Raw genomic sequence first — 57,671 nt, 5'->3', positions numbered from 1 at the left:
TCCTGCTTTGCTTGTATCGTACTTACCAACAGAAACAACTGGATTTGCATCCTTGTTATCACTTACCGTAACGATATCTTGTGCGGAAAGAATATGACCAACTGGCACTATAATATTCTCTTTTGGTTTAATCACAGGCGATTCCCTATCCTTATCTGCTTCGGAGTCGATAACGGTTACTGTTACCCTGATACTAGAACGGTTCCCTGCTTTATCAATGGCAATGACCTCTACCTGTATCTCTCCTGCTTGATTTGTGTCATAGTTCCCGTTAATCGACAATAACGGACTCTGATCCATGTTGTCGGTTACGGTAACCAAATGATGAGGATTCAGATTCTGTCCTTTTTGTACCGTTAGATTCTCTTTTACTTTCATTTTTGGTGCTTCGCTATCTACGATTGGTTTCGGCTGTTCTGGTTCTGTGGGCGGTTCTACGGGAGGTTTCGGCTTATCTCCCCCATTTCCACCTGTAGGTGATATAATAACGGGCGGTTTCGCTTGATCCCCTCCTCCATCATCTGCTGGTGGCATAATGACTGGTGGCGTAGGCTTATCAGGTTCTGTTGGCAGTTCTACCTTCACCTTTTCTATATTGGTTGGTGGCGTAGTTTTTTCAAGTGAAATGGATTCTTTTGCATTTGATGTATTTCCTAATGGTGTCAAGATAACTAGCGGTGATGGTTCCATTTTTGGTGGTTCGATTGCAGGCGTTGGTAACTTTTCTTGTTCTACCTTCGCTTTTTGATTCGTCTGAAGGATGGTTGTTAATTGTTTCGTTTCCTCTTCTGTCAAATATTTTTTAGCGGTATTCGTTGATACAACTGGTATGGCATCTTTTTTTGTTACAGACGTTATATCCCCTACTTCTGGCTCAGAAACCTCTTGCTTCTGCCCTGTCTCTTCCTCTTTTTTTATTGTTTCTGTTTTCTTGTCTTTCTTCACTTCTTCCGTTTTTTTCTGATTCTTTTCTTTGGAAGATGCTTCTTCTTTTCCGAAACAACCTGCCAGAGAAGACAATGCCAGCACTGTCCCACTTACAATCGTGACTTTCTTTAGAAATGCTTGTTTCCTCTTCATTTCGATTCCTCCATTTGTCTAGTTTTCTAGTCATCTAGTACTTGCAATCAACCCGTTATATAGGGATTTTCTGCGGAAGATGATAGGTATCCATAACCACCACTTCATTTTGTAGCAACAACAGTTCTAGATAATCATATTCACTGATTCGGCTGAACAATTTCGCCTCCTCCATACTATGTGTGCCGAAAAACAACGTCCGTTCACAATTTGTTAGTATCTGATTGGCAGCTTCTTTCCCATAAATTTGCTGAAGACTTGCATGGGATTGCACAATCAAAGAAAGATACATCCCTTTTTGCCTTACCACTTGTAACCAAGATAAGAGATTGGGAATGGGATACAACTCATATTCTTCTAAAAAAAGATGAATTGCTCGTTCCCTAGCAGTTTCTTGCACCAAATCGAACAGCTTTTGCAGGCGTTCCCCTCGCTCTTGATACGTACTGTCAAGGAGATTGGCGTGAATATATACAACAAACTTTCGGTCTGTCACACACACAAGCCTATCTTGTAATCGTTTCTCAAACTGTGGATGAAGAAAGTCCAATTGTACGATTTCATATCCTTGCTGCACCTTTGTTTGATGGGTCGCATGATAGATTTCCTGTTTCCCACTCACTACAACGATGATATTTTTTTCTTCTTGCTTTACATTCGGAATGGTATAGCCTCGTGTCTTTCCTACGCCCGTGGGACCAACCACATACACATGTCCTTCCTTTCCTTTTTCAAGCTTAATTTCTGTAGACCCGATTAACATGTTCTTCACCTATCTTTCTCTTTTTATATAAACCAGATGAGACTAATTACAAGCCAAAACGGAAGAGATAACAAGTAAACATTTTTGCACCCTTCGAAAAAACGTAACGATTCAACCTCTACTTCATCAGCTCTCTGTTGATGCTCTACTTGTATCTTCCAATTACTCATTCCTTCTCCAGATTTACCAACTACCTTTTGATGACGCCTCATGTTTCTCCCCACTTTCTAATTTCAAATTATCCTCTCAACCGACACCCTTTACACCTTATGATTCCCCGCCACCCTTTTGTCGCTGAGAGTCTTTCCTTATTCGTGCGGAACATTTACCTTTTTCGTGAAATACGCACAACTTTCTGCTGAATCGTTATTCAGATTATCAAACTTTCTTATCGTTATCCTTTTATTCCTTCACCTTTCGATGCACACGATACGTATGGATAGCTAGGCATCCACCTACTAGCATCACAATCCCGCCAATCCACATCCAATATGGATTCTCTTCTTGACCACCTGTTGTCGGAAGTATCCCTTCTGCTTTCTTCGGCTGCGTTTCTACCGCTTTTACCATTGGCTGGGCTTTGGCTGGTTGTTCCACTTTTGGTTGTGGTTGTTCAGGCTGCACAGGTACGTCTGGTATCTTTGATGGCGTTTCTGGACGCTCAGGTTTGGGCTGTACAGGTTTATTCTTGAACGTAACGGTTTGCCCTTTATCTTGGATGTCACTGTGCGTTGCCACTAACACACCGTTTTGATACACGTCTTCAAATACCACCACTTCTTTTCCTTCCAGCGCAGAAGCATGGAAGGTGAAGTCTACTGTTACAAAACCATCTTTTTCTTTTGCAGTAAATGTGGATGTTGCTGTTACTTCTTTTCCATCTACTACAAATGGTTTGTTTGTTGACTTATCCATGAGCTTTCCTTTTACGACATACTCTTTCCCTACGACGAAGTCTTTGTACGCCACTTTATCTTGGATTGTGACAGCATTCTTCGCTTCTAACTCTTTCGAGCCATCCTCTTTGTTTGTGGCTGTTGTTTGGACAGAAGGTTTTACAAACTTGACTGTTTGCCCTTTATCTTCTATATCACTGTGAGTCGCAACAACTTTGCCTTCTTTTATAAGGTTCTCAAACACTACCACTTCTTTTTCTTCTAAACCAGTTGCATCAAATGTAAAATCGAGTGTAATCGAACCGTTCGCTTCTTTTGCTGTAAATGTAGATGCTGCTGTGACTTCTTTCCCCTTTACAACGAGTGGTTGATTTGAAGCTTTATCCACTAATTTCCCTTGAATCGTGTACTCTTTTCCTACTTGTAGATCTTTGTAGACCACTTTATCTTGGATCGTGACAGACTGAGACGTGTGCATTTCTTTTGCTCCGTCCGTTTTATCTGTTGCTGTTGTTTGAATCAATGGAATCTTTTCATCAGCAACCGTATGCTTCACGATTTCCCCATTCTGCTTGATTTCAAACGAGAAGGCTTCTTCGTTCAACATGAACCCTTCGGGCGCTACAACCTCACGGTACGTATATGTACCGAACGGGATTTTACTAAACTTCGCAATTCCTTCTGCATTTGTCTTACCTTTTGCTACGATTTCTCCTTTCTCATTTCGAATCTCAAATTCTGCATGTGGTAGTTTCACATTCTCATCTGCAATATCCACTTTGGTTACTTCTAATTCCCCGTAGATTGGTTGATTCTCAGCTGTAATCGTTGCAATTTCGCCTGTTTTCACTTCTACCGTTTGAGGCGCATCATTCAAGATGTAACCTGCCGGACTTTTCACTTCTTTTACTACGTAAGAACCGATTTCCAGGTTATTCATCCTAGCAATACCATCTGTATTTGTTGTTATCGTTCCCATACTCTTCTGGTCGCTTGCTAGCACTTCAAATACTGCTCCTGCAAGTGGTTTCTTGTTTTCATCCACTTTTCGGATTTCCAAACCACCCATCGATTTCCAAAAGACCTGTATATCCTGACTCACTTTCTGTTGACTGCGTTCTAATAGAACTGTCGCATCCTGAATGCTTTCCGTCCCCTTATATACAACAGCATGTTGATTTGTCAGGTTCGCTGTTACTTTCAATGACAATTCTGCACTTTTGGAGGATTTTGGCACTTGTACACGGAATGTTTCTCCTAAGGAAAACGTTTCTTTTGCTTCCCCTTGTTCTGTGACAATGCGTGTGCCCACTGGAGCTTGATTCAGCGCTACCTGATACGTCCCTTGCTTCGCATTACTTTCTACTGTATACTGAGTGGTCTCAAAGTACGCACCATTCAGCTTTGCTTCTTGCTTGTCAGTTGGTTTCACGTTCATAAATACATCTTGTGTATCTTCCATGTGATCCGCTGCGTATCGAATGGCTTTCACAGCACGTTCTACTTCCGAATCTTTAAACTGTAAATCGTCTGGATTTAGCTGTCCCAGTGCTACCCATACAGAAAGTTGGGTCGCGTAATGAGCCTGTTGCCAAGTAGAAACCCCAAGTTGTTCTGGTGTTTTTTGCGGGTATCCATTTAGTAACACGCGATACACCACATCATCGGTACGTCCGATTTCGGGCAAGTCTTGCCCATCAGGAGATTTCTTCCCATAGACTAAACAATAGGCAATGTGCCCATTGGCATTTTTCAGAAGCTCCGTTCGGACATCTTTCCCATATTGTGGACTGTATGCCCACGCGATTTCGTATTTCTCGCGGTGGATGACTTCTGCACTCGCAGATTTCAGCGGAATCAGTACACTGATGAAGAACATACAGATACTCATCAAGACAGTAAAAGGTTTCGAATACACAATTTTTTTCGTCATATACTAGTAGCTCCTTTTTGAGTATGAAATTTTCAAAGGCCTAAATAGATTGAATGTTTTTAAAATTCGGTCTAATCTAAACAAAAAAATATGCTTCTTGAATATAGTTTCTACTTGCGGTTGGAAATGTTTGAATTCTTTCCTATTTCCTATACAATGTACATTGAATGCATATTGTATGGGTATACTTATCAAGTTAATCAGAATCATGTGATTTTAGCTCGATAATACGTGGGAGTAAAGAGATCACCTATGGGCACATTCAAATACGCTGCAATTACAATAGCTCGAGATGCAATTGTACTTTTTTTCCCTGTCTCAATTGCTTGTAATACCCCATAAGGAATACCTAAATCTTTCGAACATTGCTGAATTGAAATCTCTTTTTTTTCACGAATTAACCTGATACTTGCTACATCTTTTTGGTGAAGAGTCATTATTCTCACCTCCTATCATTCTGTTCTTTTTTATTATATAACACCTTTAAGATTAAAACAACCTCAAAGGGTTAATTTTAATCTTAAAGGGTTAGACATGGAGGATTATACATGGAGATTAACAATATATTTGCAAAAAATTTAAAGAAATTAAGAGGAAGAAAAGGGCTCAGCAGAAGAGAATGTGCTATAGCACTAAATATTCCATATACTACTTTAACAAATTGGGAGAATGGTTCTAAAGTCCCTAGGATAGATCGAATACCTGACATTGCCAAATTTTTCAATGTAACTGTTTCAGAGTTATTAGAATACCCTTTGACTAATGAAGAAGTACTTCATACCGATGATTGTCACGAAGATCCAATAAAACGTTTATCACATATTTTATATGAAAAATACAAAAATGTTCCTGATGAATATAAACCGGAGCTAGAAAAAGAAGTACTTAAATACGCTAGATTATTAAAAATAGATATCGACCTTAAAAATAATAAATATTAAATTAAAGCTAGAGGGATTTCCGCTAGCTTTAATTTCTAAAAAAATAAAAATTATTTACTATTATACTTTTCGATTAAATCTAACAAATCACTACAAAGATCAAAATCAATATTGCTCTCTTCAATTATTAATTCATATATTTTTCTAAAATCAAACACTTCCATATACCTCACTTTCCCTGAAAAGATTGTGAAAACATTAACTAACATTCTTTTTTCTAAGTTTATCAAACAAAAAGAATGTTATATAAATGCAGAAAAGACATCTAATAGATGTCTTTTCTAATTTGTTCCACCAGGATCCGCATGAACTTTATTTATTTGATTAATAAATGTGTATTCTTTGTTTTTACCTTCTGTTCTGTAGTCACCAAAATCCTGCAACAAAACTGCACTCAAAAAATATATGTATATTATTATTTTTTTCATTGTCTAACTCCTCTTAAAAGAAATTTAATTAAATATTCCGAAAAAACACTTTTCTTTTTCCCAATACATCCTAAATATTTAATCTATTATACATTTCATTTGCATATTGTACAAAGAAGAAATCATTGTATGATTTAAACCTGTCTATAGCTTGTAATATTAATTTTTTATCCGAATATATTACTCCCTTATATGTTAATTGAATCGGCGTCAGCATTCCCCTTTTTTCCAATTCTTCAATCCCATTTCTCGCTTCCTGTACTTTCCCCTGTTCAAAATAATACATACATTTTTCTGCTGGGTGTAATGTGCCAAAATCAATAGTTTTAATGTCTCTTTTCCAATATAATTTAGTGAAGTTTATATTGTTCACTATAATTTCCTGTTTATATTTACAATTTCTTTTGATACATAGAGTTAAAGCTGTATCTAATTCATGTATTGCATCCTCGTAATTTCTAAAAATTGTATGCTCTCCAATACGTGCATGTAACATCGCCTGCATAATCGGAAAAAACCTCAAATCCTTATATTTCCATAACAAATCATTACAACTTCTAAAACGCACTGTATCATTTTTTCTATGTAAATAATAACTCCAGATATCTGTAATCCAATAATCATATAAACTTTGCACTTCTTGATCTTCTACATTAATTAGGTTTTCAATGGCTCTATTTTTATACACCTCAAATATATTAAAATCCCCTATATCACCTAATATTGATATCTTTAAAATATCGCATAATATAAGTAAATCTACCTCACTTTTAGTAATCTTTTTACGAAGTTCATCAACTGCACCATATATCACTTTACTATTCTTTATCCTTTTAGCTCTAGCATAAAATAACTTCATAACATCTGACATTTTCCGGATATAACAATCATCACATTCCATACTTTTCTGAATTAAAAATTTCAAGATGGATTCATTTCCATTTAAATATGCAACCACAAATAATCCCCGCATATTACTTTTCACTCTTTTGGAAATTGAATTAAAATTCTCTATACAACTGCGTTCCATTAACTCAACACTATTAGGGAAAACTTCATGTGCAATCTTTGCAATTTTAATAGCTGATAATTCTTTCCCCCTATTTCCCCACTCTGATATTGATGAACTAGATGTTTCTGTAACTCTCGCTATACTTCCCCAACTTTTGTTATTGGATTCTAAGACTTTGTTAAAACGTTCATATACAATATTCATACCCCTTCTCCTTTTTCAGTAAATTAAAATTTTTCTTTCCTATCCCTCTAAGTTTTATAAGTATATCATGACTATTTTCATATTTTGGGAGATATGCACTTATGCATATTGGTAATTAAAACCATATGAAATATCCTTATTTTTTATAATTATTATATAATAATTATCTTTTTATTATATTGAGAAATATTAATTTTAAGTATTATTCCTTAAAATTAACCCTTTAAGGTTCATTTTTTCAATTAAAGAATTGCTATTATTTAAAATCTTCCTTATAATAAAATAAAAAAACCCCACTCACATCTTTTTAAATTGGTATGTAGCCGGCAAGCACGAACCAATTTAAAACCCATTGAAAGTAGAGGTTTTTATATCACATAATAAAATATTTACTTGTTTTTCATTATAACATGTCTATTACATTATGTGAATAAAATCTCTTATTTTCCAAAAAAATATGTGTATTGGGATTTAGGAGGCTTTTTTATGTTAACAGGTACGAAACAGATTACTGCAAGTGATTTTACAAACGGTATTCAAATTGGCACAAACTCATTTCAAACAAATATGCAATTTAGAAAGACTAATACAACGTCCAAGTTCCTCATGCATGGACCAAAGTTTTTCGACGAGCTTCGTATCTATTTGCTGAAAAATAACGAGCTTGGCGAATATGCTTTGCCATCTTCTGCTTTAGCTACACTCATTTTACTTCATTACAAGGTAGATGATTTAGGGCGACTTCCTCGTAATTTTACATTATCGATAATCGCCAATGAATCTGATATCCCTTATTCTACGATTCATACAGGCTTTCAAGCCTTGCTTCATGCTGGACTGGTTCGGGAAATTTTCATTCATGGCATTCCCCTATATGAAATTTGTAATTACGCAAGATATAATCGTACTGCAAAAGAAGGGAATACACATGCGGACAAACTCTCTTATTTCCGTATTCCTAACTTATTGTTAGAGACTTCTATTTTAAAAGAGTTAGTTTCCCATCGTGACAGCAAGGGTATTATTGAATTTTTAAACCTATGCACTCACTTCACTCATCAACTTGAATATAGCAAAAATTCTGTTGAAGATTATTATTGCACTCGCAACATGGACGGCTTAAAGGAACGTTTAGGGCGAAATGCAAAAAAAGTTCGTAACTATTTGAAAATTATCTCACCAGTTTTCAATTTTGATGCTGCTATAAAAAAGGTTAGAAACCCACGTAAAGGGCGGATAGCTCGCATACGTGAAAAGATTCAACAAATTGTTATCACTCAATTTACAGTTAGTATCAATTCTGCATGCGTGATTGAAAATGATCGAGCTGAAATGAGACAAGCAGAAGCTAAAATGCGTAAAGAAGCAACAGCCCGTCTTGAATCCATTGGCATAGCATTAACCTCGAAAGATCGTAAAGACATTGTTGTTTCTTATAAAGGAGAAGTCTCACGAATCGCTACATATATTAAAAACAAACAACTTCGTGATGATTTTATGACGTATACGATGAGTTATGCAATGGATCAATGTGAAAGTTTCTTAGCACTTGGAAAAAAAATAAAATCAATTGGTGGCATGATCCGAGCAAAACTGCGTGAATCGTTTATTCCATGGGCGGAACGATATTTAGATGATGATACGCGTCATGCACTTGTACTAGAACTCATTTCTCATGATATTGATGTACCTGATGCATTCAGGCTTACTTAAATTTTAAAAACTAAATAGACGATAGCCTTGTTCAAAAAAATTCACTCGGACAAGGCTATTTGTCATGTTGAAACCAATCAGACAATCATTCTATTACCTTATAATTCTAAAAAACAGTAGGGCTATTTTTCCTCCCTAACTGTTTTTTTATGTTCCTGTATACTAGATTACGCTTCAATACTTGTGGAATTGTTAGTAAATCTATACTTCAATTGTGTAAACCTTAGTATATTGTTATAAAATTTGTGTGAATCTGAATAGTTTGTAGTTGTAGTTATGGATAAGTTAGTATTCCGATTCGATTTTTCAGACAATTCATCGGGACTTAGAGCCACAAGAGTTTTCAAGCTTTTCTCTTCATCTATATAGTATTTGTATTTTTTATATTATTATTAAAACTTTTATATAATAATTGAAGTTATTACTTAATAAATGAATTTATACATAAAAGATGAACAATCAATATACAACCGCTTTATGCATACTAATGTAATTTTGGGGGTGATTTTAGCAAACTTTAGCAAATTCAGAAAATACAAAGAGAGGATTTGACAAACTTACAATCCCCTCTGAAGTTCAATATTGATCTTTAAATCAGAACTACTTTTTAAATAATTTAGTAAACCAAGATTTGTCATGTTTACTAGATGTTATTAACTTGTTTGTTTCTTGAACCTCTTTCATCAGTTCTAACAATTGTTGATCTTTACTACTTATTTTAGAATCAAAAAACTTCTGTTGTTCCTCAATTTTAGTAAGAAGTTTTTTATTCGTTTCCACTACTTCTCTCATATGTTTGTTTTTTGCAAAATAAAAGTGCAGAGTATTGCAGCGAAGTTTCCTGCATGCAACTTTACTTGGAGAAGAGGGCATGATAGCCTGAGTCGGCACGCCAGTTATTGATACTGCTGGGTTCTTGGCGAATGAGTCATGCCCTTAGAGGCTCCATGTCAAGTTGCTCACCTCTGTATTTTGCGTTGCACTTCTCTGTATTTTTGCTCTGCTGAAAACAATATGTTGAATGAGCTGTATATTTTGTGCTTCTTGGTTTTGAAGTTGTATAGCAACTTCTTTCATATTCTCATACATTATTTGTAGAATGGGTTTATTCATACCATCGTCTTGTATAGCGTCTTCATCAATCACAATATAGTTTACAGTACCCTTTAATACGTTCTCAATTACATCTGGTGGTTCTTGTGCATCCTTCATGTTGGCTATTAGCTTAAAAAGTTCTAAGGATTCTCTCTGGTATCTTAAAGTTCTTCCCTTTGTTCCTGGCACTGTTGCTAAGTATGGTTTGAATTGATCTCTCCAAGCTTGAATGGTTGTACGGGGTTTTTGAAGTATCCGTGCAATATCAGCAAGAGAATAAGTTTTTTTATACGTACTGTCCTGGCTGCCGTGCCACGATTCCTCTGTGTGATCTTCCCTAGTCGTCATTCGTCGTCACCACCTCGTTTTATGTCTTTAATACGTTATTTCAAGTTGGCGTTTTATCGTTAATGGTTAAAATCAATGTTCGTCATGTTGTTGAATATTCGTTATTCGTCTAATTCGATTATTAATAAGTGTTTTCCTTTCATAAAAAGTTTCTAAAAATAAGTACGACTTAAGTCGTACTTATTTTTAGAAAACAGTTGTTTTTTTGGTTAAATGTGCTAAAATAAGATTATAAGTAATACTTAAGTCGTACTTGGATACGAAAGGGAGGAATTTTTAATGAAAATTGAAAGAAAAGTAGCCGATTTCGGAAACAGTTTTAATAATTTCACAGTGGATGGCTATTACTTTGAATTGGCAACGAATGTAGTAAAAGTTTCTAAGAAAAAAGCGGAAGATTTACTTGTTGAACGTATTTTAAATCCAGAGGATTTGTTAAATAGTTTATTAATTTCAACTGAAATTGACGGAGAAGAATTTTATTATGTGTTGGGACGATTAGCTGAAGATAATCAATTAGCAAATTCTCATGTAAATAAAATGCACGATAAAATTAAAAGTCCAATTCCTTATATAAGCTTTTTAGGAGCAATTGCATATTATCACGCACTGAACGCTGATAAAAACGATAATGAAGTTGAAATCGAATATATGAGTATGATGTTACCAATATGGTTGTTAAAACGTGAAGAGAAATTTAGCATTGCTCACAAGATGATGGAGCAAAGATTTATAGGTGAACATAAGGTTAAAGTTTTAACGCCAGGTATGGAAAGAGAGTTAACTATTACTGTTAACACAGCAAAATGCCGAAATGAATCAGAAATTGCTAGACATTCATTGAAATACAAAATGGTAGCAAAAGATAAAAATTCAAATGTAATCAGTATTGAGAAACGTTTGGAAGCTGAAAAATTTGATGATTTCGAAGTTGTACTTACTGATATTGGTGGAGGATCAACGGATGCTGTACGTTTAGGAAAAGGGCTTACTACACCTAAACACAGAGATTCATTCCAAGTAATCGATATTGAACCATTTTTAGGGTATATTGACCGATTTAGAAAAGAGAAAGTACTTCAATATTTTAAAGACTTAAGAACACTAGAAACATTTATTGTTAAGAATTATAAGGATCAAGATTACGTATTAACGGATGAAAATACAGGTCAAGAGCATGATTTTACTTCTGAAATTGTAGAAGCACTACAAGAATATGCAAAAATTTTAGTTGCTAAAGTACTAGATGTGTTTATTCCTTCAAGTACAAATACAGTTTTAAAATTCATCTATATTGGTGGGGAAGCGCCAGTTTTAGAACCATATATTAGGTTGGCGTTATTAGATCATATGAATGAAACGGCTGCAAAGAATAATCATTTCTTCTTAAGTGATATTATCAAGCGTGATGAAAAAGAAATATTCGCCCCAACATCCAGAACAATTAACTTAGCTGCTTTAGAGTTGAAAGCAATTGATGAAACAAAAGAACAGTTAGCTTAGAATAAAAGGACGTGCTAATATATGGCTAAAAGGAGAAAAATGGCATTAGGTGCTGAAAACATGCCCGATGACGTATATGAAATCCTTAATGAAAAGTCTAGTAGTAGACAATTAACAAGCTATGTTGTCGATTTAGTACAAAATGAGCAACGGTATGAGCAACTAATGCAAAAATTAGAAAGTGTAGAAAAGAGATTAAATCTTTTAAACACAGTTGAAAATAAATTAGATCAGTTACTTTCCAATGGGTTTGTTACTATACAAAAACAAACAGATTTTAAAGGTGAAGAACCAGATCTTAAAGAAGGTAAAATTATAAATGCTAAAGCGGTAGTTGGCGGAATTGCTAAAGAAGATAATGCAGAAGTAGATTTTTAAAATTTAATCACATGTTTCATGGGAAAGGACGATTATCATGTACTATAAATTAGACTTTTTACTGCAATATTTAGAGCGTAACGAAATGCCTTGTAAGTTTGTTATGTAAGGCGGAAAAGTAGTAAAGGGCATCGTAGATGGCAGAGACGAATATACTATCTACGTACAAACAGAAGAGCAAACACATTGCTTATTCAAAGGTTCAATTATGGATATTATTCCTGCTGAAAAATTAGATTTAAAAGCAATTCGGTCCATCACGCATAAGTGGAATATTGAAAAAAAGAAAGCATTGCAAAGTAAATAGTATGTTGCAATAAACATCATTTGAGTTTTAAGCAAGTATCAAGTATTAATAAAAAATCCCTGTTCATAGAAACGGAATTCTAAGACAGGGATTTTTTTGTTGCATTGCTTTTATTCTCATCATTGTTGTTAGGTATGCTAGATCTTCTAAATAGCAATATTCACAAATTTTTTTGTTGGAAAACTGAAGTGCGGAGATTTTCATTTTGTGCATTTCTTCTTTGTCAGAATGTTTGAACTCAGTTGCAGCTTTTTTGATTTTACGTAACATACTATCACTTAGGTGTTCCATTACATCATTGCATTTTATACAATGTTTCATTGAACATCACATGTTAATAGAGAAATTTTTATTTGAATCAAGGGAAGTCCTTCTTTCACTAGAAATTTTAAAAATGAAGAGAGAATTTCATCACTTATTGTGATAAGAGACCTCTCTGAATACAGTTTGAAATGTACCTTTTTTTTCATCCCATTTTCTCTTACTCATAATGAGATAACGAACGTAATGATTGTCGGATTTAGTGTGAGCTGATATCATCATTACATCTTGTTTGCTATAGCAATCTATATCGTGTATTCTCCACGCTTTTTCTAAGTCAAATGAGGAATGTTTCAGGTTTTCACAAGCTTGTTCTAGGTTATTTGCTTGGATGAATGAAAGTGTACTATCAAACATATTTAACGCAACGTATGTTGTCAAATGCATGAAAATATTACTCTCCTTTTGTATGAATATAGTTACTTTAAAAATCCTACAGAGCTACAGGAGAATGATTGGTAATAATTTTGTTGTTCTCGTCTTCAGATGAAATATGTTTTATTTTCTGTACGTTAGGAAATAAATTCTCAATTTTTTCATTCACACGTATAGAAATTGATTCAAATAAAACTTCTCGATCTTCGATAGATAGATGCTCGATATGGAAATATTTTTCCGTTAGTTCACCTGTATCTTTACACAACTTCTCTCTTTTTTTCTTTTCCTCAAGTTTCATTTTTCTTTTTAATGCTTGTTTCGCTTTCTTGAGATGCACTTCTTTCTCAAGAAGTGCTTTTAATTTCTCTTCTATTTTATTACTCATATAATTCACCTCCATATAAGAAATTTTATTTGTATATTAGGGATTTTCTTTTTTGTGAAAACGACTGGGTGTATTTGCTTTAATATAGTTAGAAAAGATTTTAAATACTTCTTCTCGATCTTCAATTGTCATGTGATACATATCGAAGTACTTTTCGCATAATGCACCTGTTTCGATTAATCGTTTCGTTCGTTTTTTTCTATCATGCTGTTTATCTTGAAATTGTAATTCTCGTTTTGTGATTTTTAAGTACTCTAATTCTAGTTCAATCTTTTTTAACTCTGTTTCATGTTTCATTTTTTATCACCTGAATTTCAGTAGATAGAAAAACTATGTACATCAATTATAATTTGTGTGGATAATAAAATCAATAAAAATAATTCAGAAAATGATAGAAAAAAAGAAGAAGAAATGGTAAAATATTCACTGTAAGGAACGTACAGTGCGCACTTACACAAACTTTCAGTTTGTATGTTTTACCAACCGAAATACATCGGTTGTTTCCTACGGGGTTTGTATAGTGGAAATATCAAATTTGAGGAGGTGAACTAGGATATGGCGATCTATCATTTAAAGGTGAAAACAATTTCAAGAAAGAAACAACAAAATGTAGTAGCGAGTGCTGCCTATCGAAGTGGTGAAGCGTTATATTGCGAACGAACAAAAGAAACAAAATATTACTCTCGTACTGTCCAACCTGAAACGCATATCCTAGCACCTTCTGAAGCGCCATCATGGGTTTTTCGTCGTCAAGATTTATGGAATGAAGTAGAACGTTTCGAGAAAAGAGGAAACAGTCGATTAGCAAGAGAAGTGGTTGTAGCAATCCCGAATGAATTGTCAGAAGAACAACAACGAGAACTTGTTTTAACGTTTACACATGATACATTTGTACAACAAGGAATGATTGCGGATGTTGCCATTCATCGAGATGACAAAAATAATCCTCATGCCCACATTTTATTGACAACTCGTGAGATTTCACAGGATGGGTTTGTGAAAAAGAAAAATAGAGATTGGGATAAGAAAGAAAATCTACTTGCATGGAGAGAAGCATGGGCGAAGTATGCAAATTTGTCTTTAGAAAAAGAAAATGTGCAAGAGAGAATTGACCATCGGTCTTACGAAGAACGAGGAATTGATTTATTACCATCAAAGCATATTGGCTATAAAGAACATCAATTAGAGAAACGTGGTATTCGTACCGAAACAGGAGAATATAATCGTCGTGTGCAAGTTTATAATCATCGTCTTATTTCCTTACAAGAAAAGAGACAATCGCTCCTTAAAGAACAACAAAAGAAAGAAACAGATTCGATTTCAAAAGTAGAGATATCTGTAAAAGGATATGTCGCTCTTCATAAAAAAATCGAGCTTGTTACGAAACAACAAGAACGTTTACAAGATAGCAAATCGACACAGAAATTACACTCCTATACATGGTTAAAAGAGCAAATTGAAACATCCGCTTATCGACAGTTAGAAAAGAAAAATCTGCACGTATATATTCAAGAACAACCAAAGGAATTGCAAGGTGAATATACGGTTCGCATGTATGAAAAAATGAAAGAACTACAGACGGAAGATATGGTGTCATTTGTAGAAGCGGTAGAGCGTGACGTGGTGATGGAGAAGGTTGAAAATCATATCAAAGAATCTGTAACCTATGAGCGCTTACAATCGCATATGGACCTGTTAGATCGTTGGGAAAAGAGTATGCAAAAGCAGAAAAAAGATGGACGGATTTCAGATGCTCGTTATGTATCAAATAGGAAAACATTACAAGCGCAAAGAGAAGATACAAATCAAGCGATGCAGTGGTATGAATTGCAAGCGATGTCCTTTCTTTCTCGAAAAGGATATAGTGTATATCTTCGTGATTGGAAAGAAGAAAATCAGCCGAAAATAGCTGTTCAAATCATAGAAGAAATGAAACAACACCCTTCGCTTTCTATGGGCATAATTGTACAAAGAGTAAAAGAAAATGAAGTGTTAGCAGAAGCGCAAAAAATTATTAGAAAAGAAGTAACCATTGATGCCATTGATATGCGAAGAAAGCAACTCCATAAGTGGAAAGTGGCGGAACAAAAACAAAAACGTTCGGAACGTGTAGAATACATTATTGAGCAAGCAAAAGTATTAGTGGAAGCTCGTAAGATTTTAGTAGAACGTTTTGAACAAGAGTTGAAACAATATCCGAAAACACAAAGGGTTATTCAATCATTAGGTATAACAGAAAATAGTCCTGTTATGAGTAAGTGGTTAAGCTGGAAACAAACGTTAGGAAGAGAAGTAACAGAAGAAGAAAGTATGTCCTATGTAACAAAACTTTCGGTACAGCAAAAAGAAGAAAAAATGTTACAGGAAGCCAAACAAATATTACGGAAAGAAGTAACCTATCACAATGTGTCTGTAGCTATTGACCAGTTACAAGAACAGTTAACGGATACACCAATTCAAATCATATTGAATGAAGCGAGAACGAAAAAGATGGAGTATGAACTTGCGATTGAGCGAGTAGGTGAGTATCAAGAACTCTCTTCTAAGTGGAGAAAAACAAATTCTCAGCAATATAGATTGGGAGAATTGAAAACGTGGTTCACTCAAAAAGGAATGGATGTCAATCATCTTGCATATAGCTTACAACGAATGAAGTGGAATGTAGAGAAAATAGAAAAAGAAGCGCTTCGAAAAGAACGGATAGCGGAAGTACAATTACCACGAATCCAACAAGCGAAAAAGGTATTAGAAGAACAAGCGATTCGCTATGTAGGAGAAACGTATCCAGAGCTGAAAGACTTGTATACGAATCGTCATTTACTGAGTCAAAAAGAGCGACAAGTATTGGTTCAAATGAAACAGTGGAATGAAGAAAGTGGAACGGTGTACGATTTTGTGAATCGTCAAGGGAACTTGGAAGACCTACAAGATAAAATTATTCGTAAAAAATTGCACGTGAAGCACAGTATTTCGCATGTATCAGCGGTGGTACAAAAATTTGCGAAAGTACATCAGGCAGAACAAATCTTAGCGCAAGCGGAAGAAAAGAAGAAAGAGTTAGAAACAAAAGGAAATACGTTCAAGCGAGTGGTACTACGAGATCAAACATTACTCAAAGAGTATCAGGCTGTACAGGAGCGCATTGAAAAAGCGAAAGAGGTTCTACAACTCAAGCAAGAGTTAGTCAAAGAAAATGGGGAAGCACGCCAAGCAGAGTTGGAAGAACTGAAGTTGTCGTATCATCAATTCCAAGAGAAAGAAAATCGTTTAGATGGCTTGCTGGAAGTATCAGATATTCTGGAGCGTACGCGTCAAAAAATGCGCCAAGAAGCTAAAGAAAGAGAATATGAGCACCAACAAGAAATCAGAAGGCAAAAAATGAAAAACAGAGGATTGGAACTATAATGAGAAAGGGTGAATAGTTTGAAACAGACAAAGGTATTATATAGTGTCATTGGTGTGTTGTTAGTTGTAGTGGGGGTTATGGTTGGAATCATCGTAGCTAAAAACGGTGCTTCCCCGAATGCCCAGCAGGCAGCAAAACAGGAAGTGCAACAAACATCAAAAAAGACCGAGTCTAAAAAGAAAGTAACAGCAGAAGATGTGAAGGTAGTTGAGCAACGTACAAAAGAATATTTAAATCCGTATGTGTTTAAAGAAGGCTATAAAGTATCTGATGAAAAGGTGCGCGAAATTCAACAAACATATTTAACGAAACGTGTGCAGGAAGAGTTGTTGCCGAAGTATTCGTACCTTGCAGACTGGAGAGATGCAACAAAAGAAGGAGGGATTCAAACATTTCAAGTGCTAGACAAATACAGCCAAATCGATCAGCCTAATCAAACGGTCACTACATATGTGAAGTACAATGATCCTCCCAGTGTATACGGGCAAAACGTAGATATTGAAACTTGGATCGAGTGGATAGAAGAAAATAAAGAATGGCGCATCAATAGTTGTTCGAACTGGATTAATCGTTCTACTGGAGAAATGCTTCCTGAAGCAAAACCGATATCTGATAATAAGAGGAGCCTTTCAGGCGGAAGAGATATTCGCTTCCCTATCAATCATTGATGAAAAAATATAACCTTGAGTAGAAACGCTATTTTAGAAAATGGCGTTTTTTTCTGTGTACAACTTTATTTTGCTACTATCTCTTCATATATATTTAAAGAACCTAGAATCTTATCGGGATGGTGAGGATATATGAATCAATACCAAATGTTGTATAGTACGCCTTATTTGTATTCTTCTCGAACGTTACAGGAAATGTATAGGGGGGCGAGAAAAGAGGAGGATATCACTGCGATACAGGAGCATATGCTGCGGCATGAGGTGTATTTAGATCGACAATACCGAGGGTACTACTATTTGAGTGAAAAAATTGAAGGTGATTTGTACGGAACAGAGTATCCAGTATCTTGGAATGAGTTAGTGGAAGAGTATCAGTTATATAGGGATTTCCAAGGAAATTTGTCCATTCAACCGAAAGGATGGCGATAACATGACCATTGTAGGCGAATTAGGGGTTGTATATGGCGTGACAGGTGCAACCGTTATGAGTATTAAATTGCTGAAAAGAAAAGGGTTTCACCTTCCTGATTGGATGCTACGTGCGGGTCTGAAATGCTTGTTAATTGGAACAGTGTGGTATGTGCTACGTGATATGCTCGATGTATTTCTACGCTAGTATTTTATCGGGTAGTTGAAGGGAGCTGTTGCAATGCATGAAAACACCTTCTTTCTTATGTACTAGATAGCCCCAACTACCTCTAGGGAGGCATGGAGGGAATGTTTTCACTTTTATTTATCCCTGTTACGTTTATAACAGTCGCTTATTTTTATAAAGGAAAAGAGATGAGTGATAAGAAGAAGATCAAAGCATTTTTTGAAATTACGAAAGTGTGTGTGCAGCATAAAGGCGAAATCCAATACCCTGTATTTTTGAAACAAACAGAGGATGATAGTAGTACGACGTATGTTTATCGGCTGCCGTTAGGTGTGCCGAGTCAGCTCATACAGAAGTTAGCGCAAGTATTAGAGGAAGGCTTGTATAAACCCGTCATGATTTCCTTTCAACGACGAGAGCTGTTTATACGGGTATTCCAGCAATGTATTCCTGAAAAATGGCATTGGTCCAGTGAATTGTTACGAGAGAAGACATGGAACGTCATCATGGGAAGAGCGTTAGATCGAATGATTTATCATGATTTTGAAAAAACACCGCATATGTGTGTTAGTGGTATGACTCGCTTTGGTAAGACTGTTTTTCTCAAAAATATCATGACCAGTTTAATTTTACAGCAGCCAGATTATGTGAAATTCCATGTGATTGATTTAAAAGAAGGTCTAGAGTTTAGTCCCTACAGGGACTTATTGCAAGTAGAAGAAGTGGCGGAGAATCCGATGCAAGCTTTTGATATGTTGCATCGCATCCGTGAAAAGATGGTGGCACAGGTCGTACGTATGAAAGACTCTTATTTTACCAACATTGTAGACACGCCAATCAAGGAGCGTAATTTCATTATAGTTGATGAATCGGCGAACTTGTGTCCAACACAGGGATTGCCAAAACAAAAGAGAGCTATGCTCTATCTGTGTCAAGAAATGTTGTCTGAAATAGCGAGGATTGGCGGAGCATTGGGGTTTCGACTAATTTTTTGCACCCAATACCCGACTTCTGATACCTTACCAAGACAAATTAAACAAAATAGTGACGCCAAGATTGGATTTCGTTTACCGACCGTAGTAGCTTCACAAGTGGCTATAGATGAAAGTGGATTAGAAGAACTTCCGTCCATACCAGGGAGAGCGCTTTTTAAAACAGATCGTGTAGAAGAAATTCAAGTACCTTATCTGTCCAATAAGAAAATGTGGAATGCATTAAAACAGTATAAGGTGGTGAAACAAATTGAAACATCAAAAACTGAAACAAAAAGCGAGACACATCGAGATTTTATCGAGTTTAAGTAAATTAGAATTTGCGTCTAGACGACAGTTGCAAGCCATTCATTGTCTAGGTAGCATTCGGAATGCCAATCGTATTCTGAAGGATTTACGCTCCTACTGTCATGTGACTTCGCACAACCGAGAGTATGTGTATTATCTCAATAAAAAAGGGATGGCACTACTCGACATACAGGCAAAAGAAAGAAAAAAGAAGCATCAATTAGAACATATTTTATTGCGAAATGAAGCATGGATGTGGCTAGATTTTCCTGATTGGAAAACAGAGCAAGTCGTTACCTTGCGATATCAAGGAGAAGAAAAAACAATCGTTCCAGATGCGTTTTTCATCAAAGATAATGTTCCCCATTTCGTAGAAATAGATCGGCTACAGCATATGAAAGTGAATGAAAAGAAGATACAGTATTATGCTCATTTAACTAGCATTTATCAGAAGCAACAGCAAATTAAGCCCATTATCATTTTTTGTACGATATCTGACTGTAGGGAAAAGCAATTAATGAATTATGCACTGAAGCATAATGTGTATGTACAGATATACTTATTACAGGATGTATTGTAAAAAGAATACATGGCAAGTATAGCCTCTTTACATCCAAAAATCAGTAGGGTCAATGTTTTTTCCTGTTAATTTACGTAATGCAGTGATAATCTTATTTTGGTTTTTAAAAGAGGGGTGAAAAGCGTTCCCTTTACAGAGTCGACTAAGTGTACTTTTACTAACGCCACTAACTTTTGAGACTTTTTCTTGAGTGAGGTCATGTCGATCTAAAAACTTTCCTAGTTTACTACGTGGTTTGATACTAAGCCATTCCCATGCCATTATACATTCACCTCTGAATTAGATTAATTTAATACTAGTTTGTCCAGAAGTTCCATTGTTAAAACAGTTTCATTTTAAAGTGATGAATACACATGTAAGAGCATAAACTATAGAAAACCAAAAATATAAATATATTATGTAATTATTTCATGGAATATAGCATACATATTAATAGCTACAAGTTGCGACTACACTGAAGTATAAATTGCAACTTGTTGCAAAGGGTATGCTAGTAAAATAACAAAGCGAAAACTCTTACTCTCGCAAGGGGTTTCGCTTTTTGTATGGAGTGAGGAAGTGGAAGTAGATAAGTAGAAAACTAATAATTTCACGTACTATAATGTAAAAACATGTAAAATAAGAGAGAAACATCTCAAATAAGGGGTTTTCTCTGTCGTCCTGTCGATATTTGCTGTATAATAAGGAAGATCAATTAATATGACTTCCAATATGCGGAGTTTAACATGTTTCACTTTTTTCATAGTAGCTTCAACAAAAATCAAAATCCCTATGGATAGCAGGCACACAATACTGACGTTGTATTGTATGCCTGCTCTTTTTTTGTATAGGTAAGGCGTAGCAAAGCACACAGTCTTGGCAACGGAATGGCTATAGAATAAGAGAGTAGTGGCGAGGTGTGTAAAGGGAATCCCCTTGAAAGTCACATGCATGTTTCATGCGATTCCAAGGGGATTTTGTGTAGGAATACATGATGGATTTTCCAGTATTCCTCTATATGAGTATATGATACAATCAAGGTGTTCCGTATATTCCATTATATTGAACACCCATAGCAAATGCCTACAAGCAGGAGGCATTTCTTCTTATTTTTCCCTTCAGGTAAGCTAACGACCTGAAGGGTTTTTATTGTTAGAAAAGGGACAGTTGGATTGGTTCTTGTTCTTCTTCTTGATTTTTACAAGAGATATATCGATGGTAGCCCGCCCCTAATCTTCGCTGAATTTCTTTGTCGAGTAACGCAATTGCATATTCCTGTGATTTGGTATACATGACCATTTCCTGAGTAGGGTACATTTCTCCACTTGGTGCTACAATGGTATAAGAAAGTGTATAGGTACGGATTTTCAAAAAAACAACTCCTTATTGCGCATAATAGTGAATGCAATAGAATACATACGTGATGAGGACACCTACAAATATGATACCGTATAATTTTAATCCGATCAGTGCGAATTTAGAAAAAATAGATAATCCTTTTTTTAGAAATGTAAATAAAACACCAGCCAAGAATAAGACAACAGAACCACTTATGAGAAAACTAAGCAATGTTTCCACCTCTTTTCTGTGTATGCTGTATGATCCGTTATAGCTCTTCCAAATCTGTTTCCATAATGTATACAGGTGCGACATGTTCTTGTTCCAGCAAGGTTTGCAACTGTTGTTGGAGTTCAAATCCATCTCTCGACTCAGCCAACAAAAAAGACTTTGAAAAGTTGTTTCCATCCACAGAATAGCTCACATCAAACATGTACATACTCACTGTGCCACCTTTTTACAGGATTTGAATGAAATGAGTTTATATTGCTCATGTCGAACAACTTGGCGTCCATCAATTCCAAGTTGGAAAAAGGATTCCATTTCAGAAATATCTACAATACTAGTATGTTCAAGCACCTTTACAATATATCCTGTTACTTGCAGAGAGGGGTTATGACGGTAAGGAAACGTTACATAATCTCCAACATTGATTTTGTGAATGCTGCCATTAGAAGCCATAGTAGACACCTGCCATCACGTACGTTATTGTGAATAGAATAATAGGTGCAAGGAAAGTACCGAAAAAGTATAGTTGAGACTCTTTACAACCATCAATTCCAAACCATTCACACAGTGCATGATATTTGGTGAGTAGCTTATCTTTTGGCGTCTGAGGTGTCTGTTGTGGTCTTTCAGAATATGATATAATAGCTTCATCATTTTTAATTTGTAAAGCGTTTGACATAACGTTCATCCTTTCTAGATTAGAAATGTTTATGTAAAAGTCCTTTGTGCTTGGTAGGCTGGGAGGGCTTTTACTATGTTTTGAGAGGGAAGTTTAAGAAACTCCTGTTCGTTCTAGCGCTGTGTTCTCTTCTGTACTTTGTACGCATATAAATCTTCTCGCAAGTATAGACGAGTTTTTCTAATCGTTCCAAATTCTACAAACGGTAATATTTTACCATTTTGTACAGATTGATTAAATGCTGATGTAGTTTGGCCTGTAATCGTGCGAGCTTCCTCTTGCATAACTAAATTCTGTTCAATCCACGTTTTGACTTTGTTTCTTTGCATTTGTGTTCATCCTTTTAATGTAGCTTTCGTTCAGGATAATAATACCACATAAATAATTGCATGTAAATAATTTTATGCAAGTGGTTAAAATAAGGTAGCTACATGTAGCTACCTCAAGTGCAAAAGGAGAATAAATATGAATTGTTCGCATTGTTTTTTTACGAATCTGCGCTCTATAAATATGGTGTATAAAAACGTTGTTTGGTTTTATTTCAAGGGAGGAGTATCAATTTGAATCGAGAACTGATATTGCTCGTGTGATTCTTCTTCTAATAAAGTAGCAAGGGCTTGCAATTGGTGAATGACCTTTTGTTTAGATCTGAGCCCTGCATAGTGTATATGAAAGGATTCTGGAATAGAGGATTCTATCTGTTCTATAGGTTCTAATGGAATCGTTGTGGGTTCAGATTCTGGAATCACAGGTACATCTTGCATCGGAATTGTTGGTGCAGGTGTTTGCGTTTGAACTGGTTCGGTGGAATGAGGATGTTGCAGATTAGTAGGTATATCTTCTTTGAAATTAGTCATTTCTTTTCGTTTTAAATTCACTTTTCTTTGCGTCGTAATTTCATGCATTTTATATAAGTCATAGAGTTTCCTTTTATATGTTCCCAATCCTTCTAAGATTTCTTTGCTTGAAAAATGTTCCTTCCAATATTGCAGGCGCATTTTCTGGTCTTCAGTAGGAAGCGCTTCTAAAGAAGTCAATGGTAAGAATGTGTTTAATTCCTCAATTTTTACGGTTTCTGTCAATGAAAATCACTCCTCTAAACATGGTATGGTGTATAGATTCTATAGAAAAGAATGATTCCCTCTGAAAATAATCGTAGAGACTATTATTATTTTGAGGATGCTTGAAATGATTCTATGATATAATTTTTACAGTGACAAGTCTCTTCTATGTATAAACACCTTGTCACTAATCTTCTATCGTTATCTTTTTCGCATCTTACAAGAGCCATCATTCCTAATGTTTGGGATGATGGCTCTTTTTTCTTTCCAATAAAAAAGCCCGTATCACTGGAAAAAGGTGGGGCTGTGTAGTAATGGAACAAGAACGGCAATAAGATTTAATTACATTCTCAAAAATCCTAGTTATGTATACAGAAGCATGCTGAAATTTCTATAAGGATAAAGCTTGCTGAGGAAAATACCCTTTTCTTTAGTTTAATATGAAAACTAAGTTATTAATGTTGAGGGTGTAGCAAAACTAAAATAAATATGCAATTTTATAAATGTGTTGCATTAATACAGGAACCATTTTGTTATCATGTACATTCGCTGTTGTAAATGCATACGACAGTACAACACCTTCTGGTGTAGAAAAAACATGAGCTTTGTATCGCTTATACCAACCATAATGAGTCAATTTCTCCCACTTTGCTTGTGAATCATACAAACTACTGTAAGGCAGTGCTATCAATTAAAACGCATGGAATCAATTCTACATTCATTTCTTGAAGAATCTGTTTATGAAGCAACGGAATCCCTTCGTTGCGAAACCAAGTACCTACACGTGAAAAAGTAGATATATGAGGAACAAAAGAAAGACCACAAGCTACACGAAATGAAGGATATTGATGCAAAAAACGAGTTAATTTGCGTAAAGAATTGATCTGGAATACCGTTCTTACAAAAAACATGTGAGTAAAGCTTTTCTACAGATAGGTGGACGGCCTGTCATAGGCGGAACGCCTCCAAGAGTTAAACTGTCTACATATGCAAATAAAATTTGTAAAATGGATTGATTCTAATCAAAATTGATTATCATACTAGTAAATCCGTCCTTTTTGGAGATAGTTTTGGGATACTATCATTCTTCTAGGAAAACGGATTTCTTTATGTATTCATTTTTGGATATTTATGAGTTTTGCAACACCCTCTAATGTTGATAAAAAAATACATACATTGCTATTTTTGGTGTTCGTTTGATATATTCTTTATTAAGAACAAATGTTGGACACTATACATTTAGAATTTTAGGTAGTTTGATTGTTAACTAGTTTAAAGAAAGGCGGGAAAAGTTTGGAAGAACCTATTCGTTTGAAAGAAATATTTTATATTGTAAAAAAACGTTTATTTACAATCGTATCTATCTCTGTAGGAACAGCAATTGCAAGTGCAATAATAAATTTCTATTTTATAACACCCATCTATCAATCGTCTACTCAAATTCTTGTAAATCAAAAAAAACAAGAGGGTATAATTCAACCAGGAGAAATTCAAACCAATATTCAATTAACAAATACATATAAAATTATTATAAAAAGCCCTGTTATTTTGGAACAAGTAAAAAACAAGTTGAAATTAGACATGTCAATACAAGAATTAAGTGGAAAGATTAATGTGGCAAATGAAAAGGACTCCCAAGTAATTATTATTACTGTACAAAGCGAGGATCTTAAATTAGCCAATAATATTGCGAATACAGTAGCAGAAGTCTTTAAAAATGAAGTTGCACAAATTATGAGTATCGATAATGTTACGATTCTTTCCAAAGCAGAAATAGTAACAGAAAAAGAACCTGTAAAACCTAGACCACTATTAAACATTGGAATTGTTTTCAGTATGGGATTGATATTAGCAATTGGATTTGTTCTATTGATAGAACATTTAGATAACACATTGAAAAAAGAAGAAGATATTGAAAATGAGCTCGAACTACCTGTTTTTGGAGTTATTTCTCATATTAATGAAAATGAAGAAAATGGTAATGACATGATTACAGAAGCAAAGAAAGTGAGGGAACGTACAATTGGTTCTTAAAAAAAAGAAAGTACGCCAACGTCGACAATTAATTGCTCATGCTCGATCCAACTCTTCTATAGCAGAACAATATCGTAATATTCGCACTAATATTGAGTTTGCTGCAGTAGATAAACCAATCCAATCCCTTCTTATTACGTCTCCAACTTCTGAAGCTGGCAAGACAACGACTGCAGCAAATCTAGCAGTGGTATTTGCTCAACAAGGAAAAAAAGTATTAATAGTAGATACAGATTTACGTAAACCGGTACTACACGAACTGTTCCAAGTTGATAATAAGTATGGGTTAACAAGCACATTAACCGGAGCACAGATTCTTGAAGATTGTATCAAACCTACAGAAGTAAATGGGTTATACGTATTTCCATGTGGACCAATTCCACCAAATCCAGCAGAGTTATTAGGATCAGAAACAATGAAAGAAACTATATCACACTTACATCAAATATATGATTTTATTATTTTTGATACCCCGCCCATTCTAGCCGTATCAGACGCGCAAATTCTGGCAAATCAATGTCATTCATCACTTCTTGTTATTCGTTGTGGTGTAACGGAAAAAGCTGATGCATTGAAAGCAAAACATATATTAGGTAACACCCATGGAAAACTCCTTGGCGCTATATTAAATGATAGGGAACAACAAAAAGGGGAAGAGTACTATTATAGCCAGAATTAAAAAATAAAAAGCAAGTATCAATATGGCAAAAATCAGCAATGGAAGAAGGGATTCATATTATTGTTGCTACACTAAATCATTAAATTAGCATGTAAAATGATAAAGCTAGTCGTATTGTTCAGCAAGTAAAAGAGTTAAATAACATTTTAAAGGAGCAGAAACTAAATATTACAGTACCATCAGTCAAGAAGTTCTATCATGATCTTAATTATCGGAATATTTAGATTATAATAGGATTATTACGTTAAATTAAACAAATAGATTTGAGTTAATAGAATTTGCTTCTAACTCTGTACCACATTATGCAGGAAAAAAGTTATATAAATGACAGTTAAAGAGCTTTATTCCTATTATCATTGACCTTGAAAGAAATATGGAGTTTGTAGAAAATCCAAAGAAATTATATAAGCTAGTGAAGCAAGGAGCTTTAGTGCAAACTACCGCCAGTAGTTTAATTGGCCATTTTGGAAAAAAAGATTAAGAAATGTAGCCTACAGCTCATTGAATATAAATTAACACATGTCATTGCTTCTGATGCTCACAATATAACGACAAGAACATTTCATTTGCAAACTGGTTACAACGTTATAGAAAAAGGATTTGGCATTTCTGTAGCTGGTAGCTTCAAAGAAAATGCATATTTAGCTCTCAGTGGTAAAGAGATTTATAAGGAAGAACCAGAGATGATACGTCATAAAAAGTTATTTAGTTTGTTTAAAAGCTTAATAAAGTTGGTGATGTCTTCCTTACCGATATCAATGGGGGCACTCGGTCATGCTGTGGGTAAAATGTATTACCTTAGACGCTTGTCGTCAAAAGTATGGTGTGAGGAGGGGTTAGATGCCCGGATATATTATGTAACTATTCTAGTTATTACTGAAAAAGAAAATTAAAGGTATATTAACGGTTCTTTAGGAGGTACGAAAATTGACGTATAAAGGAAGGATATGCCTATTAATATTAATAGATTCTCTGATTGTTTTGACTTCAGTTTGTTTAAGTTACTGGATTTTATTTCCTGAATTATTAAAGGAAGAACCTGCACTTTGTATTACAAGTTCCATAGCGCTATTGTGTAGTCATCATTTTTTTGCGTATTCTTATAAGTTATATAAAAAAGCCTGGGAGTACGCAAGTATTAGAGAATTGGAGCAAATTTTTAAAGCCGTTACTTTCTCTGTTATCGTAATTGCAGTTGTTCAATATATAACGGAGCAATATGTATATTTGCGCATTTTAGCAATTACATGGATGTTATATATAGTATTACTTGGGGGCTCTCGTTTGGTATGGCGTATTTTTCGCGATAGATACATTACGAAAAATATTGGTTACAAACGTACACTTATTGTGGGAGCTGGTTCAGCGGGAACGATGGTTATACGACAATTGCAAAAAAATAAAAGTACTTATTTAGAGGCAGTTGCATTTGTAGACGATAATAAAACAAAACAACATTTAGAAATTCATGGTGTTCCTGTAGTTGGAACGACAGCTAATATTCACCAAATAGTGGATCAATATGAAATTGAACATATCATTATTGCCATTCCATCTTTAAAGAGAAGAGAAATAAATAAGATTTTTCAAGAATGTACCAAAACAAAAGCGAAAACTCAAATTGTACCTATGTTAGAAGATATATTAGATGGAAATATTTCTATTAATGGATTTAGTGATGTTAAGGTTGAAGATTTGCTCGGTAGAGAACCTGTCAAATTAGATGATATAGGTATTACTGGAACAATTACTGGTCATACAATTTTGGTTACAGGTGCTGGTGGATCCATTGGTTCTGAAATTTGCCGACAAGTCATGAAATATACGCCAGAAAAAGTTATCTTATTAGGTCATGGAGAAAATAGTATTTACACAATTGAGATGGAGCTAAAGGAGTACTATCAAGAGAACGTTGAAATAATAGCAGAAATCGCCGATATTCAAGATCGGAATAAATTATTTAGCTTAATAGAAAAACATAAACCATACATTATATATCATGCAGCAGCACATAAGCATGTTCCTCTTATGGAACGTAATCCAGAGGAAGCTGTAAAAAATAACATAATTGGTACCAAAAATATTGCAGAAGCCGCAGATACGTTTAAAGTAAATTCGTTTGTTATGATTTCAACCGATAAGGCTGTCAATCCTACAAGTGTGATGGGAGCTACAAAACGTATTGCTGAAATGATTGTTCAACACATGAATACAATAAGTAAAACAAAATTTGTGGCCGTTCGTTTTGGAAATGTGTTAGGAAGCCGTGGAAGTGTTATCCCATTATTTAAAAAACAAATAGAAAAAGGGGGACCTGTAACTATTACTCATCCAGATATGGTACGCTATTTCATGACAATTCCAGAGGCATCACGTCTTGTAATACAAGCAGGAGCTTTAGCAAAGGGAGGAGAGATTTTTGTACTGGATATGGGGGAGCCTGTTAAAATTGTTGATCTTGCAAAAAGTTTAATTACATTATCAGGATATTCTATAGAAGAAATTGGAATTGAGTTTACAGGGATGAGACCTGGTGAAAAGTTATATGAGGAGTTATTTAAAGACGCAGATGTGTTAGCAAATAAAATTTATCCGAAAATATATGTCGGTAAACCAAAAATTACGGATATTACTACTATTATGAATTTGATAGAATATTTTCATGAGTATGAAAAAACTAAGTTAAAACAAATATTATTTGATATAGCCTTTGAGAGAAACATCGATACTCCAGTTATGAAAATATAAATGACAGGATTAGGAGAATTAAAAATGGAGTTATCGAAAAAAAGAAAACCATCAGATAGAAAAGCACCTTTAACATTAAAACGGAATTTTTTATATACAGCAACTGCAAACCTTATATACGCTTTTAGTCAATGGTTGATTATTTTATTAATTGCTAAGCTGGGAAATATAGAAATGGTTGGACAATATTCTCTAGGCTTATCCATAACAGCTCCCATATTTTTGTTTCTTAATATGAACTTACGGAGTATACAGGCAACTGATACAAATAATAGCTATAAGTTTATAGACTATTTTATAAATCGAGTTATTACAAGTCTAATAGGTATCATAATTGTATCAATTATTGCATTACTAGGAACTTTCAATGACCAAACGAGAGGAATTATACTTTTAATGGCATTAAGTCGTTTTTTTGAGTCGTTGTGTGATGTATCTTATGGACTCTATCAGCAAAAAGAGAGGATGGATTATCTAGCTTTTTCGAAAATCATACAAAGCATATTGGCTATCTTTTTGGTTACCTTATCTATGGTAATGTTTAAGAATCTACTGTTAAGTGTGATTTTATATTCCTTAACATTTATATTTGTTTTAACCTTATACGATTTTAGAAAAATTAGGGGGTTGGTGCATTTTAATATGTTTAAATTCTATAAAAATCCTAGTAAATTTTCTAATGTAAAAACATTAATTATTCTTGGACTACCGTTGGGAATTGTATCTTCCTTAGATACACTAAATGCGAACCTTCCTAGGTACTTTATTCAATACTTTTTGAATGAAGTAGCATTGGGGTATTTTGCTTCAATAGCATTTATCATGTCAACAGGAGCTACAGTTGTAAACGCACTTGCTCATGCTAGTATTTCAAAACTGGCCAATTACTATCAAATAAACTATGAGTTATTTAAAAAATTATTATTGCAACTTGTTTGTCTAGGAATACTCATAGGAGGAGGAGGGGTTCTAGTAAGTTATTTATTTGGTGAAAGTATATTGAATTTTCTATATACAGATGCTTATAGCCTTTATAATAACGTATTTATTATCATTATGGTTTCTGGATTAATTTGGTACGTAACTGGATTTGTGAGTAGTGCACTTACTGCAACTAGAGAATATAAAGCACAGGTTCCCATTCACATCATAACAACAATTGTTACGGTTATTTCATCAGTGCTGTTAATACCTCAATATACTTTAATTGGAGCTGCGTTAGTTGTATGTATTTCAAATACATGCAGATGTATTTTAACCTTAAATACTCTTAATAAAATTGTCAGTAAAAAAAATAAAAGAGGTATCGAAGAATGCGTTTGAAGGCTTTTTTTCAAAAAAATGGTTATGTATTAGGTTTTTTTAGGTTATTCACAAGAAGTTTTATAAAAGTATTACATGTACTAAATACAACTAGATGGAGGGTTATAGGGGTTCAATTAGGTAAGGGGTCAATTATACAGGTGGGTACGAAAATTGAAAATCCTAAACAAATAATAATAGGTGATAACTGCTTAATTGCAAGTGGTACTGTAATTGATAGTGAAAAAAATGATGGAAAGTTAATTTTGAAAAATAATGTTCAGATTAACAAGGGAGTGAGATTAGATCACACTGGAAATCTCGTAATATATGATAACGTTCTAGTCTCAGAGTATGCGACTGTATATACTCATAGTCACGGACACAACCCTCGATCTAATCCAGTTCCTCAAAGTCTAATTATTAGAGAAAAAACTTGGATTGGCTCCCATTCTATTATCTTATCAGGAATTAATGAGATAGGAAGTAACTCTATAGTAGCCTCAGGATCGATAGTTACTAAAACTGTAGAGTCAAAATCTGTATATGGGGGAAACCCAGCTAAGTATATTAAATCTTTATAGGAGCATTTTTATGAATTTGTTTTTATTAATAGTAATGTTACTTGTAATATATTTATTTGGTTTATGTCACTCATATTTTAGATCCAATAAAGATATATTCTCACCTGGAGTCTTGATTACTTTTTTGCAGATCATTAGTACAATCCCATACCTATTATTGTTACTGTTTGACAAAAGTCAGATTTCATACCTTATATATACTAATAAGTTTGATGTGGAAAATAAACTGATTTGGTATGTGTTTATACAAATTTTAGGTTATATCTGCTTAATGATAGGTATAGAGTGTAAAAGGTATCCGAATTTTTTTCGGAAAAATTCTATAATAAATATCGATATTTCTCAAAATAGGACATATATAGCTATCTTTATCTCATTACTTTTAGGTATTCTTGGCTACATATTTTTTTTAAAAAGTATAGGAGGTTTCAGTAATCTTATTTATAATCTTCAGCATCGAGCTGAGTTTACTTCAGGGAATGGTTATATATTAACTTTGCTTAAATTTTTGACAGTAGCTATTTGCTTATTAATTTATAGTAGGAAGTTTAAAAGGAATGGGAGCATATGGTATAAATTTTTCATTCTAGTCGTATTGATGGGTACAATATTTGTTTTATCTACTCTTGGTGGACGAAAATCTACTATACATTTAGTGATATTGTGCATATTATTTTTTCATTATGGAGTTTCACGTATAAAAAAAATGCCTATTAATTTTTATTTTATATTAATTGTGGGTTTGGTATATTTTATAGCCATGCCAATATTAAGAAGCCCAGGAGCTATTGAATATTATAGTGAAAGACCGACAGAATTATATGAGCAAGTAAAACAAAATTATACTGAATCTATAAAATCTATAAGTTATGTGGACCATTATGTCTTGATAACAGACCATTTTACTTTGCAAAATGTTTGGTTAGGAAAAAGTTATTTAGATTTATTCAAAGCACCTTTACCAAGATCTATATATCCTGAAAAACCACCTATTGATGATGGTATGTATATTCGTACAATAGCAGAAGGATATAATGTTACACCGTCTAAACCAGTTCAGGAGTTGTATGCGTCCTCCTGGCCGCCTGAAACTCTTGGAAGTATGTATGCTAATTTTTGGATACCGGGTGTTGTATTCGGGATGTATATATTAGGAGTTATTTATAAAATGTCATATTATTTCATGAAAGTGAGTGGATATAATTTTATATCTATTTTCATTTATGGAAGTATAATTTTAAACTTTCAATTAAGTAATTTAAGAATAGTACAGATTACCACGGATTTATTATTAGTTTTAGTATTTATTTTTTTATTTTCTAATAAAGAAAAGAAACCATTAGGGTGAGGGAATTTAAAATGAAGGATATCTTAATATTAGCACCATATTATTTACCCGGGTTCAAAGGTGGAGGACCTATAAGATCTATTAGTAATTTAGTGCACACTTTAGGAAATGAACTTAACTTTAAAATTATTACTAGTGATAGGGATTTGGGGGATTCAATAGCATATGAAAAGGCTCAAAATGAAGTTTGGACCAAAGTGGGTTTGGCAGAAGTTTATTATGTAACGCCTGAAAAATTTAATTTTAGATATTTAAGAAAAATTATTAAAAGCACGCATTATGATTTTATTTATCTGAATAGTTTTTTTAATGTGAATTTTTCGGTTATCCCTATCTTATTAAGGAGAATGGGGATCATTCCCTATAAACCAATTATAGTAGCACCAAGAGGCGAATTCTCACCAGGTGCTTTAAAGATAAAAAATTTTAAAAAAGAATTGTTCATTGAATCAACAAAGTTAGTAGGACTACATAATAAAGTGCTTTGGCATGCTACGAGTGAAGAGGAAAAAACAGATATAAAGCAGATTTATGGAGAAGAAGTTCCGGTACGTGTTGCCCAGAATTTACCTAATGTTTTTGAAAATAAAGAACATCATAAAAAGGAAAAGAAAAGAGGAGAATTAAAACTTGTTTTTCTATCGAGAATAACAGAAAAAAAGAATTTGAAAGGAGCATTAACTTTTTTAAAAGGCATTACTGGAAATATAACTTTCGATATCTATGGTCCAATTGAAAACCAAAATTATTGGAATGCATGTCGAAATATAATTGAATCGCTGCCAAATAATGTCCAGGTAAATTACATGGGACAAATTAATAATAATAAAGTGCATCTACTGTTTTCTAATTATAACGCTTTTTTATTTCCAACATTTGGTGAAAATTATGGTCATGTAATTGTCGAATCATTGTTAGCAGGGTGTCCGGTTATTATAAGTGATCAAACTCCTTGGAGAAATCTTGAAAATGAAGGGGCTGGCTGGACAATCCCTTTAGAGAAAGAAGAGACGTTCATAGCAGCTTTAAATGACATTGTGCATATGGATTCTGAAGAATTCCAACAATTATCAAGAAGCGCTTCTGAATATGCTGTGAAGATGTTTTTTTGTGAAGAAATATTGAAACAAAATAGAGATTTATTTTCAATAAATTAATTCATATTAGCAGGGAGTGATTTAAATTGTTTAAAAATAAAACATTGCTTATTACTGGTGGAACAGGTTCATTTGGTAATGCGGTTCTCAATCGTTTTCTAGATACCGATATTAAAGAAATTCGTATTTTTAGTAGAGATGAGAAGAAACAAGAAGATATGCGTATCAGACTTAATAACTCTAAGGTGAAATTTTATATTGGAGATGTACGTAATAAGGAAAGTATTGACTATGCAATGAAAGGAGCTGATTATGTTTTTCATGCTGCTGCCTTAAAACAAGTTCCTTCTTGTGAGTTTTATCCAATGGAGGCTTTAAAAACAAATGTTGTTGGAACTGAGAACGTAATTAATAGTGCAATCCAAAATACAGTAAAGAAAGTTATCCTTTTAAGTACGGATAAGGCAGTTTATCCAATTAATGCAATGGGGCAATCAAAAGCTTTAGCTGAAAAAATATTAGTGGCTCAGTCCAGAAATGGAGTAGATGGAGAAACTGTTTTGTGTGCAACACGTTACGGTAATGTTATGGCTTCTAGAGGGTCGGTTATTCCTTTGTTTATTGAACAAATTAAGAATAATTTACCTTTAACAGTTACTGATCCCGAAATGACGCGTTTTTTAATGTCTGTAGATGATGCAGTAGATTTAGTATTATATGCATTTGAACATGGTAATCAAGGTGATATTTTTGTACAAAAGGCTCCCGCATCAACAATTTTTGATTTAGCTATTGCTTTAAAGGAAATTTTTAGTGCTGAAAATGAAGTGAAGATAATAGGGACGAGACATGCTGAAAAACTTTATGAAACTTTATTAACTAGAGAAGAAATGGTCAATTCAGAAGATCTTGGAGAGTATTATCGTATTAAAGCTGATAATCGTGATTTAAACTACAATACATATTTTACAGTAGGAAAAACTAGTATTAGCGAACAAAAAGATTATCACTCACATAATACGAAAAAACTAGATATAAAGAGTATAAAACAATTAATACTTACATTAGATTATGTTCAAGAACAATTGGCGGAGTTTAAAAAAGAACAATTAATGATGATAGAGGGGTTGTCATGAAAATACTAGTAACAGGATCAGAGGGGTTTGTAGGGAGACATTTAGTAGATAGACTGAGTAAAATCAATGATATTGAAATTTATCGTTTTACGAAAGAATGTTCATTATCTGTACTTAATGATTATTTGAAAGAGATAGATGGAATTTATCATTTAGCGGGTGTTAATCGTCCTCAAAATGAAGAAGAATTTCAGGAAGGAAACGTAGAATTAACAAAATATATCGTAGACAATTTATTAAAAATAGACAATAAACCTTGGATTGTTTTTTCTTCATCAACTCAAGCAGAATTAGAAAATCCATATGGACAGAGTAAAAAGCAAGCGGAAGATGTTTTGCTTAGTTATCAATTTGAAACAAAAGCATATGTAAATATTTATCGTTTACCTAATTTGTTTGGAAAATGGTGTAAGCCGAATTACAATTCTGTAGTAGCCACCTTTTGTCATAATATTGCAAGGGGGAAGGCAATTTCTATCCATAATCCTGAAAGATCATTGGAACTTTTATATATTGATGACCTTGTAGAAGAATTTATTAATCTATTACATGACGGACCTAATAAAAAATTGTATTCCAAAATAACTGGGACATATGAAATCACATTGCAGGATTTGGCGGAAAAAATTAATGGTTTTTATAATATCAGGAAAAATCACATTATTCCAGATCTTTCAGATGATTTCACTAAAAAATTATATGCAACATATCTCTCTTTTTTAGAAAAAAATGATTTCGCTTATAAGTTAGAAATGAAAAGAGATAATAGAGGTTTTTTAGCGGAAATTGTAAAATCTAATGAATTTGGCCAAATATTTATATCTAGTACAAAGGAGAACGTTATAAGAGGAAATCATTATCATCACACAAAAGTAGAAAAATTTTGTGTGATGAGGGGAGAAGCTGAAATTAATTTTCGAGATATTTATTCGGAATCATCTTTCTCTTATATCGTATCGGGAGAAAGGTTAGAAGTAGTCGACATTCCACCAGGTTATACACATAACATCAAAAACGTGGGTCCAGACGAGATGTTAGTATTATTTTGGGCAAATGAAATTTTTAACCCGGAAAAAGCCGATACATTCTATTTAGAGGTGTAAACATAATGAGAAAAAAGAAAATATTGACGATTGTAGGTACAAGACCAGAAATAATAAGGTTATCATCTGTAATCAAAGCTTGTGATACGTATTTCAATCATATATTAGTTCATACAGGACAAAATTGGGATCCAACGTTAAACGATGTATTCTTTGAAGAACTAGGTTTAAGGAAACCAGACTATTTTTTAAATGTAGTAGGTAATCATCTTGGAGAAACAATGGGGAACATTATTAGTAAATCTTACGAACTTATGAGCGAAATACAACCAGAGGCATTATTGATTTTAGGAGATACAAATAGTTGTTTATGTGCTATTTCAGCAAAACGTTTGAAAATTCCTGTATTTCATATGGAAGCTGGAAACAGATGTTTTGATCAAAATGTACCTGAAGAAATTAATCGTAAAATTGTGGACCATGTAAGTGATATTAATCTTCCATATACAGAGCATAGTAGAAGATATTTATTAAGTGAAGGTATTCGAAAGGAACATATCATAGTAACAGGGTCTCCAATGCATGAAGTGTTAAAGGAACATAAAGAGAAAATAGAGGCTAGTAATGTTCTTACAGAATTAGATTTAAAACAAAATGAGTACATGTTAGTAAGTGCGCATCGAGAAGAAAATATTGATCATGAAGATAATTTTTACCGTTTAATGGAGTCATTAAACGCAGTAGCTGAAACATATCATATGCCAATTGTCTACTCTACACATCCAAGAAGCCTAAAACGAATTAAAGAAAGGGGATTTAAATTTCATCCTTTAGTAAGAGTTTTAAAGCCTTTTGGTTTTTTTGCATACAATCATCTTCAACAAAATGCATTTTGCGTATTGTCTGATAGTGGAACTTTAAGCGAAGAGTCTGCAATATTAAAATTTCCGGCAGTACTAATTCGAACAAGCACTGAAAGACCGGAAGTATTAGATAAAGGTTCAGTTGTAATCGGAGGCATCACGAAGGATGAAGTACTTCAATCAATTGAACTAGCAAAAGCTATGGATAATAATGGAGCTATGTTCAATCTTCCAGTGGATTATGTAGATACGAATGTTTCAATTAAAGTTGTAAAAATCATTGAAAGTTATACGAAAATTATAAATAAAGTGATTTGGAATAAATACAATTAAGAGGCTTCTTTTTTCTGAGGAGCCTCTTAATTATATAAAAAATACTTTAAGGTGAGAATAATGAATATTTTATTTTTAATGATTGCTTTTCCGGACGTGGAACGAACAGAGAATTTATATACTGAATTGGCACATGAGTTTAAGGATCATGATCATAATGTTTATGTAGCAACGATTTTAGGAGACTCGGGTCGTACTGAAACCGTTATGCGAAATGAAAGAGGAGTACATGTATTACGTATACATTCTGGAAAACTATTCAATGTAAACTATATCGTTAAAGGAATAAATACCGTGTTGCTCCCTTACAGATTTAATCAAGCAATAAAGAAATATTTTAAAGATGTGAAATTTGATTTAGTTATATCACCTACACCACCTATTACATTTTTGAATACGATTAAAAAATTGAAAGCGGAACACAGTTGTAAATCCTATTTAATTCTTAGAGATATTTTCCCGCAAAATGCTAAAGATTTAGGTTTAATTACTAATAAATTACTTTTTTCTTATTTTCAGAAACAAGAGAAAAAGCTATACGCACTTTCAGATTATATAGGTTGTATGTCACAGGGAAATATTGATTATATTGTGAAACACAACAAAGAGATACAACCAGAGAAATTAGAATTATTGCCGAACTGGCGAAAAGTAAGAGATTTTTCTTTACTGACTAAAACGAATTACAGAACACAATACGGATTCAATGATGATCAAATCGTTTTAATCTTTGGGGGGAATATCGGATTACCTCAAGAACTAGAATTTTTAATGCAGTTAGCAGAATGTTATAAACATCGCAAAGATATTACTTTCTTAATTATTGGATCTGGTAATAGGCGGGAACATATTAAGAAAACGATTGTTGAAAAAGAATTAACGAACGTGATAGTAAGAAATTCTGTTCCTAGTCAAGAATATGATGGTTTAGTTAGAGAATGTGATATAGGTTTAATAAATTTGAATCGTAATTTCACAATTCCTAACATCCCTTCAAAAACATTAGCTTATTTTGAGGCCGAAGTACCTATTCTTGCTTCGATTGATCCCAATACAGACTATGGAAAAATACTTGATGAAGCACAAGCTGGCATGTGGAGCATTACAGGTGATTTAGAAAGCTATAAAGATAATTTTGAAAAATTGATATGTGATAAAGAGTTAAGAAAAAGTATGGGGGAAAACGGTCGTTCATATCTTATACAAAATTTAGGTGTTGATAAAGCATATAAAATAATTATTAAACATATAGAAAAACAGGTTAGAGGATGAGAACTATGTTGAAAAGAATGTTGGATTTTACAATCGGAGCTATAGTGGTTCTAATATTAGCAATTCCTATGGGAATCATTGCAGCATTGGTTCGAATAAAACTTGGTTCGCCAGTCATCTTTAAACAACAACGTCCCGGCTTGCATGGAAAGCCATTCTATCTTTATAAATTTCGGACGATGACAGATGAGAAAGATGAACAAGGGAATTTACATTCAGATTATTTGAGGTTAACATCATTCGGTAAATTTCTTCGAAAACTAAGTTTAGATGAGCTACCTCAACTTATCAATGTTATGAAAGGGGATATTAGTTTGATAGGACCACGCCCATTATTAATGGAATATCTTTCTTTATATACCCCTGAACAGAATAGAAGGCATGATATTCGGCCTGGCATTACAGGATGGGCTCAAGTAAATGGTCGGAATGCTATTTCATGGGAGGAGAAATTTGAGTTAGATGTTTGGTATGTTGATCATCAATCTTTTGGGTTAGATATGAAAATTATATTTCTCACAATTATAAAAGTATTTAAATCAGAAGGAATTAGTCAGAAAGGACATGTGACAATTGAAAGATTTACAGGGAAAAATTCAAATAAAGAAGTGATGAAATGAAACGAATAGCTTTAATTGGTCAAGGTGGTCATGCAAAAGTAATTAAAGATATAATTTATGCAAATAAGCACTTTAAAATTATAGCATTTTTTGATGATAAGTATCAAAGCTTAGATAAGCATGAAGAAATATACTATGGGCCAATCTCCTCCATTCCAATATTAATGAAAGAGGTTGAATTTAAGCTTATTATTGCAATTGGAAATAATGTTGTGCGAAAAAAAATTGTTGAACAGTTACACTTCAATGATGATTGTTATGAAAGTGTAATTCACCATACTGCGGTAATTAGTGAATCAGCTACTATTGGAAGAGGTACAGTTATCATGCCTAATGTTACTATTAATGCCGACACAATTATTGGTCGGCATGCTATCGTTAATACAGCATCTGTTGTAGAACATGATAATTGTATTGGTGATTTTGTGCACATAGGACCAAATGCTACATTAACTGGAACAGTTACAATTGATGACGGTACACAAATCGGTGCGGGAGTAACAATTATTCCAAATCTTATAATTGGAAATTGGAGTATGATAGGTGCGGGGGCAACAGTGATTCATAATATACCATCTCGCTGTACAGCTGTAGGTTTGCCAGCAAAAATAATAAAATGAATTATTTTCTAAAAAAGGAGTGGAACGTAATCATGCAAAACCAGAGAATTTTTTTATCGTCTCCACATATGAGTGGGAATGAAAAAATATATATTAATGAAGCTTTTGATACAAACTGGATTGCCCCTCTTGGCCCTAATATAGATCATTTTGAAAAGGAAATGTCCGATTATATAGGATCAAAAGGCGCTGTTGCAGTTTCTTCCGGAACAGCAGCAATTCATTTAGCTTTAGAATTATTAGAAGTGAAATCAGGTGATTGTGTATTTTGTTCTTCTTTAACATTTATTGCAAGTGCAAATCCTATTATGTATCAAGGAGCGGAGCCGATTTTTATTGATTCTGAGGTTGAGACATGGAATATGTCCCCGATTGCGCTTGAAAAAGCCTTTAAAGATGCGAAGGTAACAGGAAGGATGCCTAAAGCTGTTATTGTTGTTAATTTATTTGGACAAAGTGCAAAAATGGATGAGATTTTAACAATCTGTAATTATTACAATGTACCAATTATTGAAGATGCTGCTGAATCTTTAGGTGCTACATATAAAGGGAAACAGACTGGGACTTTGGGGAAGCTTGGTGTTTATTCATTTAATGGAAATAAAATCATTACAACATCAGGTGGTGGGATGCTTGTTTCAGATGATATTGAATTATTGAAAAAAGCAAAATTTCTAGCAACACAAGCACGTGATCCAGCTATACATTATCAACATAGTAAAGTAGGTTACAATTACCGAATGAGCAACATTATCGCTGGAATTGGTCGTGCGCAATTGCAAGTATTAGATGACCGAGTAAAGATGCGCAGGGAAATTTTCAAGCACTATACTGAAGCATTCAAACATCTAGATGGTATTACATTTATGCCAGAATTAGAAGGTACACGGTCCAATCGTTGGTTAACTGCAATATTAATAGATGAACGAAAACTTAATATAAACCCCGTGAATATCGTGCAAGAATTAGAAAAAGAGAATATTGAAGCACGTCCACTCTGGAAACCACTTCATATACAGCCGGTATTTAAGGGAACCAAATATTATTCGCATGGGGAAAAGGAAAGCATATCGGAATTTTTATATCATAGTGGCATATGTCTGCCTTCTGGTTCAAACATGACTATGGAAGAACAAAATGAAGTAATAAAGTATCTAAAAGAAAATTTAATCGGGAAAATTAGAGCTTAGTGTACATCCTAAGCTCTAATTTTATTTTCCAAGCGCCAGGTCTAAAACCTCCGACTTTAGTCGGATAGCTTTTAGCACGTTAAAAACAGAGGGTTTCGCCGATACTAAAGAGTAGAGGTGAAACCAATGGTGGATTACAAGACAGGTGGTCATTCTGTATACGAGATGAAGTATCACTTTGTATGGGTCACGAAATATAGATATCACATTTTAACTGGAGAAATTGCGCATCGAGTAAGAGAAATCATACGGCAGTGTTGTTTAACTCGAGATATTAGAATCATAAAAGGGAGTGTAGGAAAAGATCATATACATCTTCTCCTATCTTGCCCTCCGACAATTGCTCCGTCAAAAATCATACAGTATCTCAAAGGAAGGTCATCCAGATTATTGCAACAAGAATATTCACAATTAAAAAAGAGATATTGGGGGCAACATTTATGGGCTAGAGGATATTTTTGTGCAACGGTAGGTGCTGTGAATGAGGAAACCATTCGCAAGTATATTGAAGGACAACAAGGTGAGCATGATGATGTTTTTGATGTGAAAGAATAACAGGCTTTAGCCTGAACACGCGACTTTCAGTCGCAATCAGAACCTACCGACTTTAGTCGGTAGTGGTTCAGTTAACCGTAAATAATTTAGAGTAAATTGGTTTAAAAGATTAGGAGGTTAGTACATGAAAATCGCTATTTTTGGTACAGGCTATGTAGGGTTAGTTACCGGTGTATGCTTATCTGATATTGGTCATGAGATAACTTGTATTGATATCGATAAAAAAAAAGTAGAAAAAATGAAGGGTGGCATTTCACCTATTTATGAACCGGGATTAGATAAATTAATGCAAAAAAACATTAAAGCAGGGAGATTGTCTTTTACAACTGAATACAGTGAAGTTCTAAAACATGTAGATTTGATTTATATTGCAGTAGGTACCCCGCAAAAAGAAGATGGCTCAGCAAATTTACAATATATCGAACAAGTGGCTTTGGAGATAGCTGGAAGTATAGAAAAAGATATGATTATTGTGACGAAAAGTACGGTGCCAGTAGGAACGAATGATTATTTAAAAGACTTAATTCTCAGGCATTTAAAATTTGATGTAAAAATTAATATGGTTTCAAATCCGGAATTTTTACGGGAAGGATCAGCGATTCAGGATAGTTTTCATGGAGATCGTATTGTAATAGGAGCAGATAGTGAAGAAATCGCAAATATAGTTCAAGAAGTGAATAAACCATTTAGGACTCCAATATTTCAAACAACTATTAGAAGTGCAGAATTAATCAAATATGCGTCCAACGCTTTTTTAGCAACAAAAATCAGTTTCATTAATGAAGTTTCAAATATCTGTGAAAAAGTCAACGCTAATGTTGATGATGTTGCGTATGGAATGGGATTAGATAAACGGATTGGTACACAGTTTTTAAAAGCTGGAATTGGATATGGAGGATCTTGTTTTCCGAAAGATACACATGCATTGGTACAAATTGCTGGTAATGTAGACTATGAATTTGAATTGCTAAAATCAGTTATTTATGTGAACAATAAACAAAGATCCTTGTTAGTACAGAAGGCTAAAAAGAAATTAGGAAACTTAGCAGGTAAACAAGTGGCGATATTAGGACTGGCGTTTAAACCGAATACAGATGATATACGTGAGGCTGCTTCTATAGTAATAGCCCAAGAATTAGTAGCAATGGGAGCTGTAATTAAAGCTTATGATCCAGTTGCAATGAATAATGCAACTCAATTTTTGCCATCTGAAGTAGAATACATGAGAAGTATAGATAAGACTATACAAGATGCTGATGTAACATTCATTGTTACTGAATGGGATGAAATTAAGAACTATCCTTTAAGTAAGTATGTGAAATTGATGAAGCAAGCTAATATTTTTGATGGGCGCAATTGTTATGATTTAAATGAGGTTAGAAAATTCGAATTATATTATTCTTCAATTGGTAGATTAGAGGTGACAAATGAAAAGATAAAGGTTTAATATATAGGTCCTCTTTAGAAATTCAACATACCTAAATACATTTGAATGTAAGTTATAACGACTTATAGGATGTTTTAAACATCCTATGGTGATGTCGAGAATATAAGTACGACTTATATAGTTTAGTTTATCTCCTAAAACTAAACTATTACACAAATGATAAAGATCTTCTTTAGTTTAGAAGGGAGGTGATTAGGAATGAAATAAAAGGCTAAGTTTTGGTGGTGAAATTAAACAGAAAAGGAGAGAAGCTTATGAATTTTAAAAGAATCATGAAAAAGAGCTCTCTAGCTGCTATCATGGGAATGGGGTTAACGATGTTTTCCGTACCATTAGCGTATGCGGATACTAGTACAGATGCTTCTAAAAAAATGGTGAGTGCATTAAATACTTTACATCTTGATCAAGTAGATTATTTGTATGCCTACTTGCAATCCATTAATTTAACGGAACAAGAGCAAAATCAAATTAATGCAAATGTGATGAAAGTGAATGAGATTTTACAAGAAGCGAAAAAATTGACTAGTTTAACATCAGCCCAAAAAGTAGAGGCCCTTCGTTTGTTTCTTGATAGTGTAAAATTAGCGCATTTACAAGTAGATATTGTTGATAAAAAAGGGAAATCCTTAGATCTTCTTGATTACAATTTGAATGACGATGTTTTGATTCAATTAAAAGATTTAGAGGGTAAGTTGTTAGCAACAATTAACCCCACGCAGGAAATGATCACACCAGGTAATTTTAAAAATATGGTAAACTCGCTTAATGTGGCAATGGATGCGAAACGAGAACTGAATAAAACTGGAAAGTTTGTTCCAATGGCAAGTGCACAAATGCCAAATACAGCATCAAATGAGCAAACCTATTTGTTAATCGGTAGTTTGGTGTTTTTTTTAGGTGTTGCAGCATTAATTCCAGCAGTTCGTATTGTTCGTAGATCAGAACAATTGAATAAAGGTTAATTATATGAAGAACAAGGTTCGTAAAAGTAAATGGAGATGGGTGATTATTGGAATCCCCATCTTTTTTATTTTATCTGGGTTTGGAATTATCACTTTCTTCGGATGGGAATTAACTAAACAAACAGTATTATTAGCTCAAACAGCTCTTACACCTTATAAACCGACAGAACCTGAGCAAGCGTTCAAACAAATTTGGTCTGAGTTACCGGCTCCTGGATCGAAGATTGGTGATTTAAACTTTACAACTCTCAATTATAAAGTTCCTGTTGTGCAAGGTACACATGAGAAAGAATTAAAGCTAGGAGCTGGCCATTTTGCAGGTAGTTCATTGCCAGGTCAAGATGGAAACGTGGTATTGAGTGGGCACCGTAATACAAGTTTTCGAAAACTTGAATATTTAAAGAAGGGCGATTCAATTGACTTCTCAACTCCGTACGGTAATTTTGTCTATGAAATAATAGATTTTAAAATTACTGACGCTAAAGATGAAACAATTATTGTGCCTACTGATTATGAAACATTAACATTAACAACTTGTTATCCTTTTGATTACATCGGTGATGCTCCAGCAAGATTTATTGTATTGACAAAACTTTTATCTAAACCAGATTTGAAAAATTTTCAAAATAAAAAAGCATAATGTTATTGAAGTATTATTAAATAAAGTCCAATTGATTTGAAAGCAATTGGACTTTATTCGTGATGAGAAATATAAACAAATGAGGTAGATACATGAATAAAAAATTATGTATTGGAAGCGTAATTTGTCTCTTGTTTGCAGTAACAGTTGTATACGGACAATTGCATTGGCGTGAGAAAATTATAAGGGCGACAAATGAAATAGTACAACAAGACTATGAAATGATACAACAGGAGGAACAAATAAGTGTATCACCAAATTATGAAACGTATGCGAAAAACCTTCCAGATGTTGTGAAGGAGAAAATAAAGAAGGCGGTTTCTAGCAAAAAGCTTGTTCATCTTGTTATCGTTGGTGATCAAGCATCTTCAAGCAGTCAAGATGCTTGGCCGATAAAGGCAACTGAGCAAATCAAAAAAACATATGGTAATGGTGTTTGGAACATTACATTAAGGGAGTGGAAGGATGAGAGTACAACTGATTTACTTTCCAATAAACGTTTTGAAGAGTTAATCGCTTTAGAAGCAGATGTCATTTTATTTCAACCACCATTGCTAACAGACAATAGTAGAGAGGAGAATAAAGAGTCTCTGGCGAATTTGGATCGTTTTTTGAAACTAGTAACAGGAAGTTTAAAAGGTACAACTGTCATAATACAACCACCAAACCCTATTTATAATGCTACCCACTATCCAAAATTAATTTCAGAATTACAACTGTATGCAGAGCAACATCAGTACATATATTTGAATCATTGGCAGGCTTGGCCAGACCCCAATTCAGAAGCTATATTACCTTATTTACAAAATGAACATGGCTTTCCTAGTACGACAGGAAATGAACTTTGGGCACAATATATTACTCAATATTTTGTTGGAAAATGAACATTCGGTCCTCACGACACAGTTTAATAATTAAAGATACATTCAAATAGAAGGATCGGCTATTTATAGCCAATCCTTCTGCTTTTGTGCAAATAATGTTTTCAGCAGAGCAAAAATACAGAGAAGTGCAACGCAAAATACAGAGGTGAGCAACTTGACATGGAGCCTCTAAGGGCATGACTCATTCGCCAAGAACCCAGCAGTATCAATAACTGGCGTGCCGACTCAGGCTATCATGCCCTCTTCTCCAAGTAAAGTTGCATGCAGGAAACTTCGCTGCAATACTCTGCACTTTTATTTTGCAAAAAACACAAATAATGACGAATCAAACGTTTGTTTAAAAATTGCGGCATGGATGTACTCTGTTTGACATGTGTAATAGCAACCTCTACCTGTCAAGGGATCCCCTTGACAGGTATTACGTCTTCGCCAAATTTTGCAAGACCCGTTTAGGAAATCGAGAGGGATGCAAATGTCTCCGCTGTCCTTTCTATATAATAGGAAGAAACTCAATTATCCTTTCTCTACATGGCATTCTTTTTTATCGGCATGTTTTGTAGTTTCTTGCGCTTCATATTCTTTTACTAGTTTGTAAAAAGAAGAACGCTTTATCTGATATTTTCTCATCGCCCCGACTGCCGTAATTTTTCCGGATTGCCATGCCTCATATGCCTCAATAAATTGCTCTGTAATTTGTACCGGTGGTCTTCCTAAAAGTTTTCCCTGCTTCTTCGCTAATGCAATCCCTTCTGCTTGTCGTTGTTTGATATCATTCCTTTCTTTTTCTGCAAAAGCAGAAAGAATGGTAAGAGTTGCTTTTTGTACAGCCTGCTGTATGACATCATTTGTACTTTCTCCACTATAATTCACATTAATAAAAGGTTCTTTAATAAATTGTAAGTTAATTCGCTGTTGTTCGTAATATCTAAATTCTTCTAATACATCATTCATGCTACGACCTAATCTTGTTAAGGAATCAAAAATAATTGTATCCCCCGTACGAGCTAAGCGTTTTAGCATTTGATAATTTTCTCTCTTCATATTTTTCCCTGACTGCTTATCGATAAAAATATCCCGATCTTCTATCCCGAGACATTTCATATTTTCAATCTGGCGTTCTTCGTTTTGGTCTTTACTGGAAACTCTTACATATCCAAATTTTTTATATTGCAATTCTTTCACCTCGAACACAATTATAGCTCATTTATATCTGTAAAGGTATAAGGAATATTAAAGATATCTGTAAAATAAAAATACAACTTTTATGGATGTAGTTTTCCCTATGTTTCTATGAATCTGTAAAAGTACACCTTTACATACAAAGAGAGCATCCATATGAATGCTCTCTTTGTTACAGTTATTTTGATAGTGATGGCAAACTGTCGTCATATACGATGTTGGTAGCACGTTTATTAAGATAATTAGAAGAGATATCTAAAATCTCCACATCCATCATAATATATTCTCTATCTTTTTCAATTACTGGTGATATATTTGTAATCTTATATGATCTATTTCTTGGGAAAAGTAATTCCATTTCTCCAGGAACATTACTTAAAGGGTCTACATATATAGCTGGAACGCCTTTAGGTACATGTATTTTCATCAAAATAGGAGCCCCGCTAAATCCTTCTGCTGCATCTTTTACGATGCTAGTACTTATGTATGCTGGATCTTTTTTATATTTTCCTTGAAATCTATTTTTAAAGAATTCAAAGTTCTCCCTATTTATCTTTGAAACACTGTTAACTGGATTTTCCTCTTGTTCAGCATGGTTCACTAATGAATTACCGGGCAATCCAAATGCCTGTTCACTTACTCGTCGATAAACTATTATATCCTCATGTAATCTCACTTTGGAAAAAGCACGATCGATCTGTTTAATACTTTTCTCTATTTTAGCTTGATCTAGAACATCATAATAATCAGAACGAAGATATCCATTAATGCTAATATAATCCATCGCGGTATAGCCTCGTATAGCATCTTTTTCTACTTGTGGAGTTAATTTATTCCACAAATTAAATAGTTCATTTCCCCAAGCTGTAGCTTCTGATTTACATGTTGAATGAAAGTCTAATGGATTTGTAGAATGGCACTGTTGATTAGACGTAACGGTCTCTGCCGAAGTATGGATGGGGATGGATAGTAATGCCATCATACCTATACATACACTACATAGATTCAGCATGTGTTTGTTTTTCAAAATTATTTCCCCCTTTTATTAGTTTTTACATTCTTTCCATACAGTACTATAAATGATTGCAACCTACTATCCATTATCCTTACGTAATCATTACAAATTTGTAAGGCAATTTTCACGTAGCATTTTGACCGGACCTCGGATATAATAAATGAAGGGTAAGAGTTACTCTGTGCCATTTTAGTGAGAATTCATTGTAATATAAAAAAATAAAGTTGAATAAGAAAACTTTGTGAATTGGAAATAAAAAAGAACGGTTCTATTGGCATAGTCCGTCCTAAGAGAAGGGAATAATGACAGTTATTCTTCTTAATTATACTGAATTAAACAGAAAATTCAATCTATTATATGTTGAGAAAATATTCATCTTCCGAAATAAGGTGGTTGTTATGAATAAAGGTGATGCCATTTTAAGATTACTATCAGAAATCAAGTTGGAGATTAAAGACGTAAAAGAACAAATAGAGAAAATGCAAACAAAGTTAGATACAGTAGAACAACAAAATCAGGTGAAGAACAAAGTAGAGCAAAAGAAACAAAAAACAAAGATAAACTCTGATAAAAAAGATAAGAGAGATTGGAAATACCCAGCTAAGCTGAAATGAAAATTGTACAGGACTAAAATCATACTGAAAAAGTGAGGTGATAGGTACATGAATAGAAAAGAATTTGAGGATACTTTGCAAAATTTTTCTTTCTTCTTATCTAGTCGTGGAAGGAAGGCATCCACAATTAAACGATATGTCTATGATATTGAGGACTTTGGAAGATGGCTGCAAACATCGAATCGTTTTCAAGAAAAGAACGTATGGAACAAGATAGATAAAGAGGATTTTGAAGCCTATTTTCAGGAACTCATATATAAACGAAAGTATGGAGAGAAAACCATCCACCGGATTGCAGTCGTGTTAAAGAAATTGTATCAGTTCTTGGATATTCCAAGTCCTATTGTAGAAATGCAGGGAATGACTCCACCGAATCGGGCCCTACGCAAGGAGGACTTTATTACGAAGGAAGAAGAGAAAAAGCTGAAAAACATTCTTTCTTCACCTGAGGGATTGTCAGAAGAACAACTTTCCGTTCGACCACTTCTCATAGATCGAAATGTATCCATCCTATCACTTCTTTTGGATTATGGGCTTACACTACAAGAACTCGTGTCGTTACAGATGCAACAGGTGCACTTTGGAAAGAACATGATTACTGTTTTACATAACAAAGGGACAGAGAGAAGGGTTATGTTAAAGGAAGAGGATAAAATACGTTTATTTACGTACTATAAAACGATACCTGAACCGGTTCGCCCTAGATATCATAGTACGGATCCTTTATTGGTCGCATTTGATTTTAAACGAGGCACATTTCGCTGGGTGTATGACAATGATGCCCCGAAAGCATTAACAGCCATTGCTGTACAAAAGATGATTCGATTAGAAGTAGCCAGAGCGCAACTGAGAAAAGGAATTTCCGCACAGCACTTACGGAATACCTTTATTCTATGTTGTCTAGAAAGGAATATGTCTACAGAGGAAATCATAAAAAGAACAGGATTCCTTTCTCATTTATCAGTAAAGCGTTATGTAGAATATGCAAATCAGCATTCACATGGAAAATAATTTGAAAAGAATCAATTTTTATGGCATATTAAAATAGTATAAGTTTATCTTTAGAAATGTAACGATTAAACTTCTTGCACGGGAGAAAGAATCGTCGCCATCACTATTTTTTCTTATATTTGTTTCTTTGCCCATCCCCCGAAAAGGGGTATTAATACAAAATATTCCAATTATTTAACGTTTGGGGTTCTCTGGATCAGGTGTTACGAGCAAAACAATCTTAGTTATACTTAAAGCGAGTGATCTTCATTCCGTCAAAGTATTAACTAGAATAAACGGATTTGAAACTCTAGAATAGATAATTTGTCTTTTATATATAGAATGAGCTACCTGTCGTATTTCTTATTCTATATGCCTATTGTTGCGAAGAAAAGGGATAAGACGAAACCTTTGTTTATTTTTGGAATAGTAGGGTACGTGCAATTTTAAATCATTCCCAACCATACTTCTATTTTTCGGTAAAACCCCTTCTTCTCTTTATACATATCCAGCACTTCATATCTACCGTTTTTACTCTTTTTCATACAAATGTATTATTTGCTATTCTTCTCGTTGTTAGAAAGGAATATGAACGTTCACTTTTGTATTCTCCGCAATAAAAATGGAAATTACGCTTATATTCTAAAAGAAGTAACACCAGCATCTTCGAGTGGAGTGTAATTTTCAAAATATTCTGAAAATATCAGGGGTTATTTCAAATTTAGCCCAAACATCTAAATGATTTATTCGTCCAGAGCAACAACCTGGTCTCAGGGGTTATCATATCCTATCCATTTCACCTTAAATTTCTGAATATTCGTTTTTTAGGTGCTTTTTCTTTAGGTACAAATGGCCAGAAAGAATCATCTGTACCTAAAGAAAAAGTGTACGGCACACTTTATTTGTCTAAAATATAGCGTATATCCGACAGTTTCATATTCGTAAACTTCGCAATATCTTCGATTTCCATGCCGTTTTTATGCATGCCACGGATTAACTGTTCTCTTTCGAATAATTTACCTTCTTGAATACCTACTTCTTTTCCTTTTTCCATACCTTCTTGAATGCCTTCTTTTCTTCCCTTTTCCATGCCTTTCTTTTCGGCATACTTATACTTAGAAGCTTCATCAATAAGAGCCTTTTGTCTTGCCTCATAGGACATACGGAATGCAGGGTCTTGACTCATCTTTTCCCACTTTTGCATCGCATCTTTTAAAATCGGATCTCGGTTCATGGCGATCTCCTCCAGTGTATGCGTTAATTGTGTATCTTCGTTTGCGGATAGTAACAGCAACCATCTCACAAAATCGTCTTCCCATGGATTAACTTGTTCTTCTTTCCATTGTGCCATTAGTTTAGGGATTTCAATCACATGAATTTCCATATCTTCGATCAGTAGTTTTTGCAATTCAATATCCCACAGTTTTCCTGTTGTATGGAAGGTTTCATATTCTGGAAAAACAGAAAAGTTCAAAATATTAATGGTAATGGTCTTTCGCAATGCATCATAAGAGCCACCTTTTTGCATTTGAGAAGCATATAAACGACTCCAATAATATAAACTGCGCTTGAGAAAATCATGTTGATCAGAGAGCTGAATTTCAATAGAAATTTGGGTATCATCGTCTAAAGTTGCTAATACATCTAGAATAGACAATTTGTCTTTTTCATATTCGCGGTGCATATGTGGGTCTTCTATTTTCAGCGTTTGAATCGGCGAAGAAAGCGAAGACGCTAACGTCACGTTCAAAAATTGCATTAAAATCTGTTCATTTCCTCTTGTTCCAAATAATTGTTTGAAAGCAAAATCAACTCGTAAATTGACTAAAGGTTGATCCATAAAGTGAGTCACCTTTCTTATTTCATATTATATATAGCTATTGTAGCGGAGAAAGGAGAGAAGAAGCAACCCTTGTCACTAATGTTGATGTATTTTGTTTTTATAAATAATATGGTATGTGAAATTTTATGTATTTACTTGTATATGCGCCTATCCTCACTGATTTATATCCCTTTCTACCTGAACTATTTACTACCCATATTTTCATCCTCTTATCTCCTTGCATGGGGGCTCTTTCCCTTTCGAGACTCAAACGTATTTGGAAACGCCTTATCTTTCGTTAGAGAGGAATCTGAGCGTTCGTTTTTTATCCCTCTCGACTAATGAATTGGATATAATAACCAATTTCAAGGATGTTCAAGTAGGCAGAGCATTCTCCTGTACATCTTGAATTACATGTGAATCACCAAATGAGACGAACAATAGTTCACCGCTCGATGTTTCAACTCTTCATACGTGTATAATTTTTGTTTATCAAATAATTTCGGATGCTTCTGTCTGTAGTATCCGAACAATTCTTCTCCATTTTTCCGTATACGATACCGACGTGCTTGTCTAATTGTACCTGGTATTTCTTCAGGAGCAAACTGTTCCAGTATTTGTAATGCTTGTGCAGATGGGATTTCTTCCCCTGTTACATAGGCATGGATAAAGATAAGTTCTTTTATTGTTATATAATTGTAATGTGAATTTCTATTCATAGAAGAACACCCCTCCTCGGTCATTATTTTCATCCGTACATGACTAGACATATAAACGAATCTATCTGTTTAACCTATCAGTATCTTCAGCGTTTGTTTCACTTTTTCATCGTCTACTCGATAAAATACTTCTAATCCTTTTCGCTCATATGCTACGACTTTATGTGATTTTAACTTACCGAGATGTTGCGAAACAGTGGATTGTGGCATGTCTAAATATTTTTGTAATTCCGTAACATTTAAAGCATTCTTCTTTAATAATTGATGCACCATTTGTAGACGAATAGGATGTGCCAATACCCTTAATATTTCTGAGACACGTTCAAAACAACTTATTTCCGTGCTAAAGACATTTTTCATCTTCTTTTTTCTCCCCCATTTCTGTTATAGAGTTCCTATCTCACAAACCACCTTGCACCATTCTCTTTCTCCCTTTATACTAAAACAAATAATAATCACAATAAGAGGTGCCTCATGAATAAATCAGAATTAATCAAACAAGTCGCAATACAATCTGAACTAAAAAAACCACAAGCAAGTCTTGCAGTAGATGCAATATTAGAGTCCATTCAACATGCACTACAAAATGGAGACCATGTACAGCTGCTTGGCTTCGGTACATTCGAAGTTAGAGAACGTGCTGCACGTGAAGGACGCAATCCACATACTGGTGAGGCGCTTACTATTCTTGCGGGAAAAACACCTGCCTTTAAAGCAGGAAAAGCATTAAAAGAAGCTGTAAACGCTAAATAATATTTCTGTAACAGTAGCATGAATCCAGTAGGAATCATGCTACTGTTTTATTTTAGAAGCGAATCGTGGAGATCGCATGTTTATATACAAGCTGTTGCTTTCCTTCAACTTCTATTAAAACAGAATAAGTATCAAATCCTCTTATTATTCCTTTTACATGCAATCCTTTTAACAGAATTAAAGTGATATCCTTCCTCTTTTGAAACGCCTCTTGCAACAATTGTTCCTGTAAAGATGGCATGTTCTTGCTTTTATCCTTTTGGAATGCTTGTAATTTCACTTCCAACGAATTCGCCCCCTATTCTTCTCATACCGTTACTTTGTATTGTTCTAATTCTTCCATAAGCTGTTTCGCCCCTTCTGGGCTCAACGTAAGCTTTCCATCCGCTAGTTTGATATTCTGGGGAGAAATTTCTCCTGTAATCGGACAAGTACCATACGATTGATATTTCTGTAGAATAATCGCATCCTCTTCTACAAAAATTTCTAGCACATCTCCTGAATCTACTTGTAAATTTCGTCTTGTTTCTTTTGGTATCACAATTCGTCCTAAATTATCCATTTTCCGTACAATACCTGTTGCTTTCATAGAAATGTCCTCCTTTTGTACACATAGACTATCTCACACCTGATGTGACCGTTTTCATTCTTTTAAAAACTGCATATACTATAAAAAGTTGATATCAATCTGTAGAAATAGCGAGGTTTCCCATGTCTACATCTGATGTTACCCACTTACAAAAACAAATGGAAGAAAAAAAGAAACAACTGCGACAGTTGGTAAAAGCATACGGATATACAGACCCCATTGTTCTTGCATGTAGCCAAGAATTAGATCAATTCGTGTATGTTTTTATGCGTGATTATTCTCCTCGAACAGCTACATGTAAAAAATGATTCCAATTCATCAATAGAATTGGAATCTCACTATACATATGTCCTCTATATTTTACCATAACCGGACTCTATGTGGACTGAATAAACCAACTTCTGCATAAAAACATTTCACTTAGGATATATTAGGACTAACAATTCCACCCTACCATATTAATTGCCACTCTAGAATGAAGTCACCTAACATGATTATAGGTGGAATTGTCTATCATTCCTTCAAAACAAAAAAAGACGTGCTAACCGGTTCGTCTTTTTTCTAAGATTTTATCTAATCTATTACTTGCTCTCATTTCTTATATAAACCTATTTCATCCCAAAACTCCCCACAATATCAGGATTAAATCATAATAAACATGTAACCAATATGCCATGTGCATATTTCTATATTTAACAAACCACAAAAGGTGAGTCGTGGCTGGTATACCAATTATTAAAATACATTGTAAAATATTGAATTGATAAGCAGTCAGATGCATCACACCAAAAGTAATTCCTGCTAAGAATATTGAAACGACAACTATCACTTTACTACTTATTTTTAAGTATTCCATGCATTTATACCAAAATAACAAGAATGAAATAAACATAGTATTTTCACCCAATAGTTGAATAAACACTCCCGGAATACTCAAAAGTATTTCTTGCTCACTTTTTTTATTCATCACATTTGTGGCTGGATTAATTGAAATTACACTGTTTAAAAACAGAACCCAATATAAACCCAATACAATTAGTACTATAGCAGCAATCACACATATCATATGTTGTCTAAACGACATTTTTTGAAATAACTCTTTCATAACATCTCTAAAAAGATAACAAAAGACAACAACAATTGGGCCTGTATATACGAATGCCTTAATGATTGATTTCAACACTATCGGAATATCCTTCAACCAAATTTTTAATGTAGCACCATATGGAATATATACCACCGCAATACTTATCAATACCAGTAAACACAAACTAAAGATACTTTTCGATTTCACCAAACCATGTAAATATTCATCTATACTTTGAAAATTAAACAATGGCTCTTTTTCAATATTCTTTTGCTGATTCTGTTTTTGGATAGCCAACATATGTATCACTACTTTCCTTTTTCTCTCCTACAATTATAACATTCTTCCGTTTTTAAATATTCAAAAAATAAACAAAACAAAAAACATCTACCTTTAAAAGGCTAAAAGTTCCGCAAGGAACAGGTCGTATTTTCTTTCGCTATGCTTCAGAAAATCTCCACCTTTTATTTTTACTGCTTCACTCCGTTATTGCAGTGAAAATAATCCTTGCCCAACTTTTTTTGGCTCGTGAAATGGCGTCGCCAAGCCGACATACCCAAAAGCAAGTGTTTTCTCTATCGGCTTGATCTTTCCAGTATACGAGCCAAACCGCTAGCCTTTCGTCCTCCTATTTAGTTTTCCATCCATTGTCACCAGACGTTTTAAACCGTGGGGCATCGTCCCCACACGACGAGCCACCCTCTACCCCAAAAGGCAAAGGAAAACCTTCTTATTCTTTAATATGGTTCGCTTTATTCTCCATATATGCAAAGCTTTAGTTCGTGTCATATTATTAATAAAAAAAGACTCTACGACTTTACTGTAGAGTCCTCCATTCTTATTCCGTTGTACTTGCTGCTTTCTTTTTCTTCGGAAATACAAACTGAATGTTTCCCTCATCTAATTTTAGATACGCATCAAATTCTTTTCCTGATTTCCCCTTTAAACCTTTTAACAGCGTCGTTTTCTTGCCCTCTAACAACTTCACCAGATTACTCTCGCTAATCTTCTGTCCTAAAAATTCTTTCGAAACAGAAAACCTACAACTTTTCGGATTGTCTTTCGCATATCCAGAACAGCCATATATCGTTTTCTTATCTACGACAGGGTTTCCGCAGGATGGACACTCTCCTAGATGATAGTCTGTCTTTTTCTGTTCAACAAATTCTTCTATTGCCCATGTGTTTACTTGGTCTTTTGCTTCGTTGATGAGTTTCTGCGCTAACTTTTTGGAGGTTTCTACGAAAGGCTTATCCTTTTTCTTCCCTTCTCCAATTCCCTTCAAGTAGCCTTCCCATTTTGCAGTTAATTCGGGTGAGCCAATTGCGGTATCCTTAATTGCTTCCACCATCATTTTCCCTTTGTTTGTTACATGTACGATGTTCTTTTCAATTTTGATATACAACAGTGTTTTGATTCTCTCTATAATGCCTGATCTCGTTGCTTCGCTGCCAATATCATGTTTTGCCATTACTGTAATCAATTGCCCTTCTGTATATAGTTTAGGAGGTTGTGTTTTCCCTTCATGTAACTTGATTTCTGTTGTCTCTACAGTTTGACCTTGTTCTACAAGTGGAAGCGCCTGTTCTTTTTGGTTCTCTTTCTCTTCATTTTCTTCTTTTCCAAACACGACTTGCCATCCAAGATGGGTGATTTGCTTCCCTGTCGATTTAAAAACCTCGTGATTCACTTCAGTGAACAGTTCTGTTTGATTATACGTCATAGGTTCATAGAACGTTGCTATCACGCTACGCACGACCTCATCATAGAGCCACCTCTCTTCTTTTGATAAGGTTTCTAAGTCAGGAACTTGATTCGTGGGAATCAGTGCGTAATGGTCTCCGCATTTCTCATCGTCCACGTATGCTTTCTGATTTACGATGGTTTCTCTTTCTTTCTTTTCAATCAAAGTTTGATAATCCGTGATATTTGCTAACTTTTCTAGAATACTTGGTAATTGTGCTGCTTCTGCAACAGGAATATGCTGATATTCTGTTCGTGGATACGAGAGCATTCTTTTATCATATAAACTCTGGGCTGTCTCTAGTACAACTTTAGGTGACATCTTATACTTCTTATTCAGCTTTGCTTGTAAGCTCGACAGATTATATAATTTCGGCGCTTGTTTCGATTTTTGTTCTACTGTCACCTTTTGTATACGTGCTGTATACTGTCGCAATTGTTGTAACTTTCCCTGCGCTTCTTCTTTTGAATGGAGTTTCATCATGTTATGATCTTGGAGGAGTTTTCCGACATAGGGTATTCCATTCGCCTCAAAATACCCATGAAGTTCATAGAATGATTGCACTTTGAAATTCTCTAATTCTTTCTCGCGTTGACGAATTAAGTGTAACAAGGCTGATTGCACCCGTCCAGCACTGAAGACTTCTTTGACACCTTTCTTGTCTCGGAACAACAGCGTAAATACTCGTGAGGCATTCATGCCTATAATCCAATCGCTAACAGAACGGGCTTGTTCTTCTAAATAATAACTATATGTTTCTTCTGCATCTCGCAAGTTTTGAAATCCTTTTCGAACCGCATCATGCGTCATACTCTTAACCCACAAGCGTTTTTGTGGTTTGTCGTTCACGCCTGCCATAATAATAATATTTTTTGCAATCGCTTCTCCAGCTCTAGCAGGATCAGTCGCAATAATGATTTCATCTGCTTTTTGTAGCCATTGTTTCGCATTTTGAAAAATCGACTTTTTATCTTTTGACACCTTCATTTTAAACTCTTCTGGAATAATAGGCAGTTGGTCCATACTCCAGTTTTTCCATTCTTCTTTATACTCATCAGGGTTACATAATTCGATGAGATGGCCCAGTGCCGAAATCATGACGACTTCTTCATCTCCAAAGATTTCTTTGTCCTTCACCGTAATATGTGTACCTTCTCGTTTGGCACTTTGAAATGCTTCCGAGTAGCTTTTCATTTGTTGCGGTTTTTCACATAGTATCACTTTCACACAAATTCCTCCAACTTTTTAAATTTAGCTTGTTAACTCTAAAGGACTTTCAAAATCAATATCATGCGTTGCAATCCGTATGTTTCTTTCTGCACAATACTCAACCAGAAGACGGCTGATTTCTTCTGATGGAACATCATTATATTTCCCCTTCGCTTGTACCAAAGACCACCGCCCCCTTCCGTTACAACGAAATTCTAGGCAATGTGTGACTTTCTCTGTTCCTTTCTCTTCCATTACCACAATGTATACATCCTTATGGATTGCTTCTCGTGCATACGAACCGACACATATGTTTAATTTTGTTCCCACTTCTATTAAATGATGGTTGCTCGTTGCTAATAGAAAACGATACTCATTCGTTTCTGTTTCCAATTTTAGCTTTTCTTCCTTTTCGTACTGTATTTCCTCGTATGCGTATTCTACTTTATTTAAATCACTTGCCAATACATCGTGTAATGTTTCTAAATCATATAGTTTTGGTACTTCATACGTCGGCATCTCCTCCTGTAACATTTCCATCATTCGCACGATATCTCTCATATATTCGAATACACAATCTTCCTCATGCCTTTTCACCTGTTGTATGATTGCGTTCGCAAATCTTTTTTCACTTTTGAAATGTTGTTTCATCCGTTCGAACTCCTGTAAATAACTCGGATGCAGTTGTCCGATTACATCTTCAATGGACAGATTGTGAGAATGAAGTACGTCAGGGATTCTTGCTAAGTTTTCTAGCATATATTGTTTTATATCCACATTCTCAATGAGATGGACAATATGTTTGTACCACACCCATACACGTGGATTTTCAAATAAAAGGTTGCGTTCTTTCTTGGATACTTTCTTATCGAATAACCATTCTACAAGTTCTGACTGCTTATATGGCAACTGGGCTAACTGCTCTCTCTTATATTTATTATCTCTTACCTGAAATCTAAAGGTTGAATATTCCGTGAATTTTAGTGGCAACAACATCAACTGTGGATAGCGTAACAGAATCGGAAATTGCATGACACGGAGCTTTTGGTGTTCCGAAAACCATGTAGGTAAGATCGCCTGTAAGAAATCCTGAT

At 34.3% G+C, this 57,671-nt stretch carries 63 protein-coding genes and 2 pseudogenes (1 of these 65 running past the window's edge); 35 read left to right on the top strand and 30 right to left on the bottom strand.

What is annotated here, in order from left to right; all coding sequences use genetic code 11:
* The 5 genes from ACODS7_RS09765 to ACODS7_RS09745 all read right to left on the bottom strand — a co-directional run.
* Nucleotides 1–1,080, bottom strand: the 5' portion of a protein-coding gene (locus tag ACODS7_RS09765) for a hypothetical protein (RefSeq protein ID WP_488826556.1). The gene continues 429 nt to the left of window position 1, outside the view; 1,080 of the gene's 1,509 nt are visible here — the first part of the coding sequence; the start codon lies at nt 1,078–1,080; its stop codon lies beyond the left edge, outside the window.
* A gap of 55 nt (nt 1,081–1,135) precedes the next feature.
* Complete coding sequence (locus ACODS7_RS09760) at nt 1,136–1,843, bottom strand: type IV secretory system conjugative DNA transfer family protein (protein ID WP_488826554.1); 708 nt, start codon at nt 1,841–1,843, stop codon at nt 1,136–1,138.
* 23 nt (nt 1,844–1,866) lie between these two features.
* Nucleotides 1,867–2,055: a hypothetical protein gene (locus tag ACODS7_RS09755; protein ID WP_488826552.1), complete on the bottom strand. Its 189-nt coding sequence runs from the start codon at nt 2,053–2,055 to the stop codon at nt 1,867–1,869.
* 190 nt (nt 2,056–2,245) lie between these two features.
* A complete protein-coding gene (locus tag ACODS7_RS09750) occupies nt 2,246–4,672 on the bottom strand; it encodes a VaFE repeat-containing surface-anchored protein (protein WP_488826550.1) in 2,427 nt (808 codons plus the stop codon).
* Nucleotides 4,673–4,878: 206 nt separating this feature from the next.
* Nucleotides 4,879–5,109: a helix-turn-helix domain-containing protein gene (locus ACODS7_RS09745; RefSeq protein WP_078186597.1), complete on the bottom strand. Its 231-nt coding sequence runs from the start codon at nt 5,107–5,109 to the stop codon at nt 4,879–4,881.
* Nucleotides 5,110–5,220: 111 nt separating this feature from the next.
* On the opposite strand from ACODS7_RS09745, the gene ACODS7_RS09740 reads away from it, so the two are divergent.
* A complete protein-coding gene (locus tag ACODS7_RS09740) occupies nt 5,221–5,613 on the top strand; it encodes a helix-turn-helix domain-containing protein (protein WP_078186598.1) in 393 nt (130 codons plus the stop codon).
* A gap of 281 nt (nt 5,614–5,894) precedes the next feature.
* Here the strand turns inward: ACODS7_RS09740 and ACODS7_RS09735 are convergent, their stop codons facing one another.
* Together ACODS7_RS09735 and ACODS7_RS09730 are read right to left on the bottom strand one after the other, a co-directional pair.
* Nucleotides 5,895–6,041 carry a hypothetical protein gene (locus ACODS7_RS09735; RefSeq protein ID WP_336457124.1) on the bottom strand — a complete coding sequence of 49 codons (147 nt, stop codon included), beginning with the start codon at nt 6,039–6,041 and terminating at the stop codon, nt 5,895–5,897.
* A 70-nt stretch (nt 6,042–6,111) separates the two neighbouring features.
* The gene (locus ACODS7_RS09730; RefSeq protein ID WP_488826547.1) at nt 6,112–7,257 is read right to left on the bottom strand and encodes an AimR family lysis-lysogeny pheromone receptor; all 1,146 of its coding nucleotides are present in this window, start codon (nt 7,255–7,257) and stop codon (nt 6,112–6,114) included.
* Nucleotides 7,258–7,743: 486 nt separating this feature from the next.
* On the opposite strand from ACODS7_RS09730, the gene ACODS7_RS09725 reads away from it, so the two are divergent.
* Entirely contained in the window at nt 7,744–8,970 is a 1,227-nt protein-coding gene (locus tag ACODS7_RS09725; RefSeq protein WP_488826545.1) for a hypothetical protein, read from the top strand.
* A gap of 600 nt (nt 8,971–9,570) precedes the next feature.
* On the opposite strand, the gene ACODS7_RS09720 is transcribed toward ACODS7_RS09725, so the two are convergent.
* Together ACODS7_RS09720 and ACODS7_RS09715 are read right to left on the bottom strand one after the other, a co-directional pair.
* Nucleotides 9,571–9,762: a DUF3967 domain-containing protein gene (locus ACODS7_RS09720; RefSeq protein WP_488826543.1), complete on the bottom strand. Its 192-nt coding sequence runs from the start codon at nt 9,760–9,762 to the stop codon at nt 9,571–9,573.
* Between the two features lie 219 nt (nt 9,763–9,981).
* Nucleotides 9,982–10,413: pseudogene (locus ACODS7_RS09715) on the bottom strand (MerR family transcriptional regulator); the annotation flags it as partial.
* A gap of 279 nt (nt 10,414–10,692) precedes the next feature.
* Here ACODS7_RS09715 and ACODS7_RS09710 point away from each other — a divergent pair.
* Together ACODS7_RS09710 and ACODS7_RS09705 are read left to right on the top strand one after the other, a co-directional pair.
* Nucleotides 10,693–11,916, top strand: a complete 1,224-nt coding sequence (locus tag ACODS7_RS09710) for an Alp7A family actin-like protein (protein WP_488826541.1) — start codon at nt 10,693–10,695, stop codon at nt 11,914–11,916.
* Nucleotides 11,917–11,937: 21 nt separating this feature from the next.
* Complete coding sequence (locus ACODS7_RS09705; RefSeq protein ID WP_078186603.1) at nt 11,938–12,294, top strand: hypothetical protein; 357 nt, start codon at nt 11,938–11,940, stop codon at nt 12,292–12,294.
* 718 nt (nt 12,295–13,012) lie between these two features.
* On the opposite strand, the gene ACODS7_RS09700 is transcribed toward ACODS7_RS09705, so the two are convergent.
* Genes ACODS7_RS09700 through ACODS7_RS09690 form a run of 3 tightly spaced genes read right to left on the bottom strand, consistent with a single transcriptional unit; the run spans nt 13,013 to nt 13,982 of the window.
* The gene (locus tag ACODS7_RS09700; RefSeq protein WP_078186605.1) at nt 13,013–13,309 is read right to left on the bottom strand and encodes a hypothetical protein; all 297 of its coding nucleotides are present in this window, start codon (nt 13,307–13,309) and stop codon (nt 13,013–13,015) included.
* Nucleotides 13,310–13,355: 46 nt separating this feature from the next.
* Complete coding sequence (locus ACODS7_RS09695) at nt 13,356–13,685, bottom strand: restriction endonuclease (RefSeq protein ID WP_078186606.1); 330 nt, start codon at nt 13,683–13,685, stop codon at nt 13,356–13,358.
* A 36-nt stretch (nt 13,686–13,721) separates the two neighbouring features.
* Nucleotides 13,722–13,982: a hypothetical protein gene (locus ACODS7_RS09690; RefSeq protein WP_488826538.1), complete on the bottom strand. Its 261-nt coding sequence runs from the start codon at nt 13,980–13,982 to the stop codon at nt 13,722–13,724.
* Between the two features lie 258 nt (nt 13,983–14,240).
* Here ACODS7_RS09690 and mobQ point away from each other — a divergent pair, with 258 nt between their 5' ends.
* The 6 genes from mobQ to ACODS7_RS09660 all read left to right on the top strand — a co-directional run bounded on the left by mobQ (nt 14,241) and on the right by ACODS7_RS09660 (nt 20,214).
* The gene (gene mobQ / locus ACODS7_RS09685; RefSeq protein WP_488826536.1) at nt 14,241–17,090 is read left to right on the top strand and encodes a MobQ family relaxase; all 2,850 of its coding nucleotides are present in this window, start codon (nt 14,241–14,243) and stop codon (nt 17,088–17,090) included.
* 9 nt (nt 17,091–17,099) lie between these two features.
* Nucleotides 17,100–17,759, top strand: a complete 660-nt coding sequence (locus ACODS7_RS09680) for a hypothetical protein (protein ID WP_078186609.1) — start codon at nt 17,100–17,102, stop codon at nt 17,757–17,759.
* A 132-nt stretch (nt 17,760–17,891) separates the two neighbouring features.
* Complete coding sequence (locus tag ACODS7_RS09675) at nt 17,892–18,188, top strand: hypothetical protein (RefSeq protein WP_488826534.1); 297 nt, start codon at nt 17,892–17,894, stop codon at nt 18,186–18,188.
* Between the two features lies 1 nt (nt 18,189).
* Entirely contained in the window at nt 18,190–18,375 is a 186-nt protein-coding gene (locus tag ACODS7_RS09670; RefSeq protein ID WP_488826532.1) for a hypothetical protein, read from the top strand.
* 101 nt (nt 18,376–18,476) lie between these two features.
* Nucleotides 18,477–19,658 (top strand): FtsK/SpoIIIE domain-containing protein, encoded by a 1,182-nt coding sequence (locus tag ACODS7_RS09665; RefSeq protein ID WP_488826530.1) that lies wholly within the window; start codon nt 18,477–18,479, stop codon nt 19,656–19,658.
* Nucleotides 19,597–20,214 (top strand): replication-relaxation family protein, encoded by a 618-nt coding sequence (locus tag ACODS7_RS09660; RefSeq protein WP_488826528.1) that lies wholly within the window; start codon nt 19,597–19,599, stop codon nt 20,212–20,214. Before ACODS7_RS09665 ends, ACODS7_RS09660 begins: the two co-directional genes overlap by 62 nt.
* 27 nt (nt 20,215–20,241) lie before the next feature.
* Here the strand turns inward: ACODS7_RS09660 and ACODS7_RS09655 are convergent, their stop codons facing one another.
* The 8 genes and pseudogenes from ACODS7_RS09655 to ACODS7_RS09620 all read right to left on the bottom strand — a co-directional run.
* Entirely contained in the window at nt 20,242–20,475 is a 234-nt protein-coding gene (locus ACODS7_RS09655) for a helix-turn-helix domain-containing protein (RefSeq protein ID WP_030030304.1), read from the bottom strand.
* Between the two features lie 870 nt (nt 20,476–21,345).
* On the bottom strand, nt 21,346–21,564 hold the full coding sequence (locus ACODS7_RS09650; protein ID WP_488826525.1) for a hypothetical protein: 219 nt from the start codon (nt 21,562–21,564) through the stop codon (nt 21,346–21,348).
* A gap of 235 nt (nt 21,565–21,799) precedes the next feature.
* Complete coding sequence (locus ACODS7_RS09645) at nt 21,800–21,976, bottom strand: hypothetical protein (RefSeq protein WP_178389820.1); 177 nt, start codon at nt 21,974–21,976, stop codon at nt 21,800–21,802.
* A complete protein-coding gene (locus ACODS7_RS09640) occupies nt 21,973–22,212 on the bottom strand; it encodes a DUF2187 family protein (protein ID WP_427281161.1) in 240 nt (79 codons plus the stop codon). Before ACODS7_RS09640 ends, ACODS7_RS09645 begins: the two co-directional genes overlap by 4 nt.
* Nucleotides 22,202–22,438, bottom strand: a complete 237-nt coding sequence (locus tag ACODS7_RS09635) for a hypothetical protein (protein ID WP_488826523.1) — start codon at nt 22,436–22,438, stop codon at nt 22,202–22,204. The genes ACODS7_RS09640 and ACODS7_RS09635 overlap by 11 nt, the downstream gene beginning before the upstream one ends.
* A gap of 113 nt (nt 22,439–22,551) precedes the next feature.
* Nucleotides 22,552–22,767 (bottom strand): hypothetical protein, encoded by a 216-nt coding sequence (locus tag ACODS7_RS09630; RefSeq protein WP_016099625.1) that lies wholly within the window; start codon nt 22,765–22,767, stop codon nt 22,552–22,554.
* Between the two features lie 207 nt (nt 22,768–22,974).
* Nucleotides 22,975–23,520, bottom strand: a complete 546-nt coding sequence (locus ACODS7_RS09625) for a hypothetical protein (protein ID WP_488826520.1) — start codon at nt 23,518–23,520, stop codon at nt 22,975–22,977.
* Between the two features lie 460 nt (nt 23,521–23,980).
* A pseudogene (locus ACODS7_RS09620) lies at nt 23,981–24,508 on the bottom strand (transposase); the annotation flags it as partial.
* A gap of 284 nt (nt 24,509–24,792) precedes the next feature.
* Between ACODS7_RS09620 and ACODS7_RS09615 the strand changes: the two are divergent.
* From ACODS7_RS09615 to ACODS7_RS09515, 21 genes are all read left to right on the top strand, one after another.
* Nucleotides 24,793–25,533 carry a YveK family protein gene (locus ACODS7_RS09615; protein WP_488826518.1) on the top strand — a complete coding sequence of 247 codons (741 nt, stop codon included), beginning with the start codon at nt 24,793–24,795 and terminating at the stop codon, nt 25,531–25,533.
* Nucleotides 25,523–26,212, top strand: a complete 690-nt coding sequence (locus ACODS7_RS09610; RefSeq protein ID WP_488826516.1) for a CpsD/CapB family tyrosine-protein kinase — start codon at nt 25,523–25,525, stop codon at nt 26,210–26,212. The genes ACODS7_RS09615 and ACODS7_RS09610 overlap by 11 nt, the downstream gene beginning before the upstream one ends.
* Before the next feature lie 373 nt (nt 26,213–26,585).
* Entirely contained in the window at nt 26,586–26,693 is a 108-nt protein-coding gene (locus ACODS7_RS09605; protein WP_423748828.1) for a hypothetical protein, read from the top strand.
* Nucleotides 26,668–27,105, top strand: a complete 438-nt coding sequence (locus tag ACODS7_RS09600) for a hypothetical protein (RefSeq protein ID WP_098678179.1) — start codon at nt 26,668–26,670, stop codon at nt 27,103–27,105. Before ACODS7_RS09605 ends, ACODS7_RS09600 begins: the two co-directional genes overlap by 26 nt.
* Before the next feature lie 34 nt (nt 27,106–27,139).
* Nucleotides 27,140–28,960, top strand: coding sequence for a polysaccharide biosynthesis protein (locus ACODS7_RS09595; protein ID WP_488826513.1), 1,821 nt, complete (start codon nt 27,140–27,142; stop codon nt 28,958–28,960).
* A 24-nt stretch (nt 28,961–28,984) separates the two neighbouring features.
* Entirely contained in the window at nt 28,985–30,283 is a 1,299-nt protein-coding gene (locus ACODS7_RS09590; protein ID WP_488826511.1) for an oligosaccharide flippase family protein, read from the top strand.
* Entirely contained in the window at nt 30,274–30,846 is a 573-nt protein-coding gene (locus ACODS7_RS09585) for an acyltransferase (protein WP_488826509.1), read from the top strand. Before ACODS7_RS09590 ends, ACODS7_RS09585 begins: the two co-directional genes overlap by 10 nt.
* 10 nt (nt 30,847–30,856) lie before the next feature.
* The gene (locus tag ACODS7_RS09580; protein WP_488826507.1) at nt 30,857–32,194 is read left to right on the top strand and encodes an O-antigen polymerase; all 1,338 of its coding nucleotides are present in this window, start codon (nt 30,857–30,859) and stop codon (nt 32,192–32,194) included.
* Between the two features lie 11 nt (nt 32,195–32,205).
* On the top strand, nt 32,206–33,351 hold the full coding sequence (locus ACODS7_RS09575) for a glycosyltransferase family 4 protein (protein WP_488826505.1): 1,146 nt from the start codon (nt 32,206–32,208) through the stop codon (nt 33,349–33,351).
* A 26-nt stretch (nt 33,352–33,377) separates the two neighbouring features.
* Nucleotides 33,378–34,427 carry a polysaccharide biosynthesis protein gene (locus ACODS7_RS09570; protein WP_488826503.1) on the top strand — a complete coding sequence of 350 codons (1,050 nt, stop codon included), beginning with the start codon at nt 33,378–33,380 and terminating at the stop codon, nt 34,425–34,427.
* On the top strand, nt 34,424–35,530 hold the full coding sequence (locus ACODS7_RS09565; protein WP_488826501.1) for a polysaccharide biosynthesis C-terminal domain-containing protein: 1,107 nt from the start codon (nt 34,424–34,426) through the stop codon (nt 35,528–35,530). Before ACODS7_RS09570 ends, ACODS7_RS09565 begins: the two co-directional genes overlap by 4 nt.
* Nucleotides 35,531–35,535: 5 nt before the next feature.
* Nucleotides 35,536–36,666, top strand: coding sequence for a non-hydrolyzing UDP-N-acetylglucosamine 2-epimerase (gene wecB / locus ACODS7_RS09560; RefSeq protein WP_488826499.1), 1,131 nt, complete (start codon nt 35,536–35,538; stop codon nt 36,664–36,666).
* A 60-nt stretch (nt 36,667–36,726) separates the two neighbouring features.
* Nucleotides 36,727–37,938: a glycosyltransferase family 4 protein gene (locus ACODS7_RS09555; RefSeq protein ID WP_488826497.1), complete on the top strand. Its 1,212-nt coding sequence runs from the start codon at nt 36,727–36,729 to the stop codon at nt 37,936–37,938.
* Between the two features lie 5 nt (nt 37,939–37,943).
* Nucleotides 37,944–38,558 (top strand): sugar transferase, encoded by a 615-nt coding sequence (locus ACODS7_RS09550; protein WP_488826495.1) that lies wholly within the window; start codon nt 37,944–37,946, stop codon nt 38,556–38,558.
* Nucleotides 38,555–39,178 (top strand): acetyltransferase, encoded by a 624-nt coding sequence (locus ACODS7_RS09545; protein ID WP_458728987.1) that lies wholly within the window; start codon nt 38,555–38,557, stop codon nt 39,176–39,178. Before ACODS7_RS09550 ends, ACODS7_RS09545 begins: the two co-directional genes overlap by 4 nt.
* A 32-nt stretch (nt 39,179–39,210) precedes the next feature.
* Complete coding sequence (locus ACODS7_RS09540) at nt 39,211–40,368, top strand: DegT/DnrJ/EryC1/StrS family aminotransferase (RefSeq protein WP_488826493.1); 1,158 nt, start codon at nt 39,211–39,213, stop codon at nt 40,366–40,368.
* A gap of 129 nt (nt 40,369–40,497) precedes the next feature.
* Nucleotides 40,498–40,923: an IS200/IS605 family transposase gene (gene tnpA, locus ACODS7_RS09535; RefSeq protein WP_488826577.1), complete on the top strand. Its 426-nt coding sequence runs from the start codon at nt 40,498–40,500 to the stop codon at nt 40,921–40,923.
* A 124-nt stretch (nt 40,924–41,047) separates the two neighbouring features.
* A complete protein-coding gene (locus tag ACODS7_RS09530; protein ID WP_488826491.1) occupies nt 41,048–42,370 on the top strand; it encodes a UDP-glucose dehydrogenase family protein in 1,323 nt (440 codons plus the stop codon).
* 254 nt (nt 42,371–42,624) lie between these two features.
* Nucleotides 42,625–43,332, top strand: coding sequence for a cell wall anchor protein (locus ACODS7_RS09525; RefSeq protein ID WP_488826489.1), 708 nt, complete (start codon nt 42,625–42,627; stop codon nt 43,330–43,332).
* Nucleotides 43,333–43,336: 4 nt separating this feature from the next.
* Nucleotides 43,337–43,972 carry a class D sortase gene (locus tag ACODS7_RS09520; protein ID WP_327940505.1) on the top strand — a complete coding sequence of 212 codons (636 nt, stop codon included), beginning with the start codon at nt 43,337–43,339 and terminating at the stop codon, nt 43,970–43,972.
* Nucleotides 43,973–44,064: 92 nt separating this feature from the next.
* Nucleotides 44,065–44,856: an SGNH/GDSL hydrolase family protein gene (locus tag ACODS7_RS09515; RefSeq protein ID WP_470215713.1), complete on the top strand. Its 792-nt coding sequence runs from the start codon at nt 44,065–44,067 to the stop codon at nt 44,854–44,856.
* A gap of 513 nt (nt 44,857–45,369) precedes the next feature.
* On the opposite strand, the gene ACODS7_RS09510 is transcribed toward ACODS7_RS09515, so the two are convergent.
* Entirely contained in the window at nt 45,370–46,029 is a 660-nt protein-coding gene (locus tag ACODS7_RS09510; protein ID WP_488826575.1) for a recombinase family protein, read from the bottom strand.
* A gap of 184 nt (nt 46,030–46,213) precedes the next feature.
* The gene (locus ACODS7_RS09505; RefSeq protein WP_488826486.1) at nt 46,214–47,062 is read right to left on the bottom strand and encodes an ADP-ribosyltransferase; all 849 of its coding nucleotides are present in this window, start codon (nt 47,060–47,062) and stop codon (nt 46,214–46,216) included.
* 386 nt (nt 47,063–47,448) lie between these two features.
* Here ACODS7_RS09505 and ACODS7_RS09500 point away from each other — a divergent pair, with 386 nt between their 5' ends.
* Nucleotides 47,449–47,664, top strand: a complete 216-nt coding sequence (locus ACODS7_RS09500; protein ID WP_488826484.1) for a hypothetical protein — start codon at nt 47,449–47,451, stop codon at nt 47,662–47,664.
* Nucleotides 47,665–47,712: 48 nt separating this feature from the next.
* Nucleotides 47,713–48,675: a tyrosine-type recombinase/integrase gene (locus ACODS7_RS09495; protein WP_488826482.1), complete on the top strand. Its 963-nt coding sequence runs from the start codon at nt 47,713–47,715 to the stop codon at nt 48,673–48,675.
* Nucleotides 48,676–49,552: 877 nt separating this feature from the next.
* On the opposite strand, the gene ACODS7_RS09490 is transcribed toward ACODS7_RS09495, so the two are convergent.
* The 3 genes from ACODS7_RS09490 to ACODS7_RS09480 form a co-directional block, all read right to left on the bottom strand.
* Entirely contained in the window at nt 49,553–50,494 is a 942-nt protein-coding gene (locus ACODS7_RS09490) for an Rpn family recombination-promoting nuclease/putative transposase (RefSeq protein ID WP_488826480.1), read from the bottom strand.
* A 392-nt stretch (nt 50,495–50,886) separates the two neighbouring features.
* The gene (locus ACODS7_RS09485) at nt 50,887–51,195 is read right to left on the bottom strand and encodes a hypothetical protein (RefSeq protein WP_488826478.1); all 309 of its coding nucleotides are present in this window, start codon (nt 51,193–51,195) and stop codon (nt 50,887–50,889) included.
* A 69-nt stretch (nt 51,196–51,264) separates the two neighbouring features.
* Complete coding sequence (locus tag ACODS7_RS09480; RefSeq protein ID WP_488826476.1) at nt 51,265–51,555, bottom strand: ArsR/SmtB family transcription factor; 291 nt, start codon at nt 51,553–51,555, stop codon at nt 51,265–51,267.
* Between the two features lie 114 nt (nt 51,556–51,669).
* Between ACODS7_RS09480 and ACODS7_RS09475 the strand changes: the two genes are divergently transcribed.
* Nucleotides 51,670–51,948, top strand: coding sequence for an HU family DNA-binding protein (locus ACODS7_RS09475; protein ID WP_488826474.1), 279 nt, complete (start codon nt 51,670–51,672; stop codon nt 51,946–51,948).
* A gap of 52 nt (nt 51,949–52,000) precedes the next feature.
* Here the strand turns inward: ACODS7_RS09475 and hfq are convergent, their stop codons facing one another.
* Complete coding sequence (gene hfq / locus ACODS7_RS09470) at nt 52,001–52,234, bottom strand: RNA chaperone Hfq (protein ID WP_065486652.1); 234 nt, start codon at nt 52,232–52,234, stop codon at nt 52,001–52,003.
* A 21-nt stretch (nt 52,235–52,255) separates the two neighbouring features.
* Nucleotides 52,256–52,537 carry an AbrB/MazE/SpoVT family DNA-binding domain-containing protein gene (locus tag ACODS7_RS09465; RefSeq protein ID WP_023521105.1) on the bottom strand — a complete coding sequence of 94 codons (282 nt, stop codon included), beginning with the start codon at nt 52,535–52,537 and terminating at the stop codon, nt 52,256–52,258.
* Between the two features lie 122 nt (nt 52,538–52,659).
* Between ACODS7_RS09465 and ACODS7_RS09460 the strand changes: the two genes are divergently transcribed.
* A complete protein-coding gene (locus ACODS7_RS09460) occupies nt 52,660–52,845 on the top strand; it encodes an aspartyl-phosphate phosphatase Spo0E family protein (RefSeq protein WP_336458097.1) in 186 nt (61 codons plus the stop codon).
* Between the two features lie 305 nt (nt 52,846–53,150).
* On the opposite strand, the gene ACODS7_RS09455 is transcribed toward ACODS7_RS09460, so the two are convergent.
* The 3 genes from ACODS7_RS09455 to ACODS7_RS09445 all read right to left on the bottom strand — a co-directional run.
* A complete protein-coding gene (locus ACODS7_RS09455) occupies nt 53,151–53,924 on the bottom strand; it encodes a hypothetical protein (RefSeq protein WP_488826471.1) in 774 nt (257 codons plus the stop codon).
* Nucleotides 53,925–54,462: 538 nt separating this feature from the next.
* Nucleotides 54,463–56,595, bottom strand: coding sequence for a type IA DNA topoisomerase (locus ACODS7_RS09450; RefSeq protein ID WP_488826469.1), 2,133 nt, complete (start codon nt 56,593–56,595; stop codon nt 54,463–54,465).
* A 24-nt stretch (nt 56,596–56,619) separates the two neighbouring features.
* Nucleotides 56,620–57,671 (bottom strand): PcfJ domain-containing protein (locus tag ACODS7_RS09445; protein ID WP_488826467.1); only part of this gene is annotated, 1,052 nt, incomplete at its 5' end.

The sequence above is a fragment of the Bacillus sp. FG16 genome (genome assembly GCF_057809515.1).
This window is presented reverse-complemented; position numbering and strand designations above follow the sequence as displayed.

Coding starts and splice junctions, on each gene's coding strand:
- ACODS7_RS09700 (WP_078186605.1), bottom strand. CDS start 13,309: ATGCATTTGACAACATACGTTGCGTTAAATATGTTTGATAGTACACTT.
- ACODS7_RS09590 (WP_488826511.1), top strand. CDS start 28,985: ATGGAGTTATCGAAAAAAAGAAAACCATCAGATAGAAAAGCACCTTTA.
- ACODS7_RS09725 (WP_488826545.1), top strand. CDS start 7,744: ATGTTAACAGGTACGAAACAGATTACTGCAAGTGATTTTACAAACGGT.
- ACODS7_RS09525 (WP_488826489.1), top strand. CDS start 42,625: ATGAATTTTAAAAGAATCATGAAAAAGAGCTCTCTAGCTGCTATCATG.
- ACODS7_RS09630 (WP_016099625.1), bottom strand. CDS start 22,767: ATGCAAAGAAACAAAGTCAAAACGTGGATTGAACAGAATTTAGTTATG.
- ACODS7_RS09635 (WP_488826523.1), bottom strand. CDS start 22,438: ATGTCAAACGCTTTACAAATTAAAAATGATGAAGCTATTATATCATAT.
- ACODS7_RS09705 (WP_078186603.1), top strand. CDS start 11,938: ATGGCTAAAAGGAGAAAAATGGCATTAGGTGCTGAAAACATGCCCGAT.
- ACODS7_RS09710 (WP_488826541.1), top strand. CDS start 10,693: ATGAAAATTGAAAGAAAAGTAGCCGATTTCGGAAACAGTTTTAATAAT.
- ACODS7_RS09730 (WP_488826547.1), bottom strand. CDS start 7,257: ATGAATATTGTATATGAACGTTTTAACAAAGTCTTAGAATCCAATAAC.
- ACODS7_RS09520 (WP_327940505.1), top strand. CDS start 43,337: ATGAAGAACAAGGTTCGTAAAAGTAAATGGAGATGGGTGATTATTGGA.
- ACODS7_RS09500 (WP_488826484.1), top strand. CDS start 47,449: ATGAATAAAGGTGATGCCATTTTAAGATTACTATCAGAAATCAAGTTG.
- ACODS7_RS09515 (WP_470215713.1), top strand. CDS start 44,065: ATGAATAAAAAATTATGTATTGGAAGCGTAATTTGTCTCTTGTTTGCA.
- ACODS7_RS09740 (WP_078186598.1), top strand. CDS start 5,221: ATGGAGATTAACAATATATTTGCAAAAAATTTAAAGAAATTAAGAGGA.
- ACODS7_RS09460 (WP_336458097.1), top strand. CDS start 52,660: ATGTCTACATCTGATGTTACCCACTTACAAAAACAAATGGAAGAAAAA.
- ACODS7_RS09750 (WP_488826550.1), bottom strand. CDS start 4,672: ATGACGAAAAAAATTGTGTATTCGAAACCTTTTACTGTCTTGATGAGT.
- ACODS7_RS09475 (WP_488826474.1), top strand. CDS start 51,670: ATGAATAAATCAGAATTAATCAAACAAGTCGCAATACAATCTGAACTA.
- ACODS7_RS09455 (WP_488826471.1), bottom strand. CDS start 53,924: ATGTTGGCTATCCAAAAACAGAATCAGCAAAAGAATATTGAAAAAGAG.
- mobQ (WP_488826536.1), top strand. CDS start 14,241: ATGGCGATCTATCATTTAAAGGTGAAAACAATTTCAAGAAAGAAACAA.
- ACODS7_RS09670 (WP_488826532.1), top strand. CDS start 18,190: ATGACCATTGTAGGCGAATTAGGGGTTGTATATGGCGTGACAGGTGCA.
- ACODS7_RS09655 (WP_030030304.1), bottom strand. CDS start 20,475: ATGGCATGGGAATGGCTTAGTATCAAACCACGTAGTAAACTAGGAAAG.
- ACODS7_RS09665 (WP_488826530.1), top strand. CDS start 18,477: ATGTTTTCACTTTTATTTATCCCTGTTACGTTTATAACAGTCGCTTAT.
- ACODS7_RS09555 (WP_488826497.1), top strand. CDS start 36,727: ATGAATATTTTATTTTTAATGATTGCTTTTCCGGACGTGGAACGAACA.
- ACODS7_RS09695 (WP_078186606.1), bottom strand. CDS start 13,685: ATGAGTAATAAAATAGAAGAGAAATTAAAAGCACTTCTTGAGAAAGAA.
- ACODS7_RS09640 (WP_427281161.1), bottom strand. CDS start 22,212: ATGGCTTCTAATGGCAGCATTCACAAAATCAATGTTGGAGATTATGTA.
- ACODS7_RS09720 (WP_488826543.1), bottom strand. CDS start 9,762: ATGAGAGAAGTAGTGGAAACGAATAAAAAACTTCTTACTAAAATTGAG.
- ACODS7_RS09495 (WP_488826482.1), top strand. CDS start 47,713: ATGAATAGAAAAGAATTTGAGGATACTTTGCAAAATTTTTCTTTCTTC.
- ACODS7_RS09530 (WP_488826491.1), top strand. CDS start 41,048: ATGAAAATCGCTATTTTTGGTACAGGCTATGTAGGGTTAGTTACCGGT.
- ACODS7_RS09550 (WP_488826495.1), top strand. CDS start 37,944: ATGTTGAAAAGAATGTTGGATTTTACAATCGGAGCTATAGTGGTTCTA.
- ACODS7_RS09605 (WP_423748828.1), top strand. CDS start 26,586: ATGGAGTTTGTAGAAAATCCAAAGAAATTATATAAGCTAGTGAAGCAA.
- ACODS7_RS09745 (WP_078186597.1), bottom strand. CDS start 5,109: ATGACTCTTCACCAAAAAGATGTAGCAAGTATCAGGTTAATTCGTGAA.
- ACODS7_RS09675 (WP_488826534.1), top strand. CDS start 17,892: ATGAATCAATACCAAATGTTGTATAGTACGCCTTATTTGTATTCTTCT.
- ACODS7_RS09485 (WP_488826478.1), bottom strand. CDS start 51,195: ATGAATAGAAATTCACATTACAATTATATAACAATAAAAGAACTTATC.
- ACODS7_RS09465 (WP_023521105.1), bottom strand. CDS start 52,537: ATGAAAGCAACAGGTATTGTACGGAAAATGGATAATTTAGGACGAATT.
- ACODS7_RS09735 (WP_336457124.1), bottom strand. CDS start 6,041: ATGAAAAAAATAATAATATACATATATTTTTTGAGTGCAGTTTTGTTG.
- ACODS7_RS09690 (WP_488826538.1), bottom strand. CDS start 13,982: ATGAAACATGAAACAGAGTTAAAAAAGATTGAACTAGAATTAGAGTAC.
- ACODS7_RS09540 (WP_488826493.1), top strand. CDS start 39,211: ATGCAAAACCAGAGAATTTTTTTATCGTCTCCACATATGAGTGGGAAT.
- ACODS7_RS09575 (WP_488826505.1), top strand. CDS start 32,206: ATGAAGGATATCTTAATATTAGCACCATATTATTTACCCGGGTTCAAA.
- wecB (WP_488826499.1), top strand. CDS start 35,536: ATGAGAAAAAAGAAAATATTGACGATTGTAGGTACAAGACCAGAAATA.
- ACODS7_RS09490 (WP_488826480.1), bottom strand. CDS start 50,494: ATGGATCAACCTTTAGTCAATTTACGAGTTGATTTTGCTTTCAAACAA.
- ACODS7_RS09585 (WP_488826509.1), top strand. CDS start 30,274: ATGCGTTTGAAGGCTTTTTTTCAAAAAAATGGTTATGTATTAGGTTTT.
- ACODS7_RS09480 (WP_488826476.1), bottom strand. CDS start 51,555: ATGAAAAATGTCTTTAGCACGGAAATAAGTTGTTTTGAACGTGTCTCA.
- ACODS7_RS09580 (WP_488826507.1), top strand. CDS start 30,857: ATGAATTTGTTTTTATTAATAGTAATGTTACTTGTAATATATTTATTT.
- ACODS7_RS09565 (WP_488826501.1), top strand. CDS start 34,424: ATGAAAATACTAGTAACAGGATCAGAGGGGTTTGTAGGGAGACATTTA.
- ACODS7_RS09545 (WP_458728987.1), top strand. CDS start 38,555: ATGAAACGAATAGCTTTAATTGGTCAAGGTGGTCATGCAAAAGTAATT.
- ACODS7_RS09755 (WP_488826552.1), bottom strand. CDS start 2,055: ATGAGGCGTCATCAAAAGGTAGTTGGTAAATCTGGAGAAGGAATGAGT.
- ACODS7_RS09760 (WP_488826554.1), bottom strand. CDS start 1,843: ATGTTAATCGGGTCTACAGAAATTAAGCTTGAAAAAGGAAAGGAAGGA.